Annotated in this window: 50 protein-coding genes and 2 pseudogenes (1 of these 52 cut by a window edge); 48 read left to right on the top strand and 4 right to left on the bottom strand. The window is 48.9% G+C overall.

Annotated elements, in window-relative coordinates; all coding sequences use genetic code 11:
• Both DFR60_RS30695 and DFR60_RS30540 read left to right on the top strand, forming a co-directional pair.
• The coding region (locus tag DFR60_RS30695; protein ID WP_207659573.1) for a hypothetical protein at positions 1 to 180 on the top strand (180 nt) is incomplete at its 5' end.
• A gap of 76 nt (positions 181 to 256) precedes the next feature.
• A complete protein-coding gene (locus DFR60_RS30540; RefSeq protein WP_167437727.1) occupies positions 257 to 394 on the top strand; it encodes a hypothetical protein in 138 nt (45 codons plus the stop codon).
• 122 nt (positions 395 to 516) lie between these two features.
• Here the strand turns inward: DFR60_RS30540 and DFR60_RS25240 are convergent, their stop codons facing one another.
• A complete protein-coding gene (locus tag DFR60_RS25240; protein WP_110325488.1) occupies positions 517 to 1,986 on the bottom strand; it encodes an alpha-glucosidase/alpha-galactosidase in 1,470 nt (489 codons plus the stop codon).
• Between the two features lie 171 nt (positions 1,987 to 2,157).
• On the opposite strand from DFR60_RS25240, the gene DFR60_RS25235 reads away from it, so the two are divergent.
• The 10 genes from DFR60_RS25235 to DFR60_RS25190 all read left to right on the top strand — a co-directional run bounded on the left by DFR60_RS25235 (position 2,158) and on the right by DFR60_RS25190 (position 15,403).
• Complete coding sequence (locus tag DFR60_RS25235; RefSeq protein ID WP_110325486.1) at positions 2,158 to 3,093, top strand: helix-turn-helix transcriptional regulator; 936 nt, start codon at positions 2,158 to 2,160, stop codon at positions 3,091 to 3,093.
• A 256-nt stretch (positions 3,094 to 3,349) separates the two neighbouring features.
• The gene (locus tag DFR60_RS25230) at positions 3,350 to 4,297 is read left to right on the top strand and encodes a DUF1861 family protein (RefSeq protein ID WP_110325484.1); all 948 of its coding nucleotides are present in this window, start codon (positions 3,350 to 3,352) and stop codon (positions 4,295 to 4,297) included.
• A 15-nt stretch (positions 4,298 to 4,312) separates the two neighbouring features.
• Positions 4,313 to 5,719 (top strand): ABC transporter substrate-binding protein, encoded by a 1,407-nt coding sequence (locus DFR60_RS25225; RefSeq protein ID WP_110325482.1) that lies wholly within the window; start codon positions 4,313 to 4,315, stop codon positions 5,717 to 5,719.
• Between the two features lie 56 nt (positions 5,720 to 5,775).
• Positions 5,776 to 6,675 (top strand): carbohydrate ABC transporter permease, encoded by a 900-nt coding sequence (locus DFR60_RS25220; protein WP_055652508.1) that lies wholly within the window; start codon positions 5,776 to 5,778, stop codon positions 6,673 to 6,675.
• Between the two features lie 25 nt (positions 6,676 to 6,700).
• Positions 6,701 to 7,531, top strand: coding sequence for a carbohydrate ABC transporter permease (locus DFR60_RS25215; RefSeq protein WP_110325480.1), 831 nt, complete (start codon positions 6,701 to 6,703; stop codon positions 7,529 to 7,531).
• A gap of 21 nt (positions 7,532 to 7,552) precedes the next feature.
• A complete protein-coding gene (locus DFR60_RS25210; RefSeq protein ID WP_110325478.1) occupies positions 7,553 to 8,632 on the top strand; it encodes a glycoside hydrolase family 130 protein in 1,080 nt (359 codons plus the stop codon).
• 22 nt (positions 8,633 to 8,654) lie between these two features.
• The gene (locus DFR60_RS25205) at positions 8,655 to 9,692 is read left to right on the top strand and encodes a LacI family DNA-binding transcriptional regulator (RefSeq protein ID WP_110325476.1); all 1,038 of its coding nucleotides are present in this window, start codon (positions 8,655 to 8,657) and stop codon (positions 9,690 to 9,692) included.
• Positions 9,693 to 11,168, top strand: a complete 1,476-nt coding sequence (locus DFR60_RS25200) for an alpha-amylase family glycosyl hydrolase (protein WP_243005180.1) — start codon at positions 9,693 to 9,695, stop codon at positions 11,166 to 11,168.
• Positions 11,169 to 11,179: 11 nt separating this feature from the next.
• Entirely contained in the window at positions 11,180 to 13,660 is a 2,481-nt protein-coding gene (locus DFR60_RS25195) for a beta-mannosidase (protein ID WP_110325474.1), read from the top strand.
• Between the two features lie 24 nt (positions 13,661 to 13,684).
• Complete coding sequence (locus DFR60_RS25190; protein ID WP_110325472.1) at positions 13,685 to 15,403, top strand: phospho-sugar mutase; 1,719 nt, start codon at positions 13,685 to 13,687, stop codon at positions 15,401 to 15,403.
• Positions 15,404 to 15,496: 93 nt separating this feature from the next.
• Here the strand turns inward: DFR60_RS25190 and DFR60_RS25185 are convergent, their stop codons facing one another.
• Positions 15,497 to 16,180: a dihydrofolate reductase family protein gene (locus tag DFR60_RS25185; RefSeq protein ID WP_110325470.1), complete on the bottom strand. Its 684-nt coding sequence runs from the start codon at positions 16,178 to 16,180 to the stop codon at positions 15,497 to 15,499.
• 209 nt (positions 16,181 to 16,389) lie between these two features.
• Between DFR60_RS25185 and DFR60_RS25180 the strand changes: the two genes are divergently transcribed.
• The 6 genes and pseudogenes from DFR60_RS25180 to DFR60_RS31295 all read left to right on the top strand — a co-directional run bounded on the left by DFR60_RS25180 (position 16,390) and on the right by DFR60_RS31295 (position 21,254).
• Positions 16,390 to 16,842: a DUF3788 family protein gene (locus DFR60_RS25180; protein ID WP_110325468.1), complete on the top strand. Its 453-nt coding sequence runs from the start codon at positions 16,390 to 16,392 to the stop codon at positions 16,840 to 16,842.
• 454 nt (positions 16,843 to 17,296) lie between these two features.
• Positions 17,297 to 18,176 (top strand): annotated as a pseudogene (locus DFR60_RS25175) (tyrosine-type recombinase/integrase).
• Between the two features lie 250 nt (positions 18,177 to 18,426).
• Positions 18,427 to 18,870 carry a hypothetical protein gene (locus tag DFR60_RS25170; protein WP_110325464.1) on the top strand — a complete coding sequence of 148 codons (444 nt, stop codon included), beginning with the start codon at positions 18,427 to 18,429 and terminating at the stop codon, positions 18,868 to 18,870.
• 24 nt (positions 18,871 to 18,894) lie between these two features.
• On the top strand, positions 18,895 to 20,268 hold the full coding sequence (locus DFR60_RS25165) for a putative bifunctional diguanylate cyclase/phosphodiesterase (RefSeq protein ID WP_110325462.1): 1,374 nt from the start codon (positions 18,895 to 18,897) through the stop codon (positions 20,266 to 20,268).
• 110 nt (positions 20,269 to 20,378) lie between these two features.
• Positions 20,379 to 20,681: pseudogene (locus DFR60_RS31300) on the top strand (helix-turn-helix transcriptional regulator); the annotation flags it as partial.
• Between the two features lie 78 nt (positions 20,682 to 20,759).
• A complete protein-coding gene (locus tag DFR60_RS31295; protein WP_341458003.1) occupies positions 20,760 to 21,254 on the top strand; it encodes a GyrI-like domain-containing protein in 495 nt (164 codons plus the stop codon).
• A gap of 19 nt (positions 21,255 to 21,273) precedes the next feature.
• On the opposite strand, the gene DFR60_RS25155 is transcribed toward DFR60_RS31295, so the two are convergent.
• Complete coding sequence (locus DFR60_RS25155; RefSeq protein ID WP_110325458.1) at positions 21,274 to 22,254, bottom strand: helix-turn-helix domain-containing protein; 981 nt, start codon at positions 22,252 to 22,254, stop codon at positions 21,274 to 21,276.
• A 338-nt stretch (positions 22,255 to 22,592) separates the two neighbouring features.
• On the opposite strand from DFR60_RS25155, the gene DFR60_RS25145 reads away from it, so the two are divergent.
• The 28 genes from DFR60_RS25145 (at position 22,593) to DFR60_RS25010 (ending at position 53,383) form a co-directional block, all read left to right on the top strand.
• On the top strand, positions 22,593 to 22,814 hold the full coding sequence (locus DFR60_RS25145) for a cation transporter (protein ID WP_110325456.1): 222 nt from the start codon (positions 22,593 to 22,595) through the stop codon (positions 22,812 to 22,814).
• A gap of 15 nt (positions 22,815 to 22,829) precedes the next feature.
• On the top strand, positions 22,830 to 24,725 hold the full coding sequence (locus DFR60_RS25140; protein WP_110325455.1) for a heavy metal translocating P-type ATPase: 1,896 nt from the start codon (positions 22,830 to 22,832) through the stop codon (positions 24,723 to 24,725).
• Between the two features lie 195 nt (positions 24,726 to 24,920).
• The gene (locus DFR60_RS25135) at positions 24,921 to 28,109 is read left to right on the top strand and encodes an ATP-binding protein (RefSeq protein WP_110325453.1); all 3,189 of its coding nucleotides are present in this window, start codon (positions 24,921 to 24,923) and stop codon (positions 28,107 to 28,109) included.
• Positions 28,110 to 28,204: 95 nt separating this feature from the next.
• Positions 28,205 to 29,614, top strand: coding sequence for a GntR family transcriptional regulator (locus DFR60_RS25130; protein ID WP_110325451.1), 1,410 nt, complete (start codon positions 28,205 to 28,207; stop codon positions 29,612 to 29,614).
• 154 nt (positions 29,615 to 29,768) lie between these two features.
• Complete coding sequence (locus DFR60_RS25125; protein WP_110325449.1) at positions 29,769 to 30,131, top strand: VOC family protein; 363 nt, start codon at positions 29,769 to 29,771, stop codon at positions 30,129 to 30,131.
• A gap of 34 nt (positions 30,132 to 30,165) precedes the next feature.
• Positions 30,166 to 30,726 (top strand): YdeI/OmpD-associated family protein, encoded by a 561-nt coding sequence (locus DFR60_RS25120; RefSeq protein WP_110325447.1) that lies wholly within the window; start codon positions 30,166 to 30,168, stop codon positions 30,724 to 30,726.
• A gap of 54 nt (positions 30,727 to 30,780) precedes the next feature.
• Positions 30,781 to 31,302 carry a methyltransferase family protein gene (locus DFR60_RS25115; RefSeq protein ID WP_110325444.1) on the top strand — a complete coding sequence of 174 codons (522 nt, stop codon included), beginning with the start codon at positions 30,781 to 30,783 and terminating at the stop codon, positions 31,300 to 31,302.
• A gap of 324 nt (positions 31,303 to 31,626) precedes the next feature.
• Complete coding sequence (locus DFR60_RS25110) at positions 31,627 to 31,998, top strand: BlaI/MecI/CopY family transcriptional regulator (protein ID WP_002604418.1); 372 nt, start codon at positions 31,627 to 31,629, stop codon at positions 31,996 to 31,998.
• Positions 31,995 to 33,605, top strand: a complete 1,611-nt coding sequence (locus DFR60_RS25105; protein ID WP_243005179.1) for a M56 family metallopeptidase — start codon at positions 31,995 to 31,997, stop codon at positions 33,603 to 33,605. The genes DFR60_RS25110 and DFR60_RS25105 overlap by 4 nt, the downstream gene beginning before the upstream one ends.
• A 1-nt stretch (position 33,606) precedes the next feature.
• Positions 33,607 to 34,068: a cupin domain-containing protein gene (locus tag DFR60_RS25100; protein WP_110325442.1), complete on the top strand. Its 462-nt coding sequence runs from the start codon at positions 33,607 to 33,609 to the stop codon at positions 34,066 to 34,068.
• A 213-nt stretch (positions 34,069 to 34,281) separates the two neighbouring features.
• Positions 34,282 to 35,517, top strand: a complete 1,236-nt coding sequence (locus DFR60_RS25095; protein ID WP_110325440.1) for a response regulator transcription factor — start codon at positions 34,282 to 34,284, stop codon at positions 35,515 to 35,517.
• A 22-nt stretch (positions 35,518 to 35,539) separates the two neighbouring features.
• The gene (locus DFR60_RS25090; RefSeq protein WP_110325438.1) at positions 35,540 to 37,402 is read left to right on the top strand and encodes a cache domain-containing sensor histidine kinase; all 1,863 of its coding nucleotides are present in this window, start codon (positions 35,540 to 35,542) and stop codon (positions 37,400 to 37,402) included.
• An 84-nt stretch (positions 37,403 to 37,486) separates the two neighbouring features.
• Positions 37,487 to 38,917: an ABC transporter substrate-binding protein gene (locus tag DFR60_RS25085; protein ID WP_110325436.1), complete on the top strand. Its 1,431-nt coding sequence runs from the start codon at positions 37,487 to 37,489 to the stop codon at positions 38,915 to 38,917.
• A 117-nt stretch (positions 38,918 to 39,034) separates the two neighbouring features.
• Positions 39,035 to 39,949 (top strand): carbohydrate ABC transporter permease, encoded by a 915-nt coding sequence (locus tag DFR60_RS25080; RefSeq protein ID WP_110325434.1) that lies wholly within the window; start codon positions 39,035 to 39,037, stop codon positions 39,947 to 39,949.
• Positions 39,950 to 39,961: 12 nt separating this feature from the next.
• Positions 39,962 to 40,795, top strand: a complete 834-nt coding sequence (locus DFR60_RS25075; RefSeq protein ID WP_110325432.1) for a carbohydrate ABC transporter permease — start codon at positions 39,962 to 39,964, stop codon at positions 40,793 to 40,795.
• A 5-nt stretch (positions 40,796 to 40,800) separates the two neighbouring features.
• On the top strand, positions 40,801 to 42,036 hold the full coding sequence (locus DFR60_RS25070; protein ID WP_110325431.1) for an MFS transporter: 1,236 nt from the start codon (positions 40,801 to 40,803) through the stop codon (positions 42,034 to 42,036).
• 29 nt (positions 42,037 to 42,065) lie between these two features.
• A complete protein-coding gene (locus DFR60_RS25065) occupies positions 42,066 to 43,073 on the top strand; it encodes a PHP domain-containing protein (protein ID WP_110325429.1) in 1,008 nt (335 codons plus the stop codon).
• 47 nt (positions 43,074 to 43,120) lie between these two features.
• Positions 43,121 to 45,283 carry a 1,3-beta-galactosyl-N-acetylhexosamine phosphorylase gene (gene gnpA, locus DFR60_RS25060; protein WP_110325427.1) on the top strand — a complete coding sequence of 721 codons (2,163 nt, stop codon included), beginning with the start codon at positions 43,121 to 43,123 and terminating at the stop codon, positions 45,281 to 45,283.
• A gap of 94 nt (positions 45,284 to 45,377) precedes the next feature.
• On the top strand, positions 45,378 to 46,622 hold the full coding sequence (locus DFR60_RS25055; protein ID WP_110325425.1) for a glycoside hydrolase family 88 protein: 1,245 nt from the start codon (positions 45,378 to 45,380) through the stop codon (positions 46,620 to 46,622).
• Positions 46,604 to 48,034, top strand: a complete 1,431-nt coding sequence (locus DFR60_RS25050) for an alpha-L-fucosidase (RefSeq protein ID WP_110325423.1) — start codon at positions 46,604 to 46,606, stop codon at positions 48,032 to 48,034. Before DFR60_RS25055 ends, DFR60_RS25050 begins: the two co-directional genes overlap by 19 nt.
• Before the next feature lie 376 nt (positions 48,035 to 48,410).
• Positions 48,411 to 48,650: a YdbC family protein gene (locus tag DFR60_RS25045; RefSeq protein ID WP_110325421.1), complete on the top strand. Its 240-nt coding sequence runs from the start codon at positions 48,411 to 48,413 to the stop codon at positions 48,648 to 48,650.
• A 39-nt stretch (positions 48,651 to 48,689) separates the two neighbouring features.
• A complete protein-coding gene (locus tag DFR60_RS25040) occupies positions 48,690 to 49,055 on the top strand; it encodes an ACT domain-containing protein (RefSeq protein WP_110325419.1) in 366 nt (121 codons plus the stop codon).
• Positions 49,056 to 49,083: 28 nt separating this feature from the next.
• Positions 49,084 to 49,848: a DUF2310 family Zn-ribbon-containing protein gene (locus DFR60_RS25035; RefSeq protein ID WP_110325417.1), complete on the top strand. Its 765-nt coding sequence runs from the start codon at positions 49,084 to 49,086 to the stop codon at positions 49,846 to 49,848.
• A 47-nt stretch (positions 49,849 to 49,895) separates the two neighbouring features.
• Complete coding sequence (locus DFR60_RS25030) at positions 49,896 to 50,141, top strand: hypothetical protein (RefSeq protein ID WP_207659572.1); 246 nt, start codon at positions 49,896 to 49,898, stop codon at positions 50,139 to 50,141.
• A complete protein-coding gene (locus DFR60_RS25025) occupies positions 50,138 to 50,902 on the top strand; it encodes a hypothetical protein (RefSeq protein WP_167437726.1) in 765 nt (254 codons plus the stop codon). The genes DFR60_RS25030 and DFR60_RS25025 overlap by 4 nt, the downstream gene beginning before the upstream one ends.
• A gap of 266 nt (positions 50,903 to 51,168) precedes the next feature.
• On the top strand, positions 51,169 to 52,059 hold the full coding sequence (locus DFR60_RS25020) for an MFS transporter (protein WP_167437729.1): 891 nt from the start codon (positions 51,169 to 51,171) through the stop codon (positions 52,057 to 52,059).
• A 141-nt stretch (positions 52,060 to 52,200) separates the two neighbouring features.
• Entirely contained in the window at positions 52,201 to 52,791 is a 591-nt protein-coding gene (locus DFR60_RS25015) for a TetR/AcrR family transcriptional regulator (RefSeq protein ID WP_110325409.1), read from the top strand.
• Position 52,792: 1 nt separating this feature from the next.
• Complete coding sequence (locus tag DFR60_RS25010) at positions 52,793 to 53,383, top strand: GNAT family N-acetyltransferase (protein WP_110325407.1); 591 nt, start codon at positions 52,793 to 52,795, stop codon at positions 53,381 to 53,383.
• 97 nt (positions 53,384 to 53,480) lie between these two features.
• On the opposite strand, the gene DFR60_RS25005 is transcribed toward DFR60_RS25010, so the two are convergent.
• Positions 53,481 to 54,104 (bottom strand): hypothetical protein, encoded by a 624-nt coding sequence (locus DFR60_RS25005; protein ID WP_110325405.1) that lies wholly within the window; start codon positions 54,102 to 54,104, stop codon positions 53,481 to 53,483.
• Between the two features lie 114 nt (positions 54,105 to 54,218).
• Between DFR60_RS25005 and DFR60_RS25000 the strand changes: the two genes are divergently transcribed.
• On the top strand, positions 54,219 to 55,136 hold the full coding sequence (locus DFR60_RS25000; protein WP_110325403.1) for a homocysteine S-methyltransferase family protein: 918 nt from the start codon (positions 54,219 to 54,221) through the stop codon (positions 55,134 to 55,136).
• A gap of 127 nt (positions 55,137 to 55,263) precedes the next feature.
• Positions 55,264 to 56,211, top strand: the beginning of a protein-coding gene (locus DFR60_RS24995; RefSeq protein WP_243005178.1) for a PAS domain-containing protein. Its footprint extends 2,898 nt past the window's final position; only the first 948 of its 3,846 coding nucleotides appear in the window; the start codon lies at positions 55,264 to 55,266; its stop codon lies beyond the right edge, outside the window.

Here is a 56,211-nt window from a genome sequence, read left to right as displayed (position 1 = left end):
TTCACGAACTTAGTGTTTTGGCTGTCAGAAATGGCAGAGGAAATAAGAACGGATGAAAAGATATGTACAATGTGTGGTTTTGAGGGTATATGCCCAGATAGAATAGCGGAAATCCTGATGATTGGGATTTCCGCTTTTTGGTTTTTTCAGAGTGGTATAGCTTGTATTTTAAAGACCTGACTGCTAAAATTATTGATGATACGATATTAATATGACACAAGCAGGCATAATTTTATGAATCAGCAGAGAAGATTTGATGATACAGGGCGTAGAAATGGTGAATGGGATCGTGGAGATGGTCAATGGACGCTTTTTTACGGGATTAAAGGTCGTGATTGCCGGATATATCCGTAATTCGACAGCGAACAAAAGAGAGGAAGCCAGATTGAGATAAATATAGTATCATTTACAAAAAGCAGAACGGGGGATTCCAGCCTATGAAGAGGCCCACCGTTTTGCTTTTTGTAATTTTCATGATCGACGGAAGGTAAGCATCCGGTATTTAACCGCCGTCATTTATTTCGCAGTTAAATCCCTTTCAGCCCTTGCGCTGGCAACTTCTTCCGGAGACTTTTCACGGAGGCGAACCGCACCACGGTATCCGTCTCTGGTAGGAATCCGGTCTCCTGAAGAGAGGCGTTTTTTGGCAAGCTCTATTTCGTCTTTGTACTGTGGGAGCCACTGCTCCTGAGCTACCAGCATTTCGTCAACCATCTGCCAGATTTCCGGCGGATTGCAGACGGCGCCAGTGAGCGGGTCCATCAAGGCGGCCTGTTTTAGGAGGGTGACGTCTCCGGCAGCCGCGGCTTCCACCGACAGGCGCTGTACCCAGATGGACTGGGAGCACACGGCAGCAGGGCCGAGGGGAAGATCACCGATTTTCGGTACACTGATGCCGTTTCCGTCTACGTAGCAGGGAACCTCGACCACACATTCATATGGCAGATTGGATATGCAGCCTTCGTTCATCATATTGAAATGGCCGCGGTACATGCGTCCGGTTTCCAGGGATTCGATGATGTAGGAGCCGTGTTCCAGGCCGCGGTCAGAACCGTCGTATTTTTTCGGCGGTTCAGCCAGAATTTTGGGATAATCGGTTTCGAACCAGCGGCGTTCTTCCCGGGTTACCCGTAAATATCCGCCGGTCTCTCCGTGGATCCAACTGCTTAAATCGATCCAGTCCTTTATTTCATCGGGGCGTTTTCTGTACCATGCCACATATTCGGACAAGTGGCCGTTTGATTCCGTGGAATAATACCCGAACCGTTTTAAGATATCAATGCGTACTTTTTCCTCCTCCCGGTAGGTTTCGTGAGCCTCGAAGGCGGGGAGAAGCTTTTGCAGCATGGATTCCCCATGGTGGCTGATGGATATGTACCAGGTCTGGTGATTGATTCCCGCACAAACGAAATCAAGCTCATCTCTGGGAATGCCAAGTACTTCGGCGATCTGCTGTTCACCGTGAATCTCACCGTGGCACAGGCCGATGGTTTTTACCCTGCCATACTTGTTGCAGGCCCATGTAGCCATGGCGTTTGGATTGGAATAATTGAGCATAATGGCGCCGGGAGCCGCTACTTCCCGGATGTCTTTGCAGAAGTCCAGCATGGCGGCAATGACGCGCTGTCCATACATGATTCCGCCGATGCAGAGCGTGTCGCCCACACACTGGTCAACACTGTATTTAAGCGGTATCTCAATATCAGTTTCAAACCCTTCCAGTCCACCAATGCGGACACAGTTAATGATATATCTGGCATCCTGAAAGGCCTCTCTGCGGTCCATGGTAGACTGGATCTTTGTTGCAATCCCATTTGCCTCCAGATCCTTCTGGCATAAGTCAGTGACCTTTTTTAAGTTGTCCTCACTGATGTCTGTAAACGCGATATCGATGTCCCGAAACTCCGGAACTGACATGATATCCGTGAACAGCGTCCTTGTAAAAATCAGACTTCCGGCACCGATAAAAGCAATTTTGAATTTCATATGTTTGTATCTCCTTTCTCAGTTAAGCTTTGATTGTAGTATACAGATTCTTCGAGGAGGATGCGCATGAAATTGAAACGCCTTTTTCTCAAATGCAATAAATTGTTGGATGAATAGAAAACGATATGCTACAATAAAAGAAAGGAATGATACGGAAAAAGAGGGAAGACTATGTCAGATAATACAATGACGGGTTATGCGTATCCGCGCTATGCATATCCGCGTTATGCATATCCGGCCGCATATTATGCGGTGGCACTGGATTATTTTCAGATGGAGGCACACAGACATGACCAGTGGGAGATTATGTATCTGGTAACCGGCACGTGCCGGGTGGAGGTGGAAGGCGTTCTGGTGGAAATGGAGGAACGGCAGTTTATCTGCATCCGTCCGGGAATTCCGCACAGGCTGGAAATCAATCAGGGAGAGCGCAGTGTACTGTTAAATTATGAGTTTTCCTGTCTGGATAAGATGGGCGGAACGGATTTAAACAGACTGGCCGAAAAGGATGCCGGCTTCGCGGAGCTGATGGTATCCCCGGAGCCGTATCTGCTGCTCACCGATTACGGAAAGATGGAATACGTATTGAAGGACTTGATTTCCGAGCTGGAGAGAAGGGATCGAAAAAGTTATTTACTGGATCTGATCTTTCAACGAATGCTGATTGAGTGGTCAAGGTGCATTCAGGATAATGAAGGGGTAACCGGCATGGTTCATCTGAAAAAGGCCCGGAAATATATCCGGGAGCACTTTCGGGAAGATATCCGGGTGGAGGATGTGGCGAAATACGTCAGCCTCAATCATTCGTATCTGCAGACGCTGTTCAGCAAAGCCTACGGATGCGGGATTATGGAGTACATCAATAACCAGCGGTTGGAGCGGGCCCAGTTTTTGCTGAAAAACAGCAGCATGAATATTGTGGACATTGCCTTTGAGGCAGGGTTCAACAGCCGGCAGCATTTCGGGTATACCTTTCAGAAGAAGTACCGCTTAAGCCCCAAACAATACAGAAAATTGAAGGGACAGAATATAGCGGCGGATACAGGTAAATGGCAGAAGAGTCTGAGGGAAAATGGGGAGGCGGCGGGGGCGAACCGGTTGGTCTAATGGTTTGTTAGTATTCGAGATTGCTGCAGCGATGAAAATGAATTGAAGTATGAAGGCGGTTTTTACATTTTGTGAAAACCGCCTTCTTTTCTTTGGTTAATGGATAGGGGACAGTATCAAGATTCTGCACTTTAAAATATAAATGTAGAATTCAAGTAAATTATAATTGAATTCAAGTAAAAGCAGGAATAATATAATGCCATAGACAAGACAAAAGCATTAGAAAAATAGAATAAGAAAGGAGAAAAACAGACATATGTTACAACAAAAAGATAATACTCTACGCACGTGCAAAGAACTGCTGCTTGAATTTAAAAAAGAGAAAATTCAAGTAAATTCAAGTAAAATAAAGTTTATCCTCAAGCAGAACGGAAAAGATGTCTATAATATCACAGCACCATTTTTTGCAGATGGAAAGACTTGGATTGCAGGACGGGTCGAGGCGAGAGACAGTGAGTATTCCAGGATTGGCTTTTTCGAAGAGAGCGAAGGCGAGTGGGTGGAAACAGAACGGGAAGCCTTAAACCTTCAGGATCCATTTGTGACGAGGATCGGCGGGAAACTGGTCCTTGGGGGCGTGGAAGTATTCGAGGATGAGGAACGGCCAGGATACTTAAATTACAGGACTGTATTTTACCGGGGGGATGGAATCCTTGATTTGAGCAGATTTGCTGTGGGGCCAGACCGGATGAAGGATATCCGGCTCTGTGAGTTGGAGGATGGAAGGATTCTGGTACTTACCAGACCACAGGGGGAACGGGGAGGACGCGGAAAGATCGGTTACCGTTTCTTTGAAAGTCTGGACGAGTTAGATGCAGAAAGCCTGCAGCAGGCGACGCTTATGGAACATCAGTTTATACCAGAGGAATGGGGCGGAGCAAATGAACTCCACCGCATATCAGGCGGGAATATCGGAGTGCTCTCCCATATTGCAGGATTTGACACGGAAGGAAACCGGCATTATTATTCCACGGCGTTCTGCCTCAATCCTGAGACAGGGGAATACGGTCCTATGAAAATGATCGCAGAGCGAAGAAATTTCCAGCCGGGACCAAGTAAAAGACCGGATCTGGAAGATGTTATATTTTCCGGCGGGCTTGTGAGGCTCGGGGGAGGAAAAGCGGAATTGTACTGCGGAGTCAGCGATGCAGAAGGACAAAAGGTGCTGATCGACGATCCATTTGATGAATATGAAAACAGATAGAAGGAGAAGAGACTTATGAAAAGAATGAAGAGAGTAGTGGCAATTGCAGCAGCGGCGGCTATGACTGCATCCGTGATGACAGGATGCGGAAAATCAGGAGGTAATGAGCCGGCGGCCAATCATGGAGAAGCCTCTGGAGAGGTGGTTTCCGTTGATTTCTGGACGGCGCCTCAGCAGGTTCAGTATAACTTCTGGGAATCCAAGGCACAGGCGTTTAACGAAGCAGGCATCACGGTTGATGGAAAAAAGATAGAGGTAAAGGTCCAGCAGATGCCGGAATCCCCGTCTTCAGAAGCAGGAATTCAGAATGCAATCGCAACAGGGACCGTACCGGCTGTATCGGAAAATATCAACCGGGGATTCGCAGCAACTCTGGCAGCTTCCGGAGCAGTCTATGACCTGTCTGGCGAGACCTGGTTTACAGATGTGATTGAGGCCAGAAAGATGGAAGATACGATCACAAACTGGGCGATTGACGGGAAACAGTATGTGCTTCCGGTCTATGTCAATCCGATGATCTGGCAGTGGAATATGAAAGCCTTAAAGGCTCTGGGGTTTGATTCGGCACCGAAGACCGTGGCTGAATTTACAGATGTCATTACTGAATTTGCCGCACAGCGTGATACCACCATGAAGGAGATGGGGGTTACCCATTCCTTCTACCGTCCGTCCTTAACCCGTCCGGATCAGTGGTGGGACAGATGGTATGATTTTCAGATGCCTTACGAAGCTCTGACCGGGGGAAAACCGTGGGTAGAGGGCAATAAACTGGTACTCGATAAAGAAGGCGCAGTTGAAGCGTTTGAACTGATTGGCCTCTTTGGCAATTCAATCCAATCCGGCGAAATATCCAGCATCTGGACAGAGGCAAATCCTTCCGTACTCGTGACAATCAACGCACCATGGGAGATTTCACTCTATCGTGAAAACAATAAGGTCTACGGAGAAGATTATATTTACGGACAGGCAATTGTGAAGAATGATGGTGATACTCCTTATAACTTTGCTGATTCCAAAGGCCTTGTCTTCTATAAAAATAAGAGTATTACAGATGAGGAACATGCCGGCGCAGTGGAATTCGTAAAGTGGGTTTATAACAAGGAAAATTCTGCACAGACCGATCTTGACTGGCTGAACGCCACGACAATGCTTCCGGTCAGAGGTGATTTAAATGACAATGAAATATTTGCCGACGTTATGAAAGAGTATCCGGAGTTAGCTGCACTGGCGGAAGCTGTGCCGTATGCGATTCCGAGTATTGCGACAGAAAAGGTAACAGATATACAGACAGCACTGACCGAGAGCGGAACAGCGCCGTATATGAATGAAGTTATGAATGCAGAGCCTGGAAATGCACCGGATGCCACCCCATATGTAGAGGCGGCTATGGAGGCCATGAAGCAGGCGGGTGGTCTGGAATAGGCTGTTGATCGGGGACAGGAATCGTTTTCCTGTCCCTCCCAAAAAGGAGGGGACTTATGAAAAGAAAGAGTATTACGGGAAATAAAAAGGCTGGCCTCATGGGCTGGCTGCTCAACGGGCCATACCTGATTTATTCCCTTATTTTCTTTCTGATTCCGCTGATCTGGGCGTTCTGGCTTTCCACCATGGACTGGAACCTGATGTCGGAACAGAAGACGTTTGTAGGGATCAGGAATTTTGCCGGCCTTTTTTCCGACAGCAGGGTAAAAGCGGCTTTTATTAACTCTTACCGCTACCTCTTGCCTATTGTAGTGCTGTGCTTTGCTGGAGGCCTGATTATCGCGCTTCTGGTATCCAATCTGCCGGATAAAATCAAGGGTCTGGTGGCAGTTTTATTCTTTATTCCTTATCTGACCTCCGGGGTTGCGACGAGTGTTGTTGTAAAGTACTTTTTTAATTATAATTCTGCGTTCAATACGTTTTTGAGAGACCAGTTTAATCTGAATATAAACTGGCTGACAGACCAGAGATACGCATTTGCCGTTATGGTGGGTATTGTTGTCTGGAAAATGTCGGGGTACTATGCATTATTTATTCTCTCAGGCATTGAAAGCATAGGGGATGATGTGACGGAAGCTGCGATGCTGGACGGCTCGACCGGACTGCATAAGCTCCTGCACATTACGCTTCCGATGATTATGCCTACGTTGACCACCGTAATTGTACTGGCCACAGGCCTGGCGTTCGGCGTCTTTACAGAGCCGTATCTGCTGACAGGCGGCGGCCCTAACATGACGACGACTACATGGCAGCTGGAAATCTACAACACGTCCTTTACCAGATTTCAGTCCGGATATGGGGCGGCCATGGCGATTGCCAGTGCGGTTCAGATCTTTATCACTTTAAGGATTATCAACGCTGTAACGGACCGGCTGAACAGAAGATTCGGATGGTAGGCAACGATAACGAGGAGAAAAGAATATGGGAAGAAAAAAGAAAATAAGTGTTAAAACATATATTATTACGGCAGTCACCCTGACTCTGCTTGCGATATCCCTGTTTCCCTATTATTATATGGTGCTTCAGTCCTTTACCTCCTGGGATCAGGTCGATAAGGTGATGGTGCCTCACGGTTTTACGTTAAGAAGCTATGAATATTTGATAGGAAAGGGCGGAGCGACGAATTCCATGATGTGGGTCAGAGCCCTGATCAACTCATTCCTTGTAGCATTTCCTACCGCAGTGATATCGGTCATTATAGGGCTGTGCAACGGTTATTCTGTATGCAAACTGAAATTTAAAGGAGAGCGTTTCATTATGGACTCCCTGCTGTTTCAGATGTTTTTCCCAACCATAATCCTGCTGGTGCCCAGGTATATGATTGCAAAGCCTATGGCGAATACGTACGGCGGAATGATCATACCCATGTGTATTTCCATTTGGGCCATTTTCATGTATATCAACTATTTTAAAACCTTGCCTAACGAGGTTTTTGAGGCTGCGAAGATAGACGGAGCCGGAGAGCTGCGCATTATATTTTACATTGCGTTTCCCATAACAAAATCGGTTACCACAATTGTGTTTCTGTCTATTTTTATGCAGCGGTGGTCTGAGCTGATGTGGGATATGCTGATCGCGCCAAACATTCAGATGCAGACGCTAAATGTGTTGATTTCCACTCAGTTTAAACCGATGGGAGCATTCCCAGGACCGATGTATGCGGCGTCTGTTATTCTGACTTTGCCTATTATTATCCTGTTTTTATGCTTTTCCAAATACTTCAAAGAGGGAATCAGCTTTATGCTTAAATAATGGAAAATGAGGAGGAACAACATGCTGGAAGTAAAAAGATGCGGAGAAAATCCGCTTCTTATCCCGGAAAATGTAAAACCCAGCCGAGAAGATTTTAAAGTCGAAGGGGTATTTAACTGCGGCGTCGCAAAATATAAAGATGAGGTGATCCTGCTGTGTAGAGTGGCCGAGTCTGTTAAAGGAGCAGTGGAAGGAGAAGTACGGATCCCTGTTGTGAAAAAGATCGGCGGGAAAGATGAGATCACAGTACTCAGTCTGAAAAAAGCAGAACACCCGGAGCTGGATTTTACTGATTCCAGAACGATTAATAAGATGATGAGGCAGGGGAAGAGAACGGTGTATTTAACATCTCTGTCCCATTTAAGAGTGGCCAGATCAAAGGATGGAATTCATTTTACTGTGGAGGATACTCCGTCTATTTTTCCTTGTGCGGAGGAGGAGAGCTGGGGAATGGAGGATCCGAGAATTACTCAGATCGGGGCTGTGTATTACATTAATTATACTTCTGTGACGGAAAATGGAGCGGCTACCTCGTTAATCAGTACAAGGGATTTTGAGACATTTGAGCGGCATGGAATCATATTTGCACCGGAGAATAAGGATGTTACCATATTTCCGGAAAAAATTAATGGTATGTATATGGCGTTTAACCGTCCCGTACCAGGCGGAATCGGCAACCCTGAGATGTGGCTGGCCCAGTCACCGGATCTGATACACTGGGGACATCAGAAGCATTTCTGCGGTATATCCGATGCGGACAGCTGGGATAACGGGAGAATCGGAGGCGGAGCCGTACCGTTTAAAACGGAACAAGGCTGGGTGAAAATTTACCATGCCGCCGACAGGAATGATCGGTACTGCCTGGGGGCATTTCTCCTGGATTTAGGCGATCCTTCCAGGGTGATCGCAAAGACGGAAGCACCGATTCTGGAACCGGAAGCTGCATATGAGACAGAAGGCTTCTTTGGAAATGTGGTATTTACCTGTGGCTGTCTGGTGGGCGGAGATTGTGTCTCTCTCTATTACGGCGCCGCGGACGATAAGATATGCAGAGCAGATTTCTCGGTTTCCCAATTACTGGCCGGGATGAAGGCCATATAAAGTCAGAAAGGTGGAAGGCAGTATGAAGAAGCGGGTTACCATGAAGGAAATAGCGGAAAGGCTGAACCTTTCTGTCAATGCGGTATCCCTGGCGCTGAATGACCGGGCGGGGGTCAGCGAAGAGACGAGAAGACTTGTTTTAAACGCTGCGGAAGAGATGGGATATCTGGATCAGAGTACCAAGTATACGGCGGCATACTCCAATAAGAACATCTGTATCCTTCTGGAGGACCGTTTCTTTAAGGATATGCAGTTCTATGGACGGATTCTGCTGGGATTGGAGGAAGCGGCTAAGAAGGCCGGGTATGATCTGTTTATCAATTCCTTTGAGAAGAATCAAGAGATACCGGCCTGTGTGGAACAGCAGAAGGTGTCGGGACTGATTGTCGTTGGTAAGATCGATGAGGAGTATCTGAAACGTTTGAAGAGCTACTCCATACCGGTTCTGCTTCTGGATCACGAATCTGTGGAGACACCTACTGACTGTGTGATGACCAATAATGTGGCGGGTGCCTATAAGCTGACAAAGTATCTGCTGGATAAGGGCTACCGGAAAATCGGATTTTTCGGTGATCTCTCCTATACCCCCAGCATTCGGGAACGTTTTTGGGGATATCAGGAGGCCATGCAGCAATATCTTAAATTTCCATCCTTTGAAGAAGGGATCGCCTATATCAGACGGTATTCTGCTTTAAAGAGCGTGGAGGACGCGGTGATTCATCAGGACGCGTCCAGTCTTGCGGAGTATTACCAGTCATTGGAGGAAAAACCGGAAGTGCTGATCTGTTCGAACGATAAGATGGCAATCCTCATGTGCAAGGCTCTGTCGCAGTGCGGCCTCAAGGTTCCTGAAGATATAGGCGTTGTTGGTTTCGATGATATTGAACTGAGCAATATGGTGAATCCCCGTATTACGACAATGCGGGTGGACAAGGTCCTAATGGGAAAAAAGGCTATGGAACGGCTTTTAAAATGTATGGAACGGCCGAAGGAAAAGGTGGAAAAGCTGGTGCTGGATGTCCAGCTGATTGAAAGAGATTCAGTGAGGGAGTTCATATAAATGAATCAGTGGTGGAAAAATACGGTTTTTTACGAAATATATATAAGATCCTTCTGTGACACCGGTCAGAACGGGAAGAGCGGTATCCGGGGGATCACCTCGAAGCTGCCGTATCTGAAAGAACTGGGAGTGGGCGGAATCTGGCTCACTCCTTTTTATCCCTCTCCAAAGGTAGATAACGGATACGATGTTTCCGATTATTGCGGTGTGGATCCGGATTACGGAACAATGGAAGATTTTGAGGAGATGGTGAAGGCAGCCCATAAGCATGGTATCAGGGTCATCATTGATATGGTTTTGAATCATACATCGATCCGGCACCCATGGTTTATAAAATCAGCCGCCTCCAAAGACAGCAGTGAGAGAGACTGGTATATCTGGAAGGATCCCGTTAACGGAGGGGAGCCGAATAACTGGGAGTCCTTTTTCGGAGGAAGCGCATGGGAGTATGTGGAGTATGGGGATTCGGGACAGTACTATTACCATTCCTTTGCGAAGGAGCAGGCTGACTTAAACTGGCAGAATCCTTCTGTGGAGGAGGCCGTTTACCAGGTTCTTGATTTCTGGCTTCTGAAAGGCGTGGATGGTTTCCGCTTTGATGTGATTAACAACTTATCGGTGTCCGGCTCTCTGGCGGATAATCCGGTCACGGGAAACGGGGAGCAGCTTCATGAAAATGATGTCAATCAACCGGGGATTCAGTCGGTTATCAAACGGATGGCAGGCAGGATCAGGGAGAAGAAGCCAGATGCATTTCTGGTTGGAGAGATCAGCAGCGACGATTTAACCAGAATTCATTCCTATACGGGCGGCGGGAGCCTGGACACGACTTTTAATTTCAATTTGGGGAGCAGGGAAATATTTCAGCTCGACGAGATCTATGAAGAATTAAAGCGCATGCAGGAACTGTACGGGGATTCAGAATATCCAACCCTGTTTTTTGGAAGTCACGATATGAGACGTTTTCCGGATCGGTTCGGATTTTCGGAAGGGAAAACGAAATGCCTGCTGGCGCTGATGCTTTCCTGCAGGGGAATCCCGTTTCTGTACTTTGGAGATGAAATCGGAATGAAAAGCCGTATTCTGAATTCTGTGGACGACGCAAAAGATGTTCAGGGAATACTGGCATATGAGGCGGCTCTTAAAGAGGGGAAAAGCAGGGAGGAAGCGGTTCGGATTCTGAATGAACGATCACGGGATGCCTCCCGCAATCCTATGGATTGGGACGAGGCTGAAAAACAGAGAGAGGATCCGTCCTCGATCTGGAATTTCGTCAAAAATTTCATTGAACTGAGAGAGAGAACTGCGGCGCTGACAGAAGGAACCATGGAGCTGCGAAAACTGGGGAACGGCTTGATAGAAATCGAGAGAGCGCTGGGAATGGACCGGGTTCGAATTATGATTAATTTTTCGGATTGCGGGGTGACGGTCCCTGTTGAAGTTCCTGGCGGAGGCTGTGTGATTCTGGAAATATGAGGATAAGGTAAATGAAGATGATACAGAAACTGACAGATGGCTGGAACTTAAGAAGCTGTTCCACCGGCCAGAGTTTTGAAACGAAAGTACCGGGAACCGTATACGGAACCTGGCTGGAGCATGGAGCGATGAAGGACCCTTACTGGAGAGACTGTGAGGAGGCCGCGCTGGCCATGATGGATGGGGACTACGAATATGAGATTTCCCTGTCGCCTGATGAAGCTGTGATGGGATGCAGGGATATCCGGCTGAGATTCGAAGGAATTGATACTCTGGCGGATATTTTCTTCAACGGGGTTCATCTTGGACATGCAGATAATATGCACCGCATATGGGAGTATCCGGTAAAATCTCTGATGGGAGAGACCAATAAAATTAAGGTACATTTGTATTCGCCGCTGTCTTTTATCAGAGAGGCCTATGAAAAGACTCCTTATGACGGTGCACCCGAGGCTATGCAGGGCTTTCCGCTTCTAAGAAAGAGCCACTGCTCCTTTGGCTGGGATTGGGGACCGAGGCTTCCGGATGCCGGTCTGTTCCGGGAGGTATCCCTGATTGGCGTGAATCAGGCCTCCATCTGTGATGTGCATATCAGACAGAGGCACAGCGGCGGAAGCGTGACCCTGTCCCTTACTACCACTGTGGAGGCGGCCGATGATGGGGCCTGCTCCTGTATGCTCAGAATCACAGATCCGCAGGGGATGAGTATTACGTACCAGATGGAAGGCGAAAAGTATCAGTTTTCAAAAGCTGTGACAATAAAAAACCCGGAGCTGTGGTGGCCGAATGGTTATGGAAAACAGCCTCTATACCAGGTAGAAGTCATGGTGGATGCAGACGGTGAGCTTCAGGATAGCTGGAGCCGAAAGATTGGCCTCCGAACAATGACGGTCAATACGGCGGCGGATAAGTATGGGAATAAGTTTGCCCATGAAGTGAACGGTGTGGAAATTTTTGCCATGGGAGCGGATTATATACCGGAGGACTGCATCCGCAGCCGCGTCAGCCGGGAACGGACAAAAAGGCTTTTGGAGCACTGCAGGAACTGTAATTTTAATGTAATCCGTGTTTGGGGAGGCGGATACTATCCGGATGACTTTTTCTATGACCTGTGCGACGAAATGGGTCTGATCGTATGGCAGGATTTCATGTTTGCCTGTGCGGTTTATCCTCTGACGCCGGAGTTTGAAGCAAATACAGCGGCGGAAATCCGGGATAATGTACGGCGCATCCGCCATCACGCCTGCCTGGGCTTATGGTGCGGCAACAATGAGATGGAAATGTTCCTTGCGGACAATCAATGGGTGAGAAAGCCGCTGCAGAAGACCGAATATTTGATTATGAATGAAAGAATCATACCGGAATTACTGAGGCAGCTTGATCCGGATACCTTTTACTGGCCGTCCAGTCCGTCATCGGGCGGGGATTTCGATCAGCCCAACGATGAGAACCGCGGAGACGCCCATTACTGGGAAGTGTGGCATGGAGGCGTTCCGTTTACGGATTACAGGAAATACTACTTCCGCTATCTCTCTGAATTTGGGTTCCAGTCATTTCCCGCGGTAAAGACCATTGAACAGTTCACTGAGCCGGAGGACAGAAATATTTTCTCCTATGTGATGGAAAAACATCAGAGAAATGCCGGGGCTAATGGAAAGATACTTCAGTATATGAGCCAGATGTATCCGTATCCGGAATCACTGGAGCTTCTCGTTTACGTTTCGCAGCTGCTGCAGGCAGAGGCTATCCGGTATGGTGTGGAACATTTCCGGAGGAACCGGGGGCGGTGCATGGGCTGTGTCTACTGGCAGTTAAATGACTGCTGGCCGGTGGCCTCCTGGTCCTCCATTGATTACTACGGCAGATGGAAGGCGCTTCAATATTTCGCCAGGCGTTTTTTTGCTCCGGTCCTGCTTTCCTGTGAGGAAGAAGGCGCTCTGAGTTCCTCCATGAATGTAAATGAGGAGAACCGCTGCATCAGAAAAGCGGCCCGATTCTGTGTGACCAATGAGACAAGGGAGCCGGTAAGCGGATTTATCAAATGGAGCATTCAGGATGCGGCGTCTGACATCTGCCGGCAGGGACAGTACAGTGTGGAGGTGGAAGCGCTTTCTGTCTGCAGCTATCCGTGGATTGAATTTCCGGATATAGATATCAGAAACCATTATTTGTCCTATGATCTCTGGCTTCATGGGGAAAAAGTTTCGCATGGTGCCAGCTTATTTGTTCCCCCAAAACATTTTGAGTTCGCAGATCCGAAGCTGGAACTGCGCAGGGATGGGGAGACTCTGCTGATCCACGCAGCAGCCTTCGCCAAAGGTGTGGAAATCGGAAATGAGGCCGGCGATTTGCAGCTTTCCGACAACTATTTTGATATGGACGCAGGGGAGAAACGTGTGCAGGTGCTGCAGGGAAGTATGGAAGGGCTGTATGTGCGCAGTATGTATTCATTGATGCCGGACCACGGTACAATTATATGCCGGACAGACTGATATAAAGAAACAGGGAGATAAGAAATGACCGATTACAGGGATGAGTACCGCAGATGGTGCGAAGATTCATATTTCGATGACAACACAAGACAAGAACTGAAAGCCCTTACCAGCGAGGAAGAGATCAAGGACCGTTTCTGCAGGGAACTGGAATTTGGAACCGGCGGACTGAGGGGAATCATGGGGGCGGGGCTGAACCGAATGAACCGCTATACGGTGAGGAAGGCGACGCAGGGGCTTGCAAACTACATAAACAGTCAGGAGCGTATGGAAAGAAAGGCGGTCATTGCCTATGATTCCCGCCATAACTCGGCGGAATTTGCCATGGAAGCGGCGCTCTGTCTCTGCGCAAATGGCATAGAGGTATATTTATTTGACAGCCTTCGTCCGACGCCGGAATTATCTTTTGCAGTCAGAGAACTCCAGTGTATGGCGGGGATCGTTGTGACTGCCAGCCATAATCCGCCGGAATATAACGGCTATAAGGTATACTGGGAGGACGGCGCTCAGATTACCTGTCCAAGAGATGCAGATATTATGCGTGAAGTAAAGGCTGTAAGCGACTTTGCTTCTGTGAAATATATGGGGCAGAGAGAAGCCGTGTGCGGCGGACTCTTACATTTTATTGGGGAGGAAATCGACTGCCGCTACTTATCGGAGCTTAAAAAGCTTGTACAGGAGCCGGAGCTTTTAAGAGAAAGGGCACGGGAACTGAAGATTGTATATACGCCCCTTCATGGTACAGGAAATGTTCTGGTCAGAAGAATTTTAAAGGAATTAGGATTTGAATCGGTATATGTGGTAGAGGATCAGATGCTGCCGGATGGTGATTTTCCGACCGTAGAATCGCCGAATCCTGAAGATAAAAGGGCATTTGCCAGGGCGCTTGAGCTGGCAAAGGAGTCAGGGGCGGATGTTGTATTGGCGACTGATCCGGATGCAGACCGCCTTGGCGTATATGCCAGAGATGAAGAGACTGGAAACTATATGGCATTTACCGGCAATATGTCTGGTATGATTCTCTGCGAATACCTTTTAGAACACAGAAAAGAGAGAAACACGCTGCCAGAGTGCGGCGCGGTGGTAACGACAATTGTATCGGGGAAGATGGCAGGTGCTGTCTGCCGGGAATACGGGGTGAAGCTCATTGAAACATTAACCGGTTTTAAATATATTGGGGAGCAGATCCGCCTTTTTGAAAAACAGGGTACTTATGAATACCTCTTCGGCTTTGAGGAAAGTTATGGCTGCCTCGTCGGTACTAATTCCAGGGATAAGGACGCAGTAGGGGCAGTCATGGCGCTGTGTGAGGCTGCGGTCTATTACCGGACGAAGGGGCTGACCCTTTGGGATCAGATGCAGAAGCTCTATAAACGATACGGGTACTATAAAGAAAGTATCCATACCATTGTGAAAACGGGTACGGATGGCGCGGCATTCATGAATCGCTTAATGGAAAATATGAGGAATAATCCCCCAAAATCGTTTGGAGGTCTCAAGACCTTCAAGGTTCGTGATTATCTTAACAGTGATACTGGTCTTCCAATATCTGATGTGCTGTATTTTGAACTCGAAGGCGACAGCTGGCTCTGTATCAGACCGTCGGGAACAGAACCTAAAATTAAGATTTACATAGGGACCAGAGGAAAGGACGAGAGAGAAGCAGAAGCCCGGCTTGGCGCAATATGGGAAGAAGCAGAGAAATTAGTTCCTGTTTCAATTACCGGGACAAATAAATTATAAAGCATAAGCCTCCAAAATAGTGGTAAGACACAGTTATTTTGGAGGCTTTTTAGACTGGTGGGGGACAGGAAGATATGAGTTTGCCGGATTCCCTTATCCAACAACTTCATACCTCAAGCGCAAATAAGAATCCTCCAGCACATCACATTCCACAAGCCTTAAGACTCCCAACAGTCCCAATTCCTCCCTTCCCGTAATCGACGCTCCGTCAATCAGCGAAGCGGTATCTTTTCCGCCAATCAGAACCGGGGCGACAACGATATCGATGAAATCAAATAACTTCTCCCGGAGAAATAATCCGTTCAGCGTTCCGCCCGTCTGTATGGTAATTCTTTCACAATGGTATGCCGCGTACACTTCTTCCAGCACTTCCTTTAAAGATAATTTCTGCTGACAGATGATATGCAGATTATCTTCCTGCACAGAAAATGCCGGATGCTGCGTATTTGTGGTGACAAGAACAAAAGTCTTCGCCCGTCTGCAGAAATATCTTACGCCGTGATCGGTCAAATTTTTATTATCTATGATCACGAAAGAAACAGGTGTTTTGCCCGGATACTCTTTTTGGTTTACGCCGAGCTTGGACTGCACGAGTCCTGAATTCAGTGACCACAGATCCGTTGTCTGTTCAATCTCATAGTATTGGTGAAGCCCTTCCTTTACACCGCCCATTGCGGGATAATCGCTGTCCACATCCAGCAGATCGGAATTTCCCGTACTAATTTTCCCATCGACAGAACTGAGCATAAATAGTGTTGTGACTGGCCGTTTCTTCATTTTGTTACCTCCAATTTTTATAAGTAAACTGTATCATTTATCCGGGGAAAATACCTGTCTTTCTCTGGTATTTTTTGTCCGATGTCCCCGGAGATTATAGAATCTATACCTAAACGATGGAATTTACCTCCAGCCACTGGAAAATGAGTTGTTCGTGTATGGCATTTGTGGTACAATCGAACGTACAATTAGAATTGATGGAGGCCGCTATGTACGAAAGAATGCTGAATAAAAAAGAAGAACCAACAATTGCCGAGATGACCGCATATTGCGGTGAAAACGGCGGATTCTTTACCTCGTTGAACGAATGGCTGTCCCGGACATTTGCGACAGAGCAGAAGGTCGTCTTTCCCTATGGCAATCAGTACGGCTGGGGGATCGCTCACCGGCTGAAGCAAAAACTGGTCTGCAATATTTTTGCCGAAAACAACGGATTTACAGTCATGGTACGATTGTCTGACAAGCAGTATAATTCCGTCTATAACCAGCTGCATCCATATACCAGGGAGTACATCGACACAAAGTATCCCTGCGGTGACGGCGGCTGGATTCAGTATCGAGTTGTATGTAAGGAAAATTTTGACGATATACAGAATATATTAACTGTAAAATGTTCGCTGTCTGCGCGGCGGTCTCTGGTTAAGGCGAACGAGGTAAGTTGAGATTTATTACTGTATCCATTATAATAATTGGAAATATAAACCAATTAGAGCAGGGGAAGCCCCTAAATGCTGGCCTGCAAACGGCCAGATTTTACGATGATGTGTATGTTGTGCTGCAGAAAATGGAAACAGATCGGCCCTGATTTTGATCAGGGTCAGAATCAGGGTCATAAATATGACGTATCAGTGGATATAAAGCCGGTATTGAACGCATCGTTTCAATGCCGGCTTTTCTAGTACTGCCCGTGCGTTCTTCTATGTAACGCAAAGGCACGTTTCGTGAATTGTTTCTATTTCATATCATTCATCATAAGTCCCAAAACCGATGTATAGTTCTGCCCGATTATAAGGAAACTAAAAAAGGCTGCTTGAGACACAGATCACCGTTTCGGTGTACTGTGCCTTTGCCATACAACCACTTAAAAACATCTGACTAGAAAAATGGAGGCCTGTTATGGAAATTGCAATGAATATCAAACGATATGAGGACTATCTGAAAAATGAGGAAAAAGCCGATTCCACCATAAGTAAGTATTTGCACGAGGTGAAACAGCTGTTTGCCTATATGGATAAAGCCGAGATCAGCAAAGAGGCGATCCTGCAGTACCGGCGGTATCTCAGCAGCCAGTACAAGGCAGGAACCGTCAACGGTAAGCTCTCCGCCATCCATTCGTATCTGGAATTTATGAATCTGGATATGTGCAAGGTAAAATTCCTAAAGGTTCAGAAAAAGGCCTATATCGATGAGGATCGGGAACTGACAGAGAGCGACTATCGAAGGCTTTTGGACAGTGCGGGGAGAATGGGAAACTCCCAGCTCTATTACCTGATGATGGTACTCTACAGCACGGGCATCAGAATCAGCGAGCTGCCCTACGTCACCGTGGAAGCGGTCTGCCAGGGGAAAACAGAGATCTATATGAAGGGAAAATGCCGCCTGATTATCTTTCCGAGAAATCTGATCAAGAAGCTGAAGGAATTTATCAGAAGCGAAAAAATAAAAAGCGGCTGTATCTTTCGAACGAAAAGCGGCAGAAACCTGGACCGGAGCAACATCTGCCATTCTTTGAAGAAGTTGTGTAAGGGGGCAAAAGTGGATCCGTCAAAGGTGTTTCCCCATAATTTCAGGCACCTGTTTGCGAAGACTTTTTACTCTATCGAAAAGAATCTGGCCCATCTGGCAGATATTCTTGGCCATTCATCGATCGAGACTACGCGCATCTATGTGGCGACAAGTACGAGACAGTATGAAAAAGTCATGAACCGGATGAGAATCGGATTAGACAAAATAACCACAGAATAACTATTCTGTGGTATCAAAAAGCCTTATTTAAAGTTAAAAAATGAAACTCTAATTATTTTACAACAAAAAATAAGGGGAGTCAATGTACATATCTATGGTTTTACCCACAATAAACAGGCCGGAGAGAACGCTGATTCTTGCCGGTCTGGTCGCGTAGCAGTATAGAACCCAGTTTTATCCTGAATGGAAGAAAAATAGCAGATGTGGAGAGCGCACTCTGTGATTTTCGGAGTGCCGATACCACAGAATAGTTATTCTGTGGTATCAGGCGGCCCATACGAATGAGAGAAGGAAAACATATGAGAGCGGTATTGATAATTGTCATTGAAAACTGCAAAAAACAGACGAAAAGCGGATATTTGCAGTCTTTATACCAGGAAAAATCGTTCTGCTTTCACGGGCTTGATCACATGCTGCTTCTGATGGAATACATTCTGGACAGAGAAGGAATGCCGGCGGATAGCGGTGAAGGCCGTCACCTGGTAAAGATGGATCCGGTAAAAAAGAGAACGAAAATTATTTCGGACGCCAAAACGGTTCCGCGTACAGTGAAGTTTTGCCCAATTCGAAACCACCTGAATACCAGGGAAAATATATTTGCTGTAACGATATATTCCAGACAGAACGCCAGCATACAGGGGGTCATCAGAAACAGCAGGGGGAGTGCCTGCTTCAGAAGCGGGCTGGAGGTGCTCCGCATGATCTGTGAATGCCTGCCTGCATAATTTCCCGGAACAGAGGTAACTGTGATGAAGAGAAAAAGAAAGAGAACCATGCCGGGGGGAGCCGCCGGCAGAAGAGAACGATGGAGGCAGAGGAAACGGGTGCTGCCCGGCCGTATGGAATTTCTGATGCAGCACGATACGCTGACCGGTTTATACAACCGGGGCAAGATGTTTGCAGAGACGCGGCATATGATCGACGCGCACCAGGATACGCTGTTCGTACTGCTGCGGTTTGATATTGACCGGTTCCGGCTGTACAATTCTGTATACGGCGAGGCGGAAGGCGATAAACTGCTTATTTTCCTGGCTGAGATCATAAGGAAACATGCAGAACGTTTTGAAATGTGTACATATGGCAGAATCATAGCAGACACATTCTGCATCTGCCAGCCCTTTGATCCGGGTATATTGGATGATCAGATAAAGGACCTGAGAGAATACTTAAACGAGTATCAGAAAGATTACCTGCTGGAACCTACGGTCGGCGCCTACGTCGTGATGGAGCCGGACTTGTCCGTTGAGGAAATGTACGTCAGAGCCTTTATCGGAAGCAAAAAGTGCAAGCATCTGTATGCCTCCTGTCTTGGATTTTATGATGAAGGGGAAAAAGAGAGGGAAGCGGAAGAGACGGCGATCATGAATGACATGCGTCGGGCGATGGAACAGGAGCAGTTTATCATGTTTTTTCAGCCGAAATTCGCCCTTTCCACAGATACGGACTTTGGCGCCGAGGCGCTGGTGCGCTGGAACCATCCAAAAGCCGGTCTGATCCCGCCAGGGAAATTTATCCCGGTATTCGAGAAAATCGGCTTCATCGTCCAGCTGGATTACTATGTGGCGGAGCATGTATGCCGGATCATCGGGAAATGGCGCCGTGATGGAAAAAACATAAATCCTGTCACCATCAACCTTTCCAGGGTCACCCTCCTTGATCCGGAACTGGTCGAAGTGCTGCGGAAGCTGACAGAGAAATATCACGTTCCCGTATCCCTGCTGAATCTGGAAATCACCGAAAGCGCCTACGCCTCCGATCCGGAGCAGATCATGGCAGCCATCCATACGCTGCGGCGCGCCGGTTTTGTGACTATGATGGATGATTTCGGCAGCGGCTACTCCTCATTAAATATGCTGAAGGACATCGACGTGGATGTCCTCAAGGTGGATATGAATTTCCTTTCCGGAGGCATGGCGGCAGAGAAGGGAAAGATCATACTCTCATCTGTGATCCAGATGGCAGCCTGCCTTGGAATCCCGGTGATTGTGGAAGGCGTAGAAACGAAGGAACAGAGAGATTTCCTCGATACCGTCGGATGCGATTACGTCCAGGGCTACTATTATGCGAAGCCCATGCCGCAGGAGGAATATGAGAGAAAGTATATATACCGGACGGCGGAATAATGGTAAAATAGCAGGAAGGATAAATTCTCCGGGATTCCGCCTTTATACGGCAGAAACTGTCGGTAGACTGTCTGGCAGAACCTTTATAATGATGTGATGGAGGTGAGAAGATGGACTGGATACAATATTTAAATAAAGCGATAGACTATATCGAAGAAAACCTGGACGGAACTATTTCCTATCAGAAGATAGCTAAAATTGCAGGCTGTTCAGTGTACAACTTTCAACGGGTATTTTCCTATATAACTGATAAATCGCTGTCAGAATATATCCGAAGCAGGAGGCTTACTCTGGCTGCATTTGATATTTTAAATACCAGCGATAGAATAATTGATATTGCGGTGAAGTATGGATATGAATCTCAGGATTCCTTTACCCGTGCGTTTAAGAACTTTCACGGAATTTTGCCATCAAAAGTCAGACATGAGCCCGTCAGGCTGAAGTCCTGTCCAAAACTCTCCGTTCAAATAACAATGAGAGGAGAACATCACATGAGCTATCAGATAGAACAGTGGCCGGCCTTTAAAGTCGCGGGAATCAGGAGGCGGATAAAAACGGATCAGGCTTTCGGGCAAATCCCGCAAATGTGGGATACTGCCTGGAAAGATGGAACGATGAACCTGCTGACGGATCTTTTCAGGAAGACGGATTACAGACCCGCTGGCTTTATCGGAATGTCAATTGGCGGGCAGCAGGAGAATTCTGAAGAGATGGATTATATCATAGGTGTGACGAACCAAGTGGAGGTTGAAGGCTGTATACATGTTCCTGCGCCAGGAGGCATGGATGAAATTCAGGTAAAATCCGCGACATGGGCAGTACTTGAGGCCAATGGCAGGCTTCCGGATGCGGTGCAGAATATATATCGGCAGTTTTATACCGAGTGGCTGCCAAATTCAGGGTATCAGCTGGAGGATCTGCCGATTATGGAGTGTTACATGCAGGAAGGGCGGCAGGAGGTCTGGATTGCAGTGAAAAAAGAGTGAAAAACAGCTGCAATGAAAATCAATCCTTCCGCTCATGCCGGCACTTCCTGCGATACTCCACCGGGTTCAGCCCATGGACTGCCTTGAATGCGGCGGAAAACTTACTCTGATTCGTATAGCCCAGGGAAGCCGCGATATCGGCCACGGTGCTGCCGGTGGTCAGAAGCAGGGCGGAGGCCCGCTCCATGCGCTCTCTTCTTAAGTAGTCCTTGATGGTCGTACTGTAGACCTGCTTGAAGTTGCTCTTTAAGGAGGTTGGGCTGATGCAGAATTCCTTTGCCAGCTGATCGATCGTGATATTTTCCTGGAGATTCTGCGTGATCCGGCGCTGTACCTGCCGGATAATGTCGATCTGATTCTTGGTGACACGATCCAGGGCGCGTTCCTGTTCCGGATCGATCATGCTCAGGAACAGGAGGAGTTCCAGGACCTTGATCTTATAATAATCATGGCGGAACTCCTGAGGAATCTGATATAGTTCGCCAAATATATGATCGATCTGCCGGTTGGCACGGATTGCAAGGAAGTGACTGCCGGGGCAGAATCTGTCGCCGAATTCCTGCAGCCGCAGTTTTTCATTGTCCAGAAGCGGGGGCATATGGTCTTTTAGAATCCCCAGATCCAGCACAATCGTGATCCCTAAGTAACGGCCCGTGGGAAAGTAGAGGCCGGGAGTGCCATTTTCCATGCGGGTAATGCATAAATCGCCCTCACCCAGGTAAAGGTAATCGCCGCAGAGCCACTGGCATTCTTCGCGGCCCTGGCAGCAGTAATTTATCTCAAGCAGTTCGCTTTCTGTCCTCAGGCTGCAATCGCAGTAAACCATAGAAAAATCATTATAGATCAGTTCGATTCCCGGAAATATGGTAAATACATCCATACTTCCGGGATTTTCGCGGTTCCCATACTGGTACTGGACATGGAGATCGGAGAAAACCTGTGGGGTCAGCGGCTTTTGATTATAATAGATGTGATAGCGTGGTTTTGTGAGTTCATCCATCGGAAAGCCTCCTCGTCTGTTTACCGCTATTGTAACACAGTTGGAAGAAATATTCTGCCTCGAAATAAAAAAAGCTCCTCATTCTTTTTCCGACTTCAGCGGAAGATCAGACCGCATCATCTGGTGGGTCTGTCCAGGCTGCCCGTTTTCCAATGTCATATGTATCCCTCTTTTCTGTTTGGTGTGGAATTATGGTACACTCCAAAAAGACAGTATTTTGATCCAATCGGACAAAAAATGGCTCTATCCATTGACGAATCGATTGATTTATTATAGAATACAAATGAACATATGAACAAGTATTCATATGAAAGAAAAATCGAAAGGGGATATTCCTTATGAAGAAAACATTTAAGCTGTTAGATTTAGACTGTGCACACTGTGCTGCGAAGATTGAGGGCGCTGTTAAGAAGATAGGCGGAGTTACAAATGTGGAGGTCAACTTCCTGAGCCAGAAGATGGTTCTGGAAGCAGCCGATGACCGGTTCCAGGAGATTGCGGAAGAAGCCGTAAAACTGATAAAAAAAATAGAACCGGATGTAACTGTTAAGAATATTTGATAGAGGGAAAAAAATATGACAAAAAAACAGAAAAAACAGTTATACAGGATACTCGCGGCAGCAGCCATATACCTGATTACCATGGCCCTTCCGTTAAGTTCAACGGGGAAACTGGCCGGATTCCTGCTGAGCTATGGGGTGATCGGATGGGATATCATCTGGAAGGCCATTACGAATATTTTACACGGCCAGGTATTCGATGAGAACTTTCTGGTGACGGTGGCGACCGTGGGTGCCATGTTATTAGGCGATTACGCGGAGGGCGTCGCGGTCATGCTGCTCTATCAGGTGGGTGAACTGTTTCAGTCCTACGCGGTCAGCAAGTCGCGCCGGTCCATATCCGGGCTGATGGATATCCGGCCGGATTACGCAAATGTGGTGAGAGAAGACGGGATCGTGTCCGTCGATCCCGATGAGGTGGCTGTCGGCGAAGTGATCGTGGTAAAGCCGGGAGAGCGGGTACCGCTCGACGGAACCATTCTGGAAGGCCGTTCAGCCCTGAACACCTCGGCCCTGACCGGGGAATCCCTGCCAAGGGAGGTGGAACCGGGAGCCGATGTGATAAGCGGCTGCATCAATCAGAGCGGTACCTTAAAAATCCTGGTATCGAAACCATACGGCGAGTCCACCGTGGCCAAAATTCTCGATCTGGTGGAAAATGCCAGCAGCAAGAAGTCGAAATCAGAGGCATTTATTAGCAGATTTGCAAGATACTATACGCCGGCTGTTGTAGCTGCGGCGGTGCTTCTTGCAGTCATTCCTCCGTTCCTGACAGGACAGCCGTTTACGGTCTGGATTGAACGGGCGCTGACCTTCCTGGTTATTTCATGTCCCTGTGCACTGGTTATCTCTGTACCGCTCAGCTTCTTCGGCGGAATCGGCGGCGCTTCCAAATGCGGGGTTCTGATCAAAGGCAGCAACTACCTGGAAGCGCTTGCTAAAACAGAGACGGTTGTCTTTGATAAGACGGGTACGCTGACAAAGGGCTCGTTTGCAGTCAGCGGGTGCTTTCCGGAAAAGATTACGAAGGAGAAGCTTCTGGAGCTGGCCGCTTACGCGGAAAAGGATTCCAACCATCCGATCTCGAAATCCATTGTAAATGCTTATGGAAAAGAACTGAATGCCTCCAGAGTGGCTGACGTTCAGGAGATTGCCGGCCATGGAATCTCCATATCCTTAGACGGAAAGACCGTACTGGCTGGCAACAGCAAGCTGATGAAGCTAAATCACATCAAATACAAACCGGTGAGTGAGACGGGAACGGTTGTCTACGTGGCAGAGGACGGAATCAGCAGGGGAGCCATCCTGATTGAAGATGAAGTGAAGGAGGATGCAGCCTTTGCAATCCGGGAACTGAAGCAGTCCGGAATCCGGAAGACTGTCATGCTGACGGGCGACGCAAAGGCCGTGGGCGAGAATGTAGCGCATCGGCTGGGTCTGGATGAAGTTTATACAGAGCTGCTTCCCGCGGATAAGGTAAGCCATATGGAGCAGCTGCTGTCTCAGACCAGCGAAAAAGGAAAGCTGGCATTTGTGGGCGACGGCATCAACGATGCTCCGGTTCTGGCCCGTGCCGATATCGGCATTGCCATGGGCGGACTCGGCTCCGACGCAGCCATCGAAGCGGCTGATGTGGTCATCATGACGGATGAGCCGTCCAAGATCGCGGCGGCCATGAGAATATCCAGAAAGACTCTGCGCATCGTTCACCAGAATATAGTCTTTGCACTGGGAGTCAAGGCGATCGTGCTGATCCTGGGAGCCATTGGATTTGCCAGCATGTGGGCGGCGGTATTTGCGGATGTGGGTGTCTCCGTCATTGCCATCTTAAATGCAGTCAGGGCTCTCCAGGTAACGAAAGACGACAGAGTCGGTAATGGGAAAGCGTTTCAGAAAACAGCAGAGGTATAAAAATTACAAACGAGCAGTCCGGCGATAAAACGGGCTGCTTTTTGTGACTCTTTTTTCATACAACCAGCAAGTGTAATAGAGTTGTAATACAGGGCTGAATCTGATAAAATGGAGTACAGTATGTGGAAAGACCGGGGGACCGGAATTTGGTGAGAGAATCGCCGGGTTACTATTTGAAGCTGGGGGATAAGGCGAATGGCGGAACACTTTAGGGATATAGAGAAGATTCAGGATATACTGCATGAGGCTCAGACCGGTCTGTGGGCGATAGAGTTGGAAGAGGGACGAGAACCGAGAATGTACGCGGATAAGGCCATGCTGGAGCTTCTTGGCTTTACCGGCGAGCCGTCTCCAGAGGAGTGTTACCGGGGCTGGTATGACCGGATCGATGCGGATTACTATCCCATGGTCCAGGATGTGGTCCGTCGGATGCGTGCCGATGAGAGGGCCGAGGTGGAGTATCCGTGGCACCACCCGTTATGGGGGCAGATTTATGTGCGCTGCGGCGGGATCAGAGATAAGAACTATAAAGAAGGCACTTGTCTGCTGGGATACCACCAGAATATTACCAACACGGTTATGCTGAGGCAGGAGTATGATACCATATTGGAGAAACTGAATGAGAATTTTAAGGGGATCATCCTCTGTAACCTCCATACCGGTGAATACAGAATCATAAAAGCCACAGAGCAGCTGGAAACGTTTGGCGAAGGGGCGGCGGATTTTGAGACATTTTTCCGTAACTATGCGGAACGTGAGATCGTACGGCAAAACCGTGAACTGTTTCTGAACGCCGTCAATCCCGAGTATATCCGAAAAAGATTTCATGCGGACAGTTCCGGCGTGGAAGCGATTTACAGGACGAAGGAAAAAAGGTGGCGGAGAATCAAGGTGGTTCCCCTAAAGCAGTACTCCGAGGAATATCCCTGGGTTATCGCAGCCATGGAAGAGCAGGATGGCGAGATGGAAACACGGATCGATCAGGCCAGCGCACAGGTTGCGGTGTCTCAGATTTATACTCTGCTCATCAGTGTGGACTGCGAAAATGCGGAGTATAACTGCATTTACTATTCGGGAGAACTGTTAAAGCTTTCCAGACGGGGACGGTATCAGGATTTCCGGGAGCAGGCTGTAAAAAATATGCCGGAGGAAGACTGGAGGGAGTTTGAACACATTTTTGATGCGGAAAATTATGGCGCCGGTGAATACAGGGATGGTACGCTGCACATGTACGATCAGGAGGGCAGACTGCATGCCTACAGCTATTATTCCGCCCTCATCAGTCAGAATTATGAAGACAGGATTCTTCTGACCGTGAGAAATGTGGATGATAAGTATGAGATTCAGAGACGGGAAGCAATCCTGGCCAATCTGTGCGAGTGTTACTATTCCATCTACCTGTTCGACTATGTGAACAACACGGAGGAGGCGATCTGGCAGGAGGACTTCATTCAAAAAAACAGAGAGTTCCCCAAAGGGGCGCTAGATGTCTATTATGAGAAGTTTGTGAAACACTACGTTTACCCGGAAGATCAGGAGAAAATGCGCAGAGCCGCGAGTCTTGATTTCCTGTGTCAGACCCTGTCCGCGGAGCAGCCAGTCTACGAAGTCGATTTCCGAAGACTCTATCCGGATTGTATCCGCTGGGTCCGCGCCCGGTTCAGCATTGCGGAAATTCAGGAGGGCGTCATTACCAGGGTGATTTTTGCCAACATGGATATCAACGAGCAGAAGCTGGCAGAGTTAAAGGAAGAGCAGCAAAAGAAACTGTATTTCGAATCTCAGAATATTATTAAGGGGCTTTCCGCTTTCTACCACTCTGTTTTTTACGTGGACCTGGTGGAAGAGACCTTCCAGACCTTCGTCATCCGGGAGGATGTTGCAGAGCGGCTGAACCATTCAGATGAGTATGGGGCACTGTTTGAAATCTACCATGAACATCTGATTCATGAGGAGGACAAGGAACGTTTTAAGCAGGAAATGTGTTTGGGGGCGATTAAGAAACGGGTGCAGGAAGGCGAAACGATCTATGATTTGGAGTATCGCAGGGATTACAGCGGTTACTATGGCTGGATGCGGATTCACATCATCCTGGCAGAGAGCAGGAACGGGGCTCCGATCAAGATTATTTTAGCCTCTCACAATGTTGAGAAGGAAAAGGAGCAGGAGGCGAGGAGCCAGCAGGCGCTGTTTGCAGCTTATGAGGCAGCCAGGAACGCCAACGAGGCCAAGAGTAATTTCATGGCGCAGATGTCTCATGATATCCGGACACCGATGAACGCCATAATCGGAATGACGGCGATCGCCATGGGACAGGCGGATAATAAAGAACGCGTGAAGGACTGTCTTCAGAAAATCAGTCTTTCCAGCAGCCATCTGCTGCATCTGATTAACGAGGTCCTGGATATGTCAAAGATCGAGAGAGGGCAGATCACGCTGACCGAAGCGCCGTTTTCTCTAAAAGGCCTGTTCCACGAGATCGGCAGCATCGTCTATAATGAATCGATGGAAAAAGGACAGACGCTGCATTTCCTGACAGACGATATTATCCATGACAATCTCCTGGGAGATGCCGGCAAGATCCGCCAGGTCCTGATTAATCTCATCAACAATGCCATCAAATATACTCCCCACGGAGGTACAATCACCGTCACTTCCAAGGAGATGATGTCGGGAATTCCAGGGATGGGATGCTTTGTATTTACGGTTGAGGATAATGGGATCGGCATCAGCGAGGAGTTCCTGGATCATATATTTGTTCCGTTTGCCCGGGAGGAGAACTGCCATGTGAGAAAGGTTCAGGGCACCGGCCTTGGTATGTCCATCTCTCACGGTATCGTGGCGGCCATGCAGGGAAGTATCCGGGTGGAAAGCAAACAGGGCGCAGGCAGCCGCTTTATAGTAACGCTTACCATCAGGACTTTGGAAGGGGAAGACGACGAGGCGGCAGTCCTGCGGGCGCTGTCAGGCAATACCGGGAGAACGCTGGAAACGTGTCTCCAGGGGCTGCGGCTTCTGCTGGTGGAAGATAATGAACTGAATATGGAAATAGCGGAGACGCTGCTGCGGGACGCGGGCTTTATCGTGGACAGGGCGGAGAACGGGTATGAGGCGCTGAAGCTCTTTAACGATTCAGAACCGGGGACGTACGACGCGATTCTCATGGATCTGCAGATGCCGGTGATGGACGGATATACGGCGGCAAGTGAGATCCGCAGCAGCAGCCATCCGGAGTCAAAGACTGTCCCGATCATCGCCTTGACTGCCAATGCATTTGCAGAGGATATCTCGAAGGTGATGGCCGCGGGAATGAACGATCACGTCACAAAACCGATTGATTTTGACCGCCTGCTGGCAGCGCTTCGGAAATGTATATGCCGTTAAAACTCCCTTTTCTTGTGTGTTTCCCGTTCCTGTGGTACAATTGTTCGGGTATTTTATGGTTGAAGTGAACTTGACAGGGGAAAAGGAGAAGAATTTTGGTTGAAAATGCAGATTTGACTTGTAATCTGGTTTACGATTATTATGAGACAAGAATCCTGATGGGGGCCTGCCGATATGGGGAGAACTTACCGGCGATTCCCAGGATTGGCGGGAGTTTTCAAATGGCCCCCCGGACCGTGCGCGCTGCGCTTTCCCGGCTGGAAAAAAACGGATATATCGAGGTCAGCCCCAGAAAAACGGCAAAGGTGATCTATCAGGCCAGTTCAGACCAGATAAAAGAGAACGCCGCGCTGTATTTTATGCCAAGATGCAGCGGGATCACAGACTTTTGTCAGGCCGGTAAACTTCTGATTGAGCCGGTCTGGGAGTATACACAGAAAAGCTATGACAAGGAATCCTGGGACCGGTTAAAGGAAAACATGGCAAAGCTGAAGAATGTGGATTTGTCCATATCCACCAGGATGCATATTCAGGTTTTTTCACACCTGGGAAATAAACTGATATTGAATTTTTACTGGGAGCTGCTGCGCTATATTCGATTTCCCTATCTGGCCAATCACGGGCTGCATGAGGAAAGAGACAGGGAACTCCTGGCTGACGGGAAGGAGCAGGAACTGGAGTTTATGAATGCGGCATTTGAAGGTGACTTTGCTGCCTGCATCAGCCAGCTTCTGGCCTTCTGTGCAGAGATGGATGGGGAGTACGGCCGTAAGGAAAAGGTCCCTTTTTACTGGAACATATACTGGCAGCGGCCGCAGCTGTGCTACACCATGGCTTCGCGCATCATAACTGAGATTATAAAAGGAACGTATCCGGTGGGAGGGACCCTTCCGTCCATGCCGGTTATGTCAAAACAGCTGAATGTATCGTACCATACCCTTCGCCGTACTCTCTGTATTTTGGACAGCCTGAGTGTTATCCGCTTACATCAGGGAAAAGTCTCGGAAGTCTGCGAAGATATTGAACAGATCGATTTTCAGTGTCTGGAAGTGAAGGAAGGATTCCGGCTTTACAGGGAAAGCCTTCAGTTTATGGCATTGACGGTTCGTCCGGTCTTCCTGTATACTCTGGAGCATGTGGAGAAGGAAGATCTTGAGAAACTGAGACATGGATTTATACAGCTGCTGAATGAGAATCAGAGCGAGCGGTGTTTTAAGCTGGCGCTGGATTTTATCGTCGAACGGTGCCCGTCAGCTGCGGTCCGGGAGTGCTATACCAGACTGTCCGAATTCCTGGTCTGGGGTTATCCGTTTGCATTATACCGGATCAGAAAGCAGCATCTCCACGAAGAATATACGCAGATGGTCAGGAAATCAGCCGAATTATTGGAGAATGACGATTGGGAGGGGTATGCGGACAGCTGGAAGGCATTGATGGAATATGAACAGAAAAGAGCGGAAAAGATACTGGCGGATTATCAGGAGCAGGGGCGCATGGTTCCATAGAACCTATGCGTCCCTGTTCGTTCTTTTACTTTTCAATTCTGCTTTTTTGCAGGAAAGACGGTTTCAAAAGAAAGTGACAGAAGTGGCCGGATACGATATAATAACAAGCAGAAGCGACATCAACGTTTGACTATATACTTTGGAGGAAAATATCATGAAATTCATCTTTTCAACGCTGCACGTTAAGAATTTGGAAGAGTCCATCCAGTTTTATGAAAACATAGTGGGGATGAAGCTGGCACGCAGATTTCCCGGCGGCCCCCACACGGAGATCGCATTTATGGCAGACGGTCCGGCGGAGATTGAATTAATCTGCAATACGGAGGCAGAGCCTGTTGTATACGGAGAGTGTCCGTCACTGGGGCTTTCCGTGGAAGATCTGGACCAGGCGATGGAGCACATGAAAGAACAGGGCGTGGAAATCGTCAGCGGACCATTCCAGCCGAACCCCAATACCCGCTTTTTCTTCATCCACGATCCGGATGGCGTGAATCTTGAGATCATCGAAAAGAAGTAGGAAGAAGCCGTTTACCAGAAGGAGAGGTTTCAATATGAACGAAGTAATGGAATTCCCAGACAGAGAACACTTCCGGAAATGGCTGGAAGCCAACTGTCTGTCGAGTGAAGGCGTCTGGCTGCTGTTTGGTAAGTCAGGGGGCCAAAAAACGGTGAAGGCGGGGGAAGCTCTCGAAGAGGCCTTGTGTTTTGGCTGGATTGACGGGCAGATGCAGAGTATCGATAATCATACCTATAAAAAATATTTTTCTCTGCGCAGAGCGAACTGCAAGTGGTCGGAGAAAAATAAGAAGCTGACGGAAGCCCTCGAAAAACAGGGGCTGATGACTGATTACGGCAGAATGAAAATCGAGGAGGCCAGGAAAAACGGTCAGTGGGACGCCCCTAAGCCTCAGCCGGTTACAGAGGAGCAGATCGCTTCCTTAGCGGCCGCCCTCCAGGCGTTTGAACCGGCCTGTACGAATTTCCATGCGATGTCCTTATCCGTGAAAAAGACGTATACGAAAGCATTTCTGGACCCCAAAACCGAGGAAGGACGGGTAAAACGTCTCTCATGGATTGTGGACCGGCTCAACAAGAATCTAAAACCGATGTGATGATTTATAACCGCTCCGGACAGGGCAGGAGTGAGGCAGAAAGGCGGACTGCAAATGAAAGGCTTTTTCCTGATAATCCCGTTTATCCTGATACGATTTGGCCTCCTGGCGCGACTCAGCAGCGAGGCAGTAAAACGCGCGGCCCATTTCGCCCCATTGTCGGGGAATGAAGTGTTTGCATACTGGGTCTACCAGATATCCAATGCCGCGATCTTTGTGTACTTATGTTTTCTCAGGGTGAAACCGGAGGTCACCTGGCAGTTCTTTTCAGGAGCGGCGGTTTATCTGCTGGGATTGGCATTGTGCGCAGTCACAATCAAAGATTTTGCATCCCCATCCGAAGACGGAATCAATCAGAACGGACTCTACCGTCTTTCACGCAATCCGATGTACCTGTCGTATTTTCTGTATTTTATCGGCTGTGTGATACTGACCCGGTCTGTAATTCTGTGCGGCATTGTCGTTGTATTCCAGATCGCCTCTTATTGGATCATTCTCTCGGAAGAGCGGTGGTGTATGGACACGTTCGGTGATGCATACCGGCAGTACATGAAGACGGTCAGACGTTATATTTGACGTTTTAAGACGGGATAAATCTGGAGTCTGCGGCGTGAGCCTGTATGAGGAGAGAAGGAGTGGTCCGCTGCTGTCAGCGGTCCGCTCCTTCTCTCTGCACTTTTTCGTTCATCTGCATCACACGCCTTTTTATGGTCCAGTATTGCGACAGCCAGAGGGTCGTTTTGGCACCATAGATGGCAGAAGAGCGTATAAAAATACCTCTTTCTGAAATAAATTTAAAAATAAGACAATTGTAGTATTGACATTCTTGTAAGACTGGAGTAGTATATGGGTATAGATACTACTCCTGTCTTATAAATGAAAGGAAAAGAGGTGAATCAAATGGATATGAAACTGGTTGACAGTGAAATAAAGGTTATGGACGTTCTCTGGAAAGAGGGTGACAGCATGGCAAAGCATGTTGCCGATGTGATGAAAGAGCGGTACGGCTGGAATGTCAATACCACCTATACGCTGTTAAAACGGTGCATCAAAAAAGGAGCCGTGGAACGGACCGATCCCAATTTTGTCTGCCATGCGCTTATTAAACAGGAGCAGGTGCAGGCACAGGAAACAGACGAACTGCTGCATAAGGTTTTCGACGGCTCGGTGGATAAGCTGTTTGCATCTCTGCTGGGCAGAAGGAATTTGACTGCGGAACAGGTGGAGAAGCTGAAAGAGATGGTTGAGGAGCTGGGGGAGGATGGAGCATGAGCCTGATTCAAATGAGTATTTCTGCTGCAGTGATGATCTTTGTTATAACCGCCATTCGGGCGATTTCCATCAACCGGCTGCCTAAAAAGACGTTCCTTGCCTTATGGGGGCTTGTCCTGGCGCGGCTGCTGGTGCCGTTTACCTGGCCCTCACCGTTCAGCGTCTACTCTCTGGCAAAGTATTCGGGAGCAGAACAGATCAGCGGCGTTCCAATCGCAAACGTACTGCCCGTTATCCCGGTCACCACCGCGCCGGCAGCTGTACAAAATACTGCCGCGGTCGTGGGAGTAACGCCAAAGGGATGGATCTGGGGCGTCGGACTGGCATTATGCACGCTGTATTTTGCCATAGCTTATATCAGATGCCGCTTCGAATTCATGACTTCCCAGCCGGTGGAAAATGAATTTACAGTCCGATGGCTGGCAGAGCATAAATGCAGACGTTCCGTTGTAATTCGTCAGACCAGCGGTATAACGGCTCCGCTCACCTATGGAATCTTCCGGCCTGTCATATTAATGCCGTCAGAAACGGACTGGACAGATTCGAAAAAGTTACAATACGTCCTCGCACACGAGTACGTGCATATCCGGCGTTTTGATGGAGCGACGAAGCTTTTACTGACTGCCGCACTGTGTATTCATTGGTTTAATCCCCTGGTGTGGATTATGTATACATTAGCAAATCGGGATCTGGAACTATCCTGTGATGAACGAGTCGTGCGGATGTTCGGAGAAACCATGAAATCAGCCTATGCGCTTACGCTGATTGACATGGAGGAAAAGAAGAGCGGACTTACCCCGTTATGCAACCATTTCAGTAAAAATGCAATTGAAGAAAGGATCGAAGCAATTATGAAGATAAAAAAGACAACGGTTTGTTCCATGGTAATCGCCTGCGCTGTTGTGGCTGGTGTGGGAAGTACATTAGCTACCTCCGCTGCCGCAGCAGGAATTCCGGATGATTTCATCTATATTAAAGAAGATATTGCAGTCAAGTTTGTGCCCGACCCCTCAATTTATGCGAAGTATTCCTCCTTTGGCGTTACGATTTCCAATGATGGCACATCACTTCTCTACAAGGGACAGAAAATAAGGCTTTTCAATGATGCATATTCTGATGAAACGTTCTATTATGATAAAAACGGCACAGTGAATCTGTTGGCTGTACGCAGTTCAGCCGGAGAAATCACTGGTATAAGCGCAATATCCGAGAAGGAAGCGCAGAAATACTACGACGCTTTTTATGCAGATGAGACCAATTACTCCAATCCGGAGCCTCTGGAAAACGGAAAGAAATATAATATGTATTACGGCGCTTACGGAATAACATTTCGTGCGGATGAAAACGCCCTGTACTATAATGGACAGAAAGCGAGATTGTTCGTTGATGAAACTGACGGCTGGTACCCTGCGTTTTGGGTGGATGAGACCGGAACGGCTGATCTGACAGTCGTGCGGGACTCAACTGGACAGATTACCGGCATTAAATCTATTTCAAAGGAAGAGGCACAGAACTATCTTAAGAACAGTGAGGTGGATGAGCAGGATATTGAGAGACGGGCAGAGAAACGGGCACAGGAGACAGCTGCAAGGTATAGGAAGAAATAGTATGATTAAAAAAGCAAAAATCAATGAGTTACAGGCAGAACACAAATGTACCAATGCGAAGTATGAGTACCATAAGAGGTCATTCGTTTCGAGAGGCGAGGCCAGTCAGTGCGTGGTGAATATTTACCACATTCCCCCGATGAAGTCCGCCTGTCCGTACCATTACCACTGTAAAAATGAAGAAACGTTTTATATTATCAGCGGCAGCGGAACGTTAAAAACGCCGGAAGGGGAGATGGCGGTAGAAGCGGGAGACTTACTGTTCTTCCCCGCAGAGGCCGGCGGCGCCCATAAGCTTACCAATACCTCCCCTGCGGAAATGCTGACGTATATCGATTTTGATACCAACAATGATATTGAAGCCGTCATTTATCCGGATTCAAATAAGATCGGGATCTGGGGGAGCGGGACGAACAAGGTGTTTCAGATGGATGATGAGGTTGACTATTACGATGGGGAGTAGGAAAGAGGCTGAAAAACCTCCATCAAGATGTAAAGACAAATAATAAGAATGGATAAAACGAGCAGAGTATACTTAAATGTAGATCATGCTCGTTTTTCTTCGCGCCCAAAACATTTTTTATTGTCAGGAAGCAAAAGACGTTATACAATAAATGACAGAAGTACCCAGAAAATGAAAAATGCAGAATGAAAATACGACGAGGAGGAAACAGCCATGTACCAGTTACTGATCGTAGATGATGAAGAAGATATCCGCCGCGGGATGGCCCGGGGGATTCCGTGGAATGAATGGGGCTTTGAAGTGGCCGGGCAGGCGGAGAACGGAGAAGAGGCTGTGCGTATTATTGGGGAAAAGCACCCGGATGTGGTGCTGTCTGATATTCGAATGCCGAAGATGGACGGGATCGAGCTGATGCAGTATCTCCATGAAAATAATCCAGAGATCAAGATCATTATTCTCAGCGGATACAACGATGTGGAGTATTTAAATATGGCCATTCGCAACCAGGTTACGGAGTATCTCTTAAAGCCTACGGATATCGATGAGTTTGAGACGCTGTTTCACCGGCTGAAAGAGAAGCTGGACGAAGAGTGGATCAGACGGCGTGAACTGGAGTCGCTGAAGGTTTCGGCCATGCAGAATAAAGAACTGTCCTACGCCAGGGTTCTCAGTAATCTTCTGGACGGCTATGTGGGCGGAGAGGAAGAGTACGGCTGGAAGGAGGAGATGGAAGACGCCGGCATGAATTTTGACTGCTGTATGATGGCTGTGTTGGATGCCCAGCCTGTGGGAAACGAGGAGAGGGACGATCACTACCAGCTGAAGCAGCGGATTATCCGGTACTGCAACAGCCGGGAGATGATCTGGGAGAAACATTTCTTCTTAAACCGGGACCGAAAGGTGGTCGGGATTATCACACTGAAGGGTGGCAGCGACGAAGAACTGGAAGCCATAGGCCGCTGCATCAAAGAGATTCAGGGAGAGATCGGCGACATCTACGGCCTGGCTCTTTTGGCAGGACTTAGCGGCCTGTGCGGCAGCGAGGAAAAACTGCCAGAAATCTACGGGAATACGGTGAAGCACGTCTCTTCCATGGCACCGGATCTGTCGGCAGGCCAGAAGAAGACCGGTATGCTGGTGACCTCCATTCGGGAGTATCTGGACCGGGAATACTGCTCCAATCTCGTCTCACTGGAGGCCACGGCGGAACATTTCCGGAAAAATCCGGCTTACATATCGAAGGTATTTAAAAAAGAAACCGGATTTAATTTCAGTGATTATATCACACAGAAGCGGATGGCTCACAGCAAGCTGCTGCTGCGGGACATGTCACTAAAAATCTACGAGATCGCAGAGATGACCGGATACGCCGATGCCTCTAACTTCATTAAGGTGTTTAAGAAGCACTGCGGCATGAGTCCAAATGAGTACCGGGGACTACACAACTGATGGAAACGAAAGGGACGACGGGATGAGAGACTTGTGGAAACGGCTCAGTCATTATATGAACCGCGGCTTAAGACAGCAGCTGTTTTTCTATCTGGTGGTGGGGGTGCTTCTGCCCTTTACGGTGGTTGCGTCCGTGCTGTTTTTGAAGACGCGTATGGAAATGAAGAATCAGGCAATCGGAAATATCCGCCAGAGAGCCGACGCCATCGCTGCACAGGTAGACGAGCTGCTGTATAATGTACAGCTGGTGTCCGATAAATTTGCCTATGACGCGGAGATCGAGGATTTCCTGGCCAGGGATTACGACAGGGCGACCATCGAAAAGCAGCGGGATATCTATGAACTGAACAACTACTTTCTGAAGACGGACCCGCTGGGGAAGAGCCATCGGATCAGCGCCATCTACGGAAATAACAAGGAAGTATATAATTTTCTGGATCCCTATTTCCAGGGAGAGGATATCAAAAGGATCATGATTGGCATGGGCGCCGTGGACCGGACGAAACTGTCCATGTTTCAGTGGCAGCCCCTGCAGAGTAATTTCCTCAGCAGGACGAAAAAAGGGGATGTGAGGACAGATCAGGTGATTACGTGTATGCGCCGGATTCTGCATCCATTTACCGGAACGTGGCTTTATACCCAGTTTTTTGTGCTGGAGGAGAATCAGGTCTACCAGCTTTATAAGGCATCGGCCGAGGAAATGAAGGGGACCGTCTACATCGTGGATGGCAGCGGCCGCCTGGTCTCTTCGTCGGATCAGAATGCCGTCGAGACGTGCCGGATGCCGGAGCGGATCATGGAACTTGCAGAAGCGGCGGAGGAGGGCAGCCATCAGATTAAGTATAACGATGAGCCATATATTACGGATTTGAGCCCGTTAAATAACGCGGACTGGCAGATCGTTACCGTGGTTCCCTTAAGCGCGGCCACCGCGCCCGTCGATCGTCTGTTCAAAGAGATCATTGCGGCCATGGTGGTTTGTGTGACTGCATGTATCGCCATTATCAACTGGATATCCAGGCGGTTTCTTCAGCCGGTGGAGGTGCTGGACGCTTCCATGAAGGAGGTCTACGACGGCAATTTGGAGGCCTACGTGGAACCGGAGGCGTACCAGGGGGAGATCAAGAGCATGATGATGTACTATAATGCCATGCTGGTGCAGATCAACCACTATATAAAAGAACAGGTGGAGAGCGAGAAGAAGAAAAAGGAACTGGAGCTGGAGGTGCTCATGGGGCAGATCAATCCCCATTTCCTTTATAACACACTGGAAAATATCGTCTGGAAGTCAAATGAGGTGGGACGCCCTGATATCGGACGGATCGCGGCGGCGCTGGGGCGGCTGTACCGGCTGTCCATCGGAAACGGGGAGACGATCGTCCCCATCCGGCAGGAGGTGGAACACGTCATGGCCTATGTAAATATCCAGAAGAACCGCTATAAGGAACGGATTGAATTCGACAGCACGGTTGATTACGATCAACTGTATAACTATGCCATGATCAAGCTGACGCTGCAGCCGGTGGTAGAAAACTGCTTTATGTACGGCATGGAAGGGATCGACCGGGTGCTGAAGATCCGGCTCGATATCCGGGAGGAGGCGGAGGTGATCCGGTTCCGCGTGGCGGATAACGGATGCGGCATGGCGAGGAGTCAGTTAAAGGAGGTGCGCCGCCAGATTGAGGCGGGGGCGGTGAGATGCGAGACGGAGCCGGGGAAACGGAGACGAAAGGGGACCGGAATCGGCCTTTACAGTGTGAAGGAGCGAATCGCCATCTATACCGGATACAAGAACAGCGTGCAGGTTTTGAGCAAGCAGGGAGCCGGAACGATCGTAATGATTACGGTTCCAAAAATATTGGTAAAGGACAAGAATAACCAATAAAGGTAAAATTCCAACTATGGATTCGGGGCTGGTTTCACGCTACAATTAGTACATCAAATAAATTAGCTGGGAGGAATTACCATAATGAAAAAAAGTATAAAACGTGTTGTTTCCCTGTCGCTCTGCGCGGCAATGGCAGCAGGGTCGCTGGCCGGCTGCTCTTCAAAGAAGGCAGAACCGGCGGATACAGCCACAACAGCGGCAGCAGAAACCGCCACAAAAGCAGGCGGTGAGACGTCAGCAGAAGGCGAGACAACAGAGGGGGCGGCTGCTTCCGACAAGCCATTCGATGGTGTGACCTTAAAGTATGCGACCACACAGACAGCCAGTACCGGAGAAGAGAACCAGAAGTTAATCGAACTGGTTAAGGAAAAAACCGGTATCAACATTGAGTTCTATGTGATTCCCAGTGCGAAATCCGGTGAAGTGGATAAGACTCTGGTCAGCCTGATGGCTGGTGATGAGATCGACTTGATCTACAACACAAAGCCAGGCTTAAAGGCGTTCTACAACGCAGGAGTCTTAGAGCCGATGAACGCGCTTGCTGAGAAGGCAGGCTACGATATCGCCGGAACCTTTGGCGACTACGTTCCGGAATTTGGCGGAGACGTATACGGTCTTCCTGCATTCTCCGATATCTGGATCACCTTATATAATAAGCAGATCTTCGACGATGCCGGTGTTGACTACCCGACTGCAGACGGCTGGACATGGGAAAAATACATCGAGACAGCGAAGAAGCTGACAGACAGCTCCAAGGGTATATACGGATCCTTAATGCTGGACTATGACTGCTACAACTACATGTATGCATTACAGAAGGGCTGGGAGCCATACAAGGCCGACGGCACAGGAAACTTCGACGATCCGTTATTTAAAGAGAGCCTGGAGTTCTATTACGGCTTAGGCAATACAGAGAAGATTCAGCCTTCTATTCTGGAATTCAAGGCTTCCAACACACCGTGGAACGCATTTGCAACCACTGGCAAGTACGGTATGTTCATGTGCGGCGGCTGGGTAACTTCCATCTTAAATCAGTTTGACAAGTACCCGAGAGACTGGAAAGTCGGTCTGCTTCCGATGCCTTATCCGGAGGGAACCGATCCGTCTACTCTGACGGTACCGGGATGCTACGCAGTGCCGACTACCAGCAAGAACAAGGACGCAGCATTCGCAGCAGCAGCCTGCATGGCTGAGAACCAGTACACACTGGGCATGGGCCGTGTACCTGCAAGAATCGACTTAACAGACGAAGAGATCAATGAGTACGTTGAGAACTCTCTGGCGAAGCCATTTGAGTTTGACGGTCTCACTGTGGAAGACTTCAAGACCGCATGGTTTGACAGCAGCCGCAAGGCACTTTCTGAAAAAATCATTGGCGACGGCGACGCAGCTATTTCTCAGGCAATCATCGAAGAGGGCCAGCTTTACGGCCAGGGTGCGGAAAGCATCGATGACGCAGTAACCAAGATTCAGGATAAGGCAAACAGAGCAATCGAAGAAGATAAGCAGTAATATAGTCTGACCTGACGGGCAGTCCATTCGGGAAACCTTAGGGGCTGCCCTTTTTGTGCCCAATTTGACTTATTGTATGTTCAGTCAACTGCATTTACACGAAAAAGAGGTGTGTTTATGAAAAGTAATACAAAAATAAAAGTGAAAACCTCCATTGCTCAGAAAAAGGAGAATTTTACAGGGGCTCTTTTTATCGCTCCGTATCTGATCGGCTACGTTATTTTCCAGGGGCTGCCGTTTTTGATCGCAGTGGTTCTTGGTTTCACCAATGTCCGCTATATCAGCAAGCTGGAGGACGCGTCCTTTGTCGGTATCAATAACTTTATCCGTATGTTTACGGATGTGGATACCATGAAGGCCCTGGGACGCACCGGCCTTTACTCCCTGATGTATGTGCCGTTAATCATGGTATGCGGCTTTTTCATCGCCTATATGGTAAACAAGGGAATCCACTGCAAAAACCTGGTCCGTTCCATGTTCTTTCTTCCCTACGTATCCAATATGGTGGCAGTAGCCGTCGTATTCAAGCTGCTGCTCGGTCCTGACGGTCCGGTAGTGTACATCCTTTCGGCTCTCGGCAGCGAGAATCCGCCGTATCTGTTGTACGGCTTAAATACCGCACTTCCGACGGTAGTGTGTATCGCCGTGTGGAAAGGCATTGGCCTTAACTTCATAACGTATCTGGCGGCGCTTCAGAACGTCTCCGCGGATCTTCTGGAAGCCGCCCAGATCGACGGTGCCAGCAAATGGCAGAGAATTAAGAATATTGTGATCCCGATGATTTCCCCGACTACATTTTTCTTAATGATCAGTTCTGTGATCACATCCCTGCAGAACTTTACCACCATTCAGGCTTTGACCGGAGGCGGTCCGGGACAGGCAACCACGGTTATGTCCATCAATATTATCAGAACCGCATTCACCAACTACCAGACAGGCTATGCCAGTGCACAGGCTCTCGTGATGTTTATCATCGTCTTAATCATCACTCTGATTCAGTGGCGCGGACAGCAAAAATGGGTCAACTATTAAGGAGGAAGAGCTATGCTTAAGAAAGATAAAAAGATGTCATGGGGCTGGACAATTGTTCTGATTGCCATCGGCCTTGTCTGCATCTACCCGTTTTTATTCATGGTGTCATCATCCTTCAAGATTTCAGGTGACGTGCTCACGAAGCCGCTTCAGCTGATTCCCGATCAGATCATTTTCTCCAACTATTCGGACTTGTTCGGTGACCCATACTATGATTTTGGGCAGTGGTATGTCAATACCATCGTGATGACGGTTACCACCATTGTTATCAAGGTTTTCGTGGTTTCTATCACGGCTTACGCATTTTCCAAGATCAATTTCAAGGGAAGGGACGGAATTTTCCTGGTTCTTCTGACTTCTTTGATGATTCCTAGTGACATTATGCTGATTCCGAGGTATGTTATATTTAAGCAGATCCACATCCTGGATACCATGTGGTCTCTGGTGCTGCCGGCTACCTTCGATATCTACTTTGTATTCATGATGCGTCAGGCATTTATCGGCATTCCGGAGGAGATCAGCGAGGCGGCCCGCATAGACGGATGCAACCATTTCCAGATCTATTCGAGGATCATTCTGCCGCTGGCGAAGCCATCGATCGTGACGCTGATTCTGTTTACGTTCGTGTGGTCCTGGAACGACTATATGGGGCCTTACATCTTCATCTCCAGCCTGGAGAAGCAGATGCTGTCTGTTGGTATTAAGCTGTTTACGGAAGGCACGGTGACGGATCCAGCGCTTCAGATGTCCGCTGCGACGCTGGTCCTGATGCCTGTGCTGGTGCTGTTCCTGTTCTCGCAGAAATACTTCGTGGAGGGCGTCAATTCCTCCGCGGTTAAAGGGTAGCCAGGATGGAAAAGCTTCTGTTCCGGCTGTGCTGGATCGCATACTTTTCCACGTATATCGGCAGGCTGAATTATTCGGCCGGTCTGACGGAGATCATCACTACGGAAGGATTTTCGAAAGGTCAGGCAGGGATGATCGGAACGGCGTTCTTTATCGCCTATGGAGCGGGGCAGTTTGTCAGCGGCTTCTTAGGCGACCGCCTGGCCCCGAAGAAAATGGTCTTTACGGGGCTGATGGTATCCGGCCTCTGCAACCTGGCTATGGCTATGGCGGAGGGCTCCGGTGTGATGACGGCGGTCTGGTGCGTAAATGGCCTGTTCCAGGCATTTATCTGGTCGCCCATGATCCGGCTGATGTATGAGTATTATAAGACGGAAACGAGGATGAAGGCGTGTGTATCTTTAAACAGCTCCGTTCCCATCGGAACGATGGCGGCCTACGGCCTGACGGCGCTTGTGATATGGCTGTCCGGCTGGAGGGCCATGTTCGTTCTGGCAGGCGCGGCGCTGATTGGTTCCTCGCTGTTCTGGATTACAGGCATGAAGCGGGTGGAGCGGTATGCGGCAGAATCCGGGAAAGTGGCGGAAACGCCCTCTGGTGAGCCCGGCGGTTTGGCAAAAGCTGCCGTAAACTGGAAGAGTCTTCTGATCCAGTCTGGATTTCTGTTTCTGATGATGGCTCTCTTTGTCCAGGGTGCGCTGAAGGACGGCGTGACCACCTGGGTGCCGACTTATATCAGCGAGACTTACGGACTGAGCGCCATTCTGGCAATCACAAGCACTATGGTTATTCCGGTCTTTAACCTGCTGGGGGTCTATCTGGCCTCCTTTGCCAATCTTCACTGGTTTCGGAATGAGGTGCGGACAGCGGGAGCATTTTTCGTGGTCAGCGCGGCGGCCATACTGGTGCTGCGCCTGGCGTCGGGGCGGAGCATGGCGGTGTCATTTCTGATGCTGGCGCTGGCGACGACGGCGATGATGGCGGTCAACACCATGCTGATCGCGGTGCTCCCATCGTATTTTGGCGTGATCGGAAGAGCCTCTTCCGTATCAGGCCTTTTAAATTCCTCGGTCTACGCCGGCGGCGCCGTCTCCACTTACGGAATCGGCGCGCTGTCTGTGGCCCTGGGATGGAACGCCACCATCGTAATCTGGTTTCTGATGGCGGCGGTTTCGGCGGTGATCTGTTTCCTGACAGTCCGGAAATGGATTGCTTACCGGAAAGAAGTTCTGCGAATTTAGAAATTTCACATCCTGGAAGGAGTAAAACAATGTCAAACAAAACTTATTTAATCCCGGAAACAGGTACATTCTACAAAGCAAACCTTCACTGTCACACCATCCATTCCGATGGCCGCCTGACACCGGAGGAGGTTAAAAAAGCGTATATGGACGAGGGGTATTCCGTGGTAGCCTACACGGACCACCGCAGATATCAGTGGCACAGAGAGCTGATGGATGATAATTTCGTGGCGCTGGCCGCCTATGAGGTGGACATGAACGAGCACTTTAAAGTGCCTGGGGATTTCTCAAGGGTAAAGACGTACCATATCAACCTGTATGATTCGAAGCCGGAGGAGTTTCAGGAGGAGAAGAAAGAGAGCCTCCTTCCGGAGAGCCGTTACGGTGATTACCATTATATTAACGGATATATCGATCACATGAAGGAATACGGTTTCTTCGCCTGCTACAACCACCCTTACTGGTCTCTGCAGAACTACGACGATTACAAGAATCTACGCGGCTTCTGGGGCATGGAGATCTATAACTATGGATGTGAGCACGACGGACTGTACGGCTATAATCCGCAGAGCTATGACGAGATGCTGCGTCTGGGCAACCGGCTGTTCTGTGTTTCCACAGATGACAATCACAACAGCTTTCCGTTTGGAGATCCTCTCTGTGATTCCTTCGGTGGTTTTACCATGATTAAGGCGGAAAAACTGACTTACGACAGCATTGTGGACGCGCTCTTAAATGGTAATTTTTACAGCTCTATGGGACCGGAGATAAAGGAACTGTATGTGGAAGACGGCGTTCTTCATGTAAAGACCAGTCCGGTGGAAAAGATCTATGTGCTGATGGAAGGCCGCAACTGCTATAAGAAGGTGGCAAAACCGGGAGAGACTGTAACGGAAGCCTCCTTTGCGCTCGCGGGCAGTGAGACGTATATCCGGGTGACCTGCCAGGACGGAAGAGGACTTCATGCCGATTCCAATGCGTATGAGCTGAACGGAAAAGAACCGGTGCTTCGCAGGTATGACATGCGTGTACTGTAAAACGCCATCCGACTTAAGACAACGACTAATTTTGAGGAGAAGCAGCAATGAGTGATAAATATGGACGGGTAACCGTACCCACCGATGTGGATATGATTGAAGAGACTAAGGAAATTGTTAAGCGCTGGGGAGCCGACGCTCTCCGCGACTGCGACGGTACCAATATGCCGGATGAATTAAAGTCCATGCCGGTAAAAATCTACTCCACCTACTACACAACGAGAAAAGACAATGCGTGGGCAGAGGCTAATCCGGATGAAGTACAGCAAATGTATCTGATGACGGAGTTCTACACGGCAATGGAAGAGGGAGAACTGCGTATTCCGGTTATGAAGCACTTATACGATCAGCAGCTGAAGCCCAACACCATCGACGATATCAAACGCTGGTGGGAGGTTGTTGACCGCACGACCGGAGCGGTCGTGGCGCCGGACCTGTGGAGCTATGAGGAGGAGACCCGGGAGGTCATTCTGGCACAGGCGGACCGTTATCATGACTATACGGTCAGCTTCCTGGCCTTTATCATCTGGGACCCGGTACATATGTATAATTTCATTACCAACAGCTGGGAAAATGTAGAGCACCAGATCACGTTTGACGTGAGGCAGCCGAAGACGCAGCAGCACGTCATCGATAAGCTGAAAAAATGGATGGTGGAAAACCCGGATACGGATGTGGTCCGCTTTACTACCTTTTTCCACCAGTTTACCCTGGTATTCAATGAGTATGCAAAAGAAAAGTATGTGGATTGGTTCGGATACAGCGCCAGCGTAAGCCCTTTTATTCTGGAGCAGTTTGAGAGGGAAGCAGGTTATCGCTTTCGTCCGGAGTATATCATCGACCAGGGCTATCACAACAATACGAACCGCGTTCCGTCTAAGGAGTTTAAGGATTTTCAGAGGTTTCAGCAGCGTGAGGTTGCGAAGCTGATGAAGGTCCTGGTGGATATCTGCCACGAAAACGGCAGGGAAGCTATGATGTTCCTGGGCGATCACTGGATCGGCACCGAACCGTTCGGCGAGTATTTTAAGGAAGTGGGATTAGACGCGGTGGTAGGCTCCGTAGGAAATGGAACCACCCTTCGCCTCATCTCCGATATTCCGGGGGTGAAGTATACGGAAGGCAGATTCCTGCCGTATTTCTTCCCGGATGTGTTCCATGAGGGCGGCGATCCGATCAGGGAGGCGAAGGTCAACTGGGTGACTGCGAGACGTGCCATCCTGCGCAAGCCGATCGACCGGATCGGTTACGGCGGCTACTTAAAGCTGGCTCTTCAGTTTCCGGATTTTATCCAGTATATCGAGGAAATATGTGATGAGTTCCGCCTTCTCTATGAGAATGTGGGAGGACAGACTCCTTACAATCATTTCACCGTGGGTGTATTAAACAGCTGGGGAAAGCTTCGGTCCTGGGGCACCCATATGGTTGCTCACGCCATCGATTACAAGCAGACGTATTCCTACGCCGGCGTGCTGGAAGCCTTAAGCGGCATGCCCTTTGACGTCGCCTTCATCAGCTTTGACGATGTGATTGAAAATCCGTCTGTCTTAAAGAAATGCAGCGTTTTGATCAATGCAGGCGACGCATACACGGCCCCGAGCGGCGGCGGTTACTGGCTGAACCCGGCAGTTTCCTGCGCGGTGAAGGAATTTGTGGCGGAAGGCGGCGGCCTCATCGGTGTTGGCGAGCCGACTGCCTGTCAGAATGAGGGGCGCTACTTTGCACTGGCAGGCGTCCTGGGCGTGGATAAGGAAGTGGGCTTCAGCCTTTCTTCTGACAAATATAACTGGGAGACGCACAGCCATTTCATTACTGAGGACAGCGCGGAGGAAATCCGGTTCGGTGAGGGAATGAAGAACATTTATGCGCTTCCCGGTACGAAGATCTTACGCAGCACCGGTCAGGATGTTCAGATGGCGGTTCACGAGTTTGGAAAGGGAAGAAGCGTATATATAAGCGGTATTCCGTATTCCTTCGAGAATTCCAGAATGCTGTACCGCGCCATTTTCTGGGCGGCCGGCAGGGAGCAGGAGATGAAGAGATGGTACAGCGACAACTTCAATGTGGAAGTAAACTATTATCCGGCTACGGGCAAATACTGCGTTGTAAACAATACGTATGAGCCGCAGGAGACGGTCATCTACAACGGAGAGGGAAAGGCTGAGGCCATGAGCTTAAAGGCTAACGATATTCTGTGGTTTGAAGCTTAAGCTGGAAGCAAGAAGCCAGAGCCAGAAATCTGAGTCTGAAATCTGAGCCAGAAATCTGAGCCAGAAGACGTAAGCGGAGATATGGAGAAAAAATATGGAAAATAAGCGGTATGAAAGGACGAACCGGCTGGCGGAAGCGCCGGAGATGACGGCCCGGGAAGTGGATGAAGCCTTTGCCGTCTGTGTGGAAACTGTAAAAAGGAACATGGCATACTTTGGCAGCACCGTTCCGGCGGCAGCCAGTGTGGATGGAATCTATCCGAAGACGGCCAATGACGACTGGACCGACGGGTTCTGGACCGGAGAGATGTGGCTCTCTTACGAGGAGACGGGGGACCCCGCTTTTAAGCGGGAAGCCCTGGCCTCGGTGGCAGACTTTGAACGGCGTATGAAGGAACGGGTGGTGGTGGACCATCATGATATGGGGTTCCTGTTCAGCCCGTCGTGCGTGGCGGCATGGCGTCTCTTAAAGAGAGAAGGAGCCATGGGAGAGGAGCAGCACGAAAGCGTGATGAATGACGCCGCCATAGAACAGGCGAAACGGACGGCTCTGGCCGCGGCCGACAACCTAATGGGAAGATTTCAGGAGAAAGGCGGTTTCTTCCAGGCGTGGGGGATGGCAGGCGATCCAAAAGAATACCGCTTGATTATCGACTGTCTGCTCAATATGCCCCTTCTGTTCTGGGCATCAGAAGTAACCGGCAATCCCATTTACCGGGAGAAGGCGGAGTGCCATATCAGGACCGCTATGGCCCATGTGGTGAGAGACGATTACTCCACGTATCACACCTATTACTTTGATCCGGAGACGGGTGCTCCCGTGAAGGGAATCACTCAGCAGGGCAACCGCAATGGGTCCATCTGGGCCAGGGGCCAGGCGTGGGGAATCTATGGATCCGCCCTGAGCTACGGCTATTTCCACGACCCGGAGTATATGCGCCTCTTTGACGGCGTGACTGCCTGTTTTATGGAGAATCTGCCGTCTGATCTGATCCCTTACTGGGATTTTGATTTTAATGACGGAAGCCCGGAACCGAGGGATTCCTCCGCCGCGGCCATCGCCGCCTGCGGCCTCCTGGAAATGGCCCGCTATGTGGAGCAGGAAAAGGCAGGCCTGCTCATTTCCATGGCATCCAAGCTGATGAAGGCATTGACGGACCGCTGTCTTTTGAGAGATGGCGCGCCGGGAGCCGGAATTCTGCTTCACGGAACGTATGCGAAACGGTCGAAGGAGAACGGGGTCAATCAGTCGGGTGTGGATGAATTCAACCTGTGGGGGGACTACTTCTATATGGAAGCCCTTATGAGGATGAGAAAGGATTGGGAACGATATTGGTAATCAGTGATCAGGAAAAAAAGCTGGTCCGGGTGGTGCCTTCCGAGCGGCAGATGCGTCACCAGAAGCTGGAATTTTACGGTTTTCTCCATTTTACCGTAAATACTTTTACGGACAGGGAGTGGGGGGATGGCACAGAATCCCCCTCTGTTTTTTGTCCGGAGCATTTTGATGCGGAGCAGTGGGCGGAGACTCTGGCGGCTTCCGGTATGAGAGGCGCGATTCTCACCTGCAAGCACCACGATGGCTTCTGTCTCTGGCCTAGCCGGTATACGGCTCATACGGTAGCCGCCAGTCCCTTTCGGGGCGGAAACGGCGACGTGGTGCGGGAGGTATCGGAGGCCCTTCGGAAATACAATTTAAAGTTTGGCATCTATTTATCGCCCTGGGACCGTCACGAACCATGCTATGGAAAAGGAACGCAGTACGACGATTTCTTTGTGGGACAGCTGACGGAGCTGCTGACAGGATACGGGGATATATTCTGTGTCTGGTTTGACGGCGCCTGTGGCGAGGGGCCTGATGGAAACGTGCAGAGCTACGACTGGGAGCGGTACTATGAGGTAATCAGACGTCTGCAGCCGGAAGCCTGTATCTCCGTCTGCGGCCCCGATGTCCGCTGGTGCGGCAATGAAGCCGGAGATACCAGGGAGCAGGAGTGGAGCGTGGTGCCCAGACGTCTCCGGGACACGGAAAAAATCAGGGAAAACAGCCAGCAGAGTGATGAGACGGAGTTTCGACAGAGAACCCTTTCAAGCAGTGACCAGGATCTTGGAAGTCGAATGGTGTTGGAGGGAGAAAACGATCTGGTCTGGTATCCCACCGAGGTGAATTTCTCCATAAGACCGGGCTGGTTCTATCATGAGTCCGAGGACGATCGGGTCAGGAGCCTGGAGAATCTGGTATCCATCTACGACCGCTCCGTGGGCGGTAACAGCACGATGCTGCTGAACGTCCCGCCGACGAAAGAGGGGCTGATCCATGATCGCGACGCCGAGAGGCTGAGAGAACTGGGGGCGTATTTAAGACGGCGCGAAGCCCATAATCTGGTGGAGGAAGCGGAGATGACTGCCACCGGGTCTGAGCCAGGTCACGACGCGGCAAATCTTCGGACAGATGCAGAGGGAAGTTATAAGACTCCCGATGGTATCCGAAGCTGTGAGATCCGTCTGACCTGGGAGAAGCCGGTTAAAGTATCTATGGTGGTGATCAGGGAGGACATCCGGTTCAGCCAGAGAATTGAAAAATACCGGATAACCAGCGGCTGCGGCGAAGAGCGTCAGGTGCTCTGCGAGGGGAAGACGGTTGGCTGGCGGAAGAACGCGGTGTTTGAGCCTGTGACAACGAATGAAATTCGGGTGGAGATTCTGGAGAGCCGGGTCGCTCCGGTGATTCGGTTTTTGGGGGTGTATTGAGAGGCGCATATTCAGTAACTCTATTCGTTTTATTGACATAGAAAGAGACATTATCAATACTTAAGCAGGCAATGCAGATGGGCCAGGAATCTATAACCGATTTTTGTCCAGTCTTCATTGCCTGTTTGCAGATTTTCTGTGAACCCAATGAAATTGTCTGGCAGTGCCTTCTCTGATAAAGCAGTAAATTAACTTGCACAAAATGGTCTCGCTTGTGATATACTTAACGTAATAAAAGTTTGAAGCATCACGCAGTATGCTAAAATGGTGCGGTTCAACATTTGCGGGGGTACGTGGTGGCCGTCAGGATTGTTGACTGTATGAGGGAGACCGATACGAAGTACTTACGGTATAAACGGAGGGAGGCACTGCGATAATGGCAAAGGAGGAAAATGGATTGAAAAAGTTTGACATTTATAAGCAGATTGGTCCCATCTCTATGCCTAATAACGGCTGGACAAAAGAACTGAATTATATCAGCTGGGATGATCGGGAACCCGTCTACGATATCAGAACGTGGAACGAGGACCATACAGCGTATGGAAAAGGCGTGACGGTGACGGCCGGTGAGATGGTGGTTCTGAAGGAACTTCTGCAGAGCAGAAACGTGTTTTGAACATGAGAAAATTTGAATATAAGATGGAGGTCTATCACAATGGTTTTACAGATGATTCCTTATGAATTTTCGATCTGCAAGGTCGAGGATATCAGCGGAGAGATACTGAGACAGGAATACACCTTTACGGCGAGTACGGACAGTGAGTTATCTTTAATCTGCCGGACCAGTGCGGTGCCGCAAAACGTGACAATTGTGGAAAATGGATGGAAATGTTTTCGGATTGCGGAAGACGCGGCTTTTGAAAAGTACGGAATGATCGCGTTTCTGACGAAAATTATAGCGGATCAGAAAACTGGCGTTCTTGTGATTGCGACGTATGATACAGATTATTTACTGGTTAAAGAGGAAAAATTCCAGGAGGTATCGAACGCGCTGACAGAAAACGGCTGCCGGTTTATCTGATGAAAGAACAGAGTATGGAGGTATCCCCATGTATACATATGAATACCGTTTTTATCCCCGGTCATTCGAACCGGAGGAACTCGATGTGTTTATTGACAATATGCAGTGGTTTATATCCTGTCTGTATAAGAATGGCCAGATTCTGTCAGAATTTCAAAATACAGTCAAATGCGCAGAATATTTTGCCTGCAGAATCGTAGCGCCGGAACGGGATTCCCTGAGTGAAAAGTATGGCAACCGGTATACCCGGGAGTTTTTTGAGGATGTATGCAAAGACTCTGCAAAGCCGCCGGAACTGCTCTATATCGGAGAAAATTACGATGTGGAGGACAGCTGTACGTGTGAAGCTCCCAGCCATTATATCCTGTTTTCGGAGTGCCTGTGGGCTGCATCTCCGATTATTTGCGGTGATTGTAAATGCCCGGTACCGCTCTACAAATTTCCGAAAACCTATGACGGCACGGAGTATTTCGACCTGTTAGGCTGGCAAAAAGCTTACCGGGCCTGCGACCGGCAATTTTATGAAGGAATCGGAGAGCGGCATGGTTATAAAATGATGCACGACCCGAACAGCCTTTTATCGAAGGAAGCGCTTCAATACTGCAGTATCATGGAAGAAAAGACGGGAAAGCCATTTTACTATTTACTGTTTACTTATTACAAAAAGAATAAACCGGTCTGCCCAAAGTGTGGAGAACCGTGGGTTAATCAGAAGCATGCGATATCCAGTAAGATACGGTATGATTTTGTCTGCCATCAATGCAGACTCGTAGCAGATGATCCTGACTTCTGACGAAGGAGATTTAAAAAAAATGGAGGTTTCATGAGCTGGAAAATAAAATGTATGGACAAGAAATACCTGACAAAATCACTGGATTTGGTGGAACAGGTTTTTACGGAATCAGAAAATGCAGAGTCAGGGAATACGGTGAGCCATGTTTTCAGGATTTCATCTGGAAGGCAAGTATGAAGGGCAATCCCCAAAACTATAACCCAAGAGGATTTGAGACTTCCTGCATCCATGGGATTTTTGCTGGTCAGGGACTTCAGCTTCCTGCACCGGAGTGCCTGATGGTAAAGGAATGAGTGGAAGGTTCTCTGAAAACGATAAAGGGGATCGTGGATTATTCGGATTATCAGTACCTGACCTGATGAAAATAACGGGAGATGACAGAACGAGGGGGGATCTGGCGTTGAAAAATGAGGGAACGGAGATGGAAATGGATGAGTGGGAAGGATTGACCGATCAGGAAGAACCGTATGAATATACGCTCAGTGAGGCGGAGATGTTTGCCTTCTTAGGAAAGAAACCGAACCCCGCAGACAATCTGACCGGCAAAGTGCTGCTGGTTCGTCTGCCGGATAAAAAGGTGGAGGGACTGACGGAGATCAGAAAAGTCTTTCAGCCGAAAGCATCGGCGCTTCCGTGGATGAAGAAACCATATCCCTGTATCATTGCAGACCGGCTCAATCGGATTGAGGCCCTGGAAATGATCGATAAAACTGGTGTCCCAGACTGTCTTCGTTTTGTCTGTGACACGCAGAGGGCGGCTGGAAAAGGCTATTTTTCCTATGAGGAGGTTCTTCTGAGATACAGGGAGGAATCGGGAGGGATCCAGCGCAGTGATTTCAGAAATACGGATCCAGTGAAAGTGGTTGATAAGGAATCCGTTGTAAACCGGGCGAAACAGGAATGCACGATTTTGTATACAGACACAGAGGTTTATGATGATATCCCGGGTGAGATGTGGATGGTTTTGTTTTATTCCAAAGGTATGCTGGGCGGAGACCAGGAAGTATACATGGATCGGAACGGGATTACAAAATTAATCGTTTGCGGCGAATAAGAATTGCTTTACGAGCAGTGGTCTTTTATGGAATACTTAAAAAAATCAGGAAGGGTGGTGAATATCATGACGAATAAGAGATTATTGATAAATCAAAAAGTCATGCTGTTTACGATCGGGAGTTTTCTGTAGCCTTTCTCTTATAGTCGATCAGTGGGTGCTTTTGATTTGTTAAAAGCACTTTTTTTAATGCTAAAAACATGGCGCTGAATGATGGGTTTCACTGTTATTCAGAATACACGGAAAGGCTGCAGGAAAGAGGGAAAATGAAAGTAACTGGAAGAATACTGCAGAAATTTCCAAAGGCAGTCTGTGTAATTATTTTGTGTGCATTTTTTAAAGCAGTGGTTTACTGGGCGCTGACGCCCTATTTGCCCATGTATCTGGGAAAACGTCTCGGAATCAGCGTAGAGAACAGTGGATATCTGATCGGACTGGGCAGTTTATCGGGGACGATTATGAGCATTTTTTGCGGATTTCTCATAGACCGCCGTGATAAGAAAAAGATTTTTGCGTTGTCACTTTCTGTGATGGCAGTCAGTTACTTAATCTTTCCGGGAATGTCAAATGGATTCCTTATTCTTGGCGTATTGATGGTGACTAATATTGCGTCCTCATCTCTGGCGATTGTTACCAATGCCTGGTTTGCACTGGTTACATTTATGTCATTGTTCTTTTCTTCCGTATTGCCCTATGATGAGGCGTATCAAAGAGTGGCCTATATTTCGGCGCTGAATGCTGCAATTGTGATGGGGCTGCAGTACTTTGTGAGCGCAGTTATCAGGAAGAAAACAATCATGAGATGGGTGAGGTTCGCTGTCGGGTCCATGATGGCAGGCCTGATAATTTTAATCTTTCGGTCGGACCTGCTGTGGCTTACTGCGGCGATCGTGTTGCTATCCTTTGGCGAAGTGGCCATTGTACCGGCGGAGTACTTATTTATTATAAAGATTACTCCAAAAGAGCAGAGAGGTGTATACCTAGGCGCACAGAATATGATCGTTCTGGGACTGTCCATATCACCGGTCCTGTGCGGATATTTGCTGAAAGAGGCGACTGCCTCCGTGATGTTTGCCGTCCTGTGCGTCATATTGGTGTTCAGCCTGGCATTTTACCAGATGGAATACTCTGTAAGTGAAAAAACAGAGACGATTTAACTGTATGTGAAAGCCATGAATGCAAAAACGGTGATTTTCCTTGACATTCGGTATGATTTCTATTAAACTGATTAAGTGAACACTCAATGAATAGAAACTTAATGATTGGAAACTTAATGAGTGAACAGGAGGATCCCGTTTATGAATACACGTGACCAGCAAAAAGAGAAAAGGCGCGAAGAAATTTTACTTGCAGGCCTGGATCTCTTTGTAAAAAAGGGGTATGCGGCGACGAAGACCAGCGATATCGCGAAGGCGGTAAATATGAGCGACGGCCTTTTGTTTCATTATTTTGCGACGAAAGAGAGCCTGTACGAGGAGCTTATCCGCATCGGGACAGAATCCTCCCAGGCGTGGATGGAGATCGATGAGCGTTCGCCGCTGAACTTTTTTACAAATGTGACAAATCAGATCCTGGATATGATTCGCGTGAATCCGCAGGGCGCGAAATTCTTTATATTGATCGCACAGGCGCTGAGAAGCAGCACGACACCGGAACGGATTACGCAGATTATGGCGTCCCAGGAGACCCGTTATGCCAAAACCGTGGAGCTGATCCGGAAGGGGCAGGAGGCGGGAGAGATCCGCAGAGGGAATCCTGAGGCGCTGGCCTGCACGTTCTGGTGCAGCATCCAGGGAATCGCAGAACAGCTTGCTGTATTTCCGCAGACCCCGTTTCCGCAGGCGGAATGGATCGTCAGCATATTAAAAGGGACGGAGGGGACCGCGTAGTATGGAAAATACAGAGATAAGGTGCTTAAACCAGCTGGAGGCGGGTCATGTTCAGCAGACAGCCGCGCTGTTAGTGGACAGTTTTTACTCCATGTTTAAGGGAATAACGAAGGAACAGGAGCTTCTGCGGAGACTTTTTACACCCTGTATGCAGCTGGATCTGATTTACGTGCTCTTAAAGGATGACCGGGTAGCCGGCCTGATCGCAGTCTCGGATTCCAGGAGAAGGGCCATTGTGATGAATGAGGAGACGTGTGTCTCTGTATTCGGTCCGGTAAAAGGGAAGATACTTGCGTGGCAGCTGGGCAAAATGCTTAGCATACCCGCTGTGAAGGGGGACCGAAGCGGATACGTTGATTTTATAGCGACCTCACCGGAATACAGGAGGAAAGGAGTGGGAGGACAGCTTTTGACGTTTGCCGAATCCGGTTTGGATTTTGATGAGCTGTATCTCGATGTGCTGAAGGATAATCTGCCGGCTGTCTCACTCTATGAGAAGATGGGGTACAGAACAGAGACCCTGAAGAAGAGTATTTTAATGCGCCTGGCTGGTATAAAGGCGATGTACATTATGAAAAAGAAATTGAGATAATGGATAGGACCGGCAGCCGCAGGCAGAGTGCCGGCAAGAAATGTACGGCTGGCAGACTTTCATGGGTCTGCCAGCCGTCTTTTCTTATGAACTCTGGTTAATTCTGTTTCTCTGCGGGGCATCCGATTAAAAATCCTACACAACCCGATACGAAATCCCGGAACTGCGCTGTTGTGGCTGCCACCGATGAGGAAGACAGCAGGTCGGAGTTAAGGGCGTTGACATTGCGCAGAAGGATCAGGGTAATCAGGCAGAATAATCCGATGAATGTGGCAATCAGGATTTGCAGCCTGCCGGTCAGAAACTTTGCCGGGAGGGATTTTGAATCGTCATTTTCGGCATCTTCGGTTTCGACCGGTCCTCTTTCCGGTTCAAAACCGGGGCCTGCATCCTCTGCGGAATCGTAGGAGGGGACGCTCTGTGAAGAAAAGTGTTCGTCTCCATTATCCGGGGGTTCTGGCCGGATCTTGGTCTGCCTGGATTTTCCCTCGGCCTGCAGGATAAAGTTGGCGCTTAAGATATAGCCGAATATGGCGGCGGAGGATGTCCGCACGATCACATCGATATGCTCAATTTCCGAACCGGCTCCGTTGTGTGAAAACAGGCTGTATGCGGACTGGGTCAGCAGTACAAGGAAAAATACAAGAAGGCATTTATCGACCAGAGGAATCCTGTTGAGTGCCGCACAGAGGCATTTTCTGCAAAAAAGTAGTTTTTTCATGGTGTCTCCTCCTCTGTATAAATTATGCGGGGAAGCTGTGTGAGGTTACAGGCTGTCCGAATGGGCATTTTCCGTGTATAATCATGTTGAGAGACAGGAAAGGGAGGAAATGATATGGACTTTAAAACTTCTTTTTATAATCATGAGGCATTTCTGATGGAAGGCGCGCTTGGCGAACGGCTGAAGCGGGAGTACGGTCTGATGCCGGATAAAAGCCTCGCTCTGGCGAAACACGTCCACAGCATGAAAGGAAGAAGCGCGCTGAAAGAACTCTGGATGGAATATGCCGCCATTGCCGATACCTATGGGCTGCCGTTTCTGGCTGTGACGCCCACACGCAGAGTCAACCGGGAACGTGCCGGTGACAGCGGAACGGACGTGGGAGTTATCGGGGACAATGTCAGTTTTCTTCAAAGAATAAAGGGAAAAAACAGGGGAGAGATGTACGCAGGCGGCATGGTGGGCAGCAGAGGAGACGCCTATACAGGCAGAGGCGCCCTGACAGAGAAGGAGTCCAGGGAGTTTCACAAATGGGAACTGGATCAGTTTGGTGAGGCTGGCGTTGATTTCCTGTACGCGGCCCTGATTCCGACGTTTCCCGAGGCAGCAGGGCTGGCGGCGGCTATGGCTGAGACGGGAATTCCATATATCATCAGCTTTACGATCCGAAATAACGGAACGCTGATCGACGGAACACCCATCTGCGATGCAATATCCCAAATCGATAACCGGGTTTCAGTTCCGCCCATCTGTTATATGACAAACTGCGTTCATCCGCGGATTGCATATGAAGCGCTGTCACAGTCTTTCCATGACAAAGCTCTGCTGAAACGCCGCTTCCTGGGGATTCAGGCGAATACGGCGCAGTTGTCGTATGAGGAACTGGATGATGCAAAAGAGCTGTTGACCTCCGAGCCGGAGGCTCTGGCGGAAGCTATGATGGCGCTTAAAGAAATTTGCAGCCTGAAGATATATGGCGGTTGCTGTGGGACAGATGGAAGGCATATGAGGGAGATTGCGCGGCGGTTGTAATCTATCTGACTTATTCGATTGAGTTTTTCCCTGATCTGCTTTATAATTTAAGAATAATCAGAACGAACAGGCAAAATGTGATACAATCTTGTATTTATATAGATAAAGTATAGAAAGAGGTGGAATTATGATACAACCGGGCGAGGCTGGCAGAACGGTCCGTTCTTTTTTTGATGCGTATCTGATCCGGCGGAATGTGAAGGACACGTTGGTTTTTGTGACAGATACCGTGCATTGGGTGGGAACTGGAAAGTCTGAACTGTCAAAGGGACGGGAACAGACGGAACAGGCGCTGCTTACGGAATTTTCCCAGGCGCCGGAACCGCTGAAAATAGAGTATGACAGCTTCGACGAGACGGTTGTTTCCGACCGGTGTGCCGTCGTACTTCTCACGGCTGATGTATATCCGCCGGGGAGTGAAGAACCCGGGATTTGGTTCCGGGTGAGCGCTGCCTGTGTCAAGGGAGAGGACGGGGTATGCAGAATCGCATCGATTCACGCATCGACACCCGAAAGGCAGCAGGAAGAAGGCGAGTATTTTCCGGAATCCACGCTGGACCGGTATGAATTGGAACGGCAGCTTGGAACGAAGGCGCTGGATATCATGGGGAAGAGCATACCGGGCGGAATTATGGGCGGCTATTTAGAGCCTGGATTGCCCCTTTACTATATCAATGATTTTATGCTGTCGTATCTGGGCTATTCCTATGATGAATTTGTGCAGGCAACGGCTGGCCGGATCCTAAACTGCATCCATCCAAAAGACCGGGAAGAGACGGTGCGCATCATGGAAGAGGCGTTTGAGAAGAGCAGCGATTACAAGGCGAACTACCGGATTGTAAAGAAGGACGGCAGCAATATCTGGGTCAGCGTTGTAGGAAAAAAGGGAGAATCTGTAGACGGCCGGGCGGTCTGTATCAGTGTAGTCAGAGATATTTCAGAAGAAGTGGCGGCGAGAGAGAGCTTGAAATGCCAGGCAGAAGAGAGGGAGCGTCAGGCGAACCAGTATGACCATCTTTTTCAGTCCATGCTTTGCGGTATTGTGCAGTACCGCTTGACCGATATGGGCGTCGAA

The organism is Hungatella effluvii (assembly GCF_003201875.1).
GTDB classification, from domain to species: domain Bacteria; phylum Bacillota; class Clostridia; order Lachnospirales; family Lachnospiraceae; genus Hungatella; species Hungatella effluvii.
The sequence above is the reverse complement of the archived record's forward strand: the minus strand, read 5'-3'. Positions and strand labels throughout refer to the sequence as shown.

Bases quoted from the DNA above. Each gene is read 5' to 3' on its own strand.
- DFR60_RS25075 (WP_110325432.1), top strand. From the start codon at position 39,962: ATGCTTAAGAAAGATAAAAAGATGTCATGGGGCTGGACAATTGTTCTG.
- DFR60_RS25190 (WP_110325472.1), top strand. From the start codon at position 13,685: ATGACCGATTACAGGGATGAGTACCGCAGATGGTGCGAAGATTCATAT.
- DFR60_RS25155 (WP_110325458.1), bottom strand. From the start codon at position 22,254: ATGGATGAACTCACAAAACCACGCTATCACATCTATTATAATCAAAAG.
- DFR60_RS25080 (WP_110325434.1), top strand. From the start codon at position 39,035: ATGAAAAGTAATACAAAAATAAAAGTGAAAACCTCCATTGCTCAGAAA.
- DFR60_RS30540 (WP_167437727.1), top strand. From the start codon at position 257: ATGATACAGGGCGTAGAAATGGTGAATGGGATCGTGGAGATGGTCAAT.
- DFR60_RS25090 (WP_110325438.1), top strand. From the start codon at position 35,540: ATGAGAGACTTGTGGAAACGGCTCAGTCATTATATGAACCGCGGCTTA.
- DFR60_RS25220 (WP_055652508.1), top strand. From the start codon at position 5,776: ATGAAAAGAAAGAGTATTACGGGAAATAAAAAGGCTGGCCTCATGGGC.
- DFR60_RS25015 (WP_110325409.1), top strand. From the start codon at position 52,201: ATGAATACACGTGACCAGCAAAAAGAGAAAAGGCGCGAAGAAATTTTA.
- DFR60_RS25215 (WP_110325480.1), top strand. From the start codon at position 6,701: ATGGGAAGAAAAAAGAAAATAAGTGTTAAAACATATATTATTACGGCA.
- DFR60_RS25210 (WP_110325478.1), top strand. From the start codon at position 7,553: ATGCTGGAAGTAAAAAGATGCGGAGAAAATCCGCTTCTTATCCCGGAA.
- gnpA (WP_110325427.1), top strand. From the start codon at position 43,121: ATGAGTGATAAATATGGACGGGTAACCGTACCCACCGATGTGGATATG.
- DFR60_RS25135 (WP_110325453.1), top strand. From the start codon at position 24,921: ATGGCGGAACACTTTAGGGATATAGAGAAGATTCAGGATATACTGCAT.
- DFR60_RS25125 (WP_110325449.1), top strand. From the start codon at position 29,769: ATGAAATTCATCTTTTCAACGCTGCACGTTAAGAATTTGGAAGAGTCC.
- DFR60_RS25235 (WP_110325486.1), top strand. From the start codon at position 2,158: ATGTCAGATAATACAATGACGGGTTATGCGTATCCGCGCTATGCATAT.
- DFR60_RS25040 (WP_110325419.1), top strand. From the start codon at position 48,690: ATGGTTTTACAGATGATTCCTTATGAATTTTCGATCTGCAAGGTCGAG.
- DFR60_RS25020 (WP_167437729.1), top strand. From the start codon at position 51,169: ATGAAAGTAACTGGAAGAATACTGCAGAAATTTCCAAAGGCAGTCTGT.
- DFR60_RS25010 (WP_110325407.1), top strand. From the start codon at position 52,793: ATGGAAAATACAGAGATAAGGTGCTTAAACCAGCTGGAGGCGGGTCAT.
- DFR60_RS25180 (WP_110325468.1), top strand. From the start codon at position 16,390: ATGTACGAAAGAATGCTGAATAAAAAAGAAGAACCAACAATTGCCGAG.
- DFR60_RS25230 (WP_110325484.1), top strand. From the start codon at position 3,350: ATGTTACAACAAAAAGATAATACTCTACGCACGTGCAAAGAACTGCTG.
- DFR60_RS25145 (WP_110325456.1), top strand. From the start codon at position 22,593: ATGAAGAAAACATTTAAGCTGTTAGATTTAGACTGTGCACACTGTGCT.
- DFR60_RS25240 (WP_110325488.1), bottom strand. From the start codon at position 1,986: ATGAAATTCAAAATTGCTTTTATCGGTGCCGGAAGTCTGATTTTTACA.
- DFR60_RS25120 (WP_110325447.1), top strand. From the start codon at position 30,166: ATGAACGAAGTAATGGAATTCCCAGACAGAGAACACTTCCGGAAATGG.
- DFR60_RS25070 (WP_110325431.1), top strand. From the start codon at position 40,801: ATGGAAAAGCTTCTGTTCCGGCTGTGCTGGATCGCATACTTTTCCACG.
- DFR60_RS25115 (WP_110325444.1), top strand. From the start codon at position 30,781: ATGAAAGGCTTTTTCCTGATAATCCCGTTTATCCTGATACGATTTGGC.
- DFR60_RS31295 (WP_341458003.1), top strand. From the start codon at position 20,760: ATGAGCTATCAGATAGAACAGTGGCCGGCCTTTAAAGTCGCGGGAATC.
- DFR60_RS25000 (WP_110325403.1), top strand. From the start codon at position 54,219: ATGGACTTTAAAACTTCTTTTTATAATCATGAGGCATTTCTGATGGAA.
- DFR60_RS25085 (WP_110325436.1), top strand. From the start codon at position 37,487: ATGAAAAAAAGTATAAAACGTGTTGTTTCCCTGTCGCTCTGCGCGGCA.
- DFR60_RS25005 (WP_110325405.1), bottom strand. From the start codon at position 54,104: ATGAAAAAACTACTTTTTTGCAGAAAATGCCTCTGTGCGGCACTCAAC.
- DFR60_RS25170 (WP_110325464.1), top strand. From the start codon at position 18,427: ATGAGAGAAGGAAAACATATGAGAGCGGTATTGATAATTGTCATTGAA.
- DFR60_RS25205 (WP_110325476.1), top strand. From the start codon at position 8,655: ATGAAGAAGCGGGTTACCATGAAGGAAATAGCGGAAAGGCTGAACCTT.
- DFR60_RS25195 (WP_110325474.1), top strand. From the start codon at position 11,180: ATGAAGATGATACAGAAACTGACAGATGGCTGGAACTTAAGAAGCTGT.
- DFR60_RS25165 (WP_110325462.1), top strand. From the start codon at position 18,895: ATGAAGAGAAAAAGAAAGAGAACCATGCCGGGGGGAGCCGCCGGCAGA.
- DFR60_RS25225 (WP_110325482.1), top strand. From the start codon at position 4,313: ATGAAAAGAATGAAGAGAGTAGTGGCAATTGCAGCAGCGGCGGCTATG.
- DFR60_RS25065 (WP_110325429.1), top strand. From the start codon at position 42,066: ATGTCAAACAAAACTTATTTAATCCCGGAAACAGGTACATTCTACAAA.
- DFR60_RS25055 (WP_110325425.1), top strand. From the start codon at position 45,378: ATGGAAAATAAGCGGTATGAAAGGACGAACCGGCTGGCGGAAGCGCCG.
- DFR60_RS25140 (WP_110325455.1), top strand. From the start codon at position 22,830: ATGACAAAAAAACAGAAAAAACAGTTATACAGGATACTCGCGGCAGCA.
- DFR60_RS25095 (WP_110325440.1), top strand. From the start codon at position 34,282: ATGTACCAGTTACTGATCGTAGATGATGAAGAAGATATCCGCCGCGGG.
- DFR60_RS25045 (WP_110325421.1), top strand. From the start codon at position 48,411: ATGGCAAAGGAGGAAAATGGATTGAAAAAGTTTGACATTTATAAGCAG.
- DFR60_RS25110 (WP_002604418.1), top strand. From the start codon at position 31,627: ATGGATATGAAACTGGTTGACAGTGAAATAAAGGTTATGGACGTTCTC.
- DFR60_RS25025 (WP_167437726.1), top strand. From the start codon at position 50,138: ATGAGTGGAAGGTTCTCTGAAAACGATAAAGGGGATCGTGGATTATTC.
- DFR60_RS25105 (WP_243005179.1), top strand. From the start codon at position 31,995: ATGAGCCTGATTCAAATGAGTATTTCTGCTGCAGTGATGATCTTTGTT.
- DFR60_RS25035 (WP_110325417.1), top strand. From the start codon at position 49,084: ATGTATACATATGAATACCGTTTTTATCCCCGGTCATTCGAACCGGAG.
- DFR60_RS25200 (WP_243005180.1), top strand. From the start codon at position 9,693: ATGAATCAGTGGTGGAAAAATACGGTTTTTTACGAAATATATATAAGA.
- DFR60_RS25100 (WP_110325442.1), top strand. From the start codon at position 33,607: ATGATTAAAAAAGCAAAAATCAATGAGTTACAGGCAGAACACAAATGT.
- DFR60_RS25185 (WP_110325470.1), bottom strand. From the start codon at position 16,180: ATGAAGAAACGGCCAGTCACAACACTATTTATGCTCAGTTCTGTCGAT.
- DFR60_RS25030 (WP_207659572.1), top strand. From the start codon at position 49,896: ATGTATGGACAAGAAATACCTGACAAAATCACTGGATTTGGTGGAACA.